Here is a 47454-nt window from a genome sequence, read left to right on the forward strand (position 1 = left end):
CACTACAGGACATGTTCCGATGTATTACTCACCCGTTCGCCACTCGCCACCAGGGTTGCCCCCGTGCTGCCGTTCGACTTGCATGTGTAAGGCATGCCGCCAGCGTTCAATCTGAGCCAGGATCAAACTCTTCAGTTCAATGCCTGTTACTGTTTTCGGTTTCGTTAGAAACCGGTCGCTCACTCAAAGCTGACAGGTCATATGAATTGCTTCATAAACCTGACTTACTTTTGTGTGAGACTCTTGATACTTTCGCTTACCTGCTCCACGGTCACCCGCGGCTCAGGTCTCGACGCCATCAAGCGCCCACACTTATCGGCTGTTCATTGTTAAAGAGCATGTCTGTCAAGAACCGCGAAACTTGCTTCGTTTCGCCCTTCTCGGCAGCGCTGCGTTTTCAGCAGCAGAGAAGCGAGATTATGATCAGTTTTCTGCAGCTCGTCAACAACTTTTTTAACATCCCGTCGCTGACTGCCTGATCACCTCCACTTCCCCTTTCGCGCCGCGTTCGCCGTAGCGCGAAAGAGGCGTGATTGTAGGCACGGCCTTCGGATCGCGCAAGAGGGTTTGTGAAAAAAGTTAAAGAGCGACGCGCGCGACGATTTCCATATAGTGATCGAGGTCCGGCGTACGCTTGCCCTCCACCTTCGCGGTATCGTCCCAGCGGCGCAAGCGCAGCGCATCTTCCGCATACGGGCGCCGCATGAACGCATCCGCCTCCTCGTCGCTGAAGACGCCGCCCTGCAACGCCAGACTGCGCACCGAGTCCGGCGACAGGCTGTCGTGGTAGCTTGCATCGATCCGGCACAGGCAGCGCTTCGCATCCACGTGCAGCCGGATCGGCTCCAGCACCGCATCGGGCAGGATCGGCCGCAGGAACGGCAGCGCATAGTATTGATGCAGATCGTCGATGCCGCGCGCGCTCGGCGTGTCGCCCTGGCGATTCAGCAAATGCCCGAGATCGTGCAGGAACGCCGCCGCGACCAGCGCGTCGTCCGCCCCCGCCTCCTCCGCCAGTTGCCCTGATTGCAACGCGTGCTCCAGCTGCGTCACCGGCTCCCCGCTGTACGCAACGTGACCATGCTCGCGGTAGAGCCCGCGAATCTCGTCGAGCGTCAATGCCATTCACTCACCCCCACGGCAACGAGAACGTCTTCAGATTCGTGAAGCTCTTCATCGCCTCCTGAACCCCTTCCTTGTAACCCAGCCCCGAATCCTTGATCCCGCCGAACGGCGTCAGCTCGATCCGGTAACCCGGCACTTCCCACACGTTCACCGTGCCGACGCTCAGTTCGTCGACGAAGCGCCGGATCGCCGGTGCGCTGTCCGTGCAGATCCCGGACGACAGCCCGAACGCGGTGCCGTTGCTGATCCGGATCGCGTCGTCGATCGTATCGAACGCGATGATCGGCGACACCGGCCCGAACGTCTCCTCGCGCACCAGTGTCATCGCCGGGTCGACGCAATCGAGCACCGTCGGCGAATACAGCGCGCCGCGCCGCACGTTGCCAGTCAGCAGCCGCGCGCCCTGCGCGACCGCCTCGCCGACGCGCGCCTCGAACAGCCGCGCCGCCGCCTCGTCGATCACCGTGCCCATCTCGTTGCCCGCGTCGAACGGATCGCCGTACGTCCATGCGCGGGTTTTCTCGACCAGAAGCTCGGTGAACGCCGGCGCGATCGTCCGCTGCACCAGAATGCGCTTCACCGCCGTGCAGCGCTGCCCGGAATTCTTGTACGAGCCCTGCGCGGCCAGGGTCGCCGCGCGATCGAGATCGGCGTCGTCGAGCACGATCAGCGGATCGTTGCCGCCGAGCTCAAGCACGACGCGCCGATAGCCGGCCTTCTCCGCGATGTACTTGCCGATCGCGACACCGCCCGTGAACGTGACGAGCGACGCGTGCGGATGCGTGAGCAGCGCGTCCGCGATCTCGCGCGGGTCGCCGGTCAACACCTGCAGCATCGGTTCCGGCAATCCGGCTTCGTAAAGAAGATCGGCCAGGTACAGCGCCGACAGCGGCACCTTCTCCGACGGCTTCACGATCACGCGATTGTTCGTCGCGATCGCCGGCGCGATCTTGTGCGCGACCTGGTTCATCGGATGGTTGAACGGCGTGATCGCAACGATCACGCCTTCGAGCGGCTCGCGCTGCGTGAACACACGGCGCGCCTTGCCGTGCGGCGTCAGATCGCACGAGAAGCTCTGCGCGTCGTCGCGCAGCGCCTCGATCGACGCGAACTTCAGCACGTCGGCCACGCGGCCGACCTCGTAGCGCGAATCGCGCTTCGACAGCCCCGATTCGAGCGTGATCAGATCCGACGCCTCCTCCACCCGCTCGCGCAGCAGCGCCGCCGCGCGCTCGAGAATCTGCGAGCGTTCGTAGCGTGTCAGGCGCGGCCGGTAGCGCATTGCGTAATCGAATGCCGCGCGCACGTCGTCGACGCTCGCGAGCGGCACCGTGCCGACGCGCGTGTCCGTATACGGATCCATCACGTCGAAATGGCGCTCGCGCGCGGCGCGTTCGCCGCCAAGGCGCAGCGTCTCCACGCGCAATGCCGCGTGGTCCTTCACGGAACTGGGGGTCATGATTCGGTCCGGTTCAGCACGTAGTCGAAGACGTCGAAATTCCGCGGGCGGTGCGGCGCGTCACCGCGCGTCACGCGACGATTGAACAGCAGCGGCACCTCCTGCTCCGACAGCCCGCCGTGCGAGCGCAGCGGCACGGTCAGCCCCGACAGGTCGTGCTCGCGCTCGCGCGTGCCGAGCGTCATGTCGCGACGCGCGATCACGACGACGTCGCCGATCCGGTCCGCCGGCAGCTCGAAGCGCGCGGCCGCGCCGGCGTTGTCGAGCACGATCTCGACGCCGTCGAGATCGGCGAGGCGGCGCATCGTCGCGTCGCGGTCGACGCCGGCCGTCAGATAGACGGTCGCGAACGAACCAAGCGCGCCGTGATGCACGACGTACGGGTCCGTGATCGGCAGGATCACGCGCGCCGCGCCGGCGCCGAGCCAGCCGTCGAGCACGTCCTGCAGGTAGACGACGTTCGGCCGCCCGGTCGCCGGATCGTGCTTCGCGTTCATCCCATGATCCGCGGTCAGCCCGATCGCCCAGCCGAGCGCGTCGAGCTGCGCGAGATAGCGGTCCATCATCGCGTAGAACGCGTTCGCGCCTTCGCTGCCGGGCGCGCACTTGTGCTGCACGTAGTCGGTCGTCGACAGATACATCAGGTCGATCTGCCGCGTCTGCGCAAGGCGCACGCCCGCCGCGAACACGAATTCGGACAACGCCGCGCTGTAGACGTCCGGCGACGGCAGCCCGACCCAGTCGAGCACGTTGTCGACGCCGTTCTCCGCGAGCGTCGCCTGTGCTGCCTTCTCGGCCGAGAAGCAGATGCCGCGCATCCCCGCGCCGAGCAGGCGGCGCAGCTTGTCCTTCGCGGTCACGACCGCGACCCGCGCACCGGCCTCGGACGCCGCCGCGAGCAGCGTGCCGGCCCGCAGATACGCCGGGTCGTTCATCATTACCTCGGCGCCGCGGCCGTCGTTCGCGTCCGGATCCCAGAAGTAGTTGCCGCAGATCCCGTGCACCGCCGGCGGCACGCCGCAAACGATCGACAGGTTGTTCGGGTTCGTGAAGGTCGGCACCACGCAATCCGCGCGCCACGCAGTGCCCTCAGTCATCATCCTGCCGATGAACGGCGCGGCGCCCGCGTCGACCGCGCATTCGAGATAGTCGTATTCGCAACCGTCGACGCAGACGACGACGGTCGGCTCCGCGGGCAGCCGGTAGCGCCGGCCGTTGACTTCGATCCGGGTATCGCTCATATCGGCTCGCATGGAAGAAGCTGATGGGTGACCGGCGCGTTCGGGCGCCATGATGGAAAACGCGGCGGAAAACGCGGCATTCATCGCGCCGCCCGCCGGCTGCCCGGCACGCGCGCGGCGATCAGCAGCAGCGCCGCGAGCGACGCGCCGAGCATCAGCAGCGATAGCGCGGACGCGGGCAGGTAGTAGCCGCGCTCGACCTCGCCGATCACGACGATCGGCACGGTCGCGAAGCCGGGCGGATAGACGGTCAGCGTCGCGCCGAGCTCGCCGAGCGACAGCGCGAAACCGAGCGCCAGGCTCGCGCGCAGCGCCGGCACGAGTTGCGGCAGCAGCACGCGGAACAGCACCATCGCGGGCGGCGCGCCGAGGCTCGCGGCCGCTTCGCGCAGCACGGTCAATTCCGGGCGCAGCGCCGCCGCCGCGCAGCGATAGCAGAACGGCAGAATCAGCGCGAGCTGCACGAACACGACGATCGCCGCAGAGCTCGACAGATCGACCGGCTTCTTGTGATACGCGATCAGCACCGCGAGCCCGAGCACGACGCTCGGCACGCCGTTCGGCACCATCACGAGCGCGTCGACGATCGCACCGACGCCGCGCCCGCTGCGGCCTTCCAGCGCGAGCGCGAGCCAGACGCCGAGGATCGTGCCGAGCACCGCGACGCCGAAGCCGATCTCGAGGCTCGTCAGGAGCGCGCCGTATTCGTCGGAGCCGAGCCGTCCGAACCAGCGCAGGCTGTAGCCCGACGGCAGGATCGTGCCCGACCATTGCGTCGCGACGCTCGACAGTGCGACGACGATCACCGGCAGCACGAACAGCCAGAAGCACGCGAACGCGGCAAGCGCGAGCGCGGCGCGCGACGCGTGCTTCAGCACCGTGTCGGCGAAGCCGATTTCATGACGCGGCACGCCGGTGCGGCCGATCCGGTATTCAGCGGGCATCGCTCGCCCCTCCCATCGCACGCCGGTTCATCCGGCGATAAATCGTATAAAGCGCGAGCGACAGCACGAGCATCCCGACCGCGCCGGCCGACGCGGTCGGCAAATCCAGATCGACGGTCGCGCTGCTGTAGATCGCGACCGGCAGCGTGACGAGCTTCGCGCTGCCGAGCACCAGCAGAATCCCGAATTCGTTCAGCGTCAGCAGGAAGCACAGCACGGTGCCCGCCGCGATCCCCGGCCACGCGATCGGCAGCACGACGCGCCGCGCGAGCATCCAGCCGGTCGCGCCGAGGCTGCGCGCCGCTTCGATCAGCCGCAGGTCGAGCATCGCGAACGACGCGAGCGTCGGCCGCACGACGAACGGCGTATAGAACACGGTCTGCGCGAGAATCACGCCGCCCAGGCCGAACAGGAAATCGAGCGGCGGCTGATCGAGATGGAAGATCCGCTGCAGCGCGATGCTGATCGCGCCTTGCGAGCCGTACAGAAAGATCAGCGTGAACGCGACCAGGAACGACGGGAACGCGACGTACAGCTCCAGAAAGCGCGTGACGAGCGTCGCGCCCGGGAACGGCCTGAAGAACAGCAGCGACGCGAGCAGCACGCCGAGCAGCGACGCGGTGCCGGCGCTCGCGACGAGCACGCCGAGCGTCGTGAACAGCACGTTGCGCGCGTCGGGCGTGCCGAAGAAGCTCCGGTACGCGTCGAAGCCGAAGCCGCCGTGCGCGCCGGTCAGGCTCAGCATCACGAGGCGCACGAGCGGATAGACGACGAGCGGGCCGAGCACGACGGTCGCGAGCACGATCAGATGCCAGTCGCCGAGCCGCTTGCGGCGCCGCGCCGCGGCTGCGTGCGCGGCAGCCGACGCCAGTGCTCGCTCACTCAGCGGTGCCATGTCAGCCTCCGCCGGGCCGCCCCAAGGAGGCTGACCGCCCCCTCGGGGGGCAGCGAACAAAGTGAGCGTGGGGGTCGTTTCATTTCAGGGCTCGATAAGGACGACATCGTCTGCCTCGCATTGCAGTGAAACGCGCGCGCCGCGCTCCGGCGTCGCGCCGCGGCCGCGCTGCATCGTCACGCGCACCGGCTCCGCCGGCGCCGCGTCGATCGCGACCGTGATCGACAGCTCCGCGCCCTGCCATTCGACCGACGCGATCGTGCCGTGCAGTCCGCCGGCGGCGGGCGGCACGATCGTGAAGCGCTCGGGGCGCACGCACGCGACCTTGTCGCGGATCTCGTGGCGCGGATCGCCGAGCGGGAAGATCGCGCGCGGCGGCAGCAGGTTCGCCGGGCCCAGATAGCGCGCGACGTAGCCGTCGACCGGCGTGTCGTACAACTGTTGCGGCGTGCCGAGCTGCGCGACGTGGCCGTCGCGCATCAGCAGCGCGCGGTCCGACAGCACGAGCGCGTCGTCGCGGTCGTGCGTCACGCAGACGACGGTCAGGTTCGGCAGCCGCTCGTGCAGCGCCTTCAGCTCGGTGCGCACCGATGCGCGCAGGTTCGCGTCGAGCGCGGAGAGCGGCTCGTCGAGCAGCAGCACGTCGGGCTCGATCACGAGCGCGCGCGCCAGCGCGACGCGCTGCTGCATCCCGCCGGACAGCTGCGCCGGCAGATGATGGCCGGCGTCGCCGAGCTGCACGAGCTTCAGCGCGTCGGCAACGCAACGCGTGATGTCGGCGGACGCCATCCGCCGCGCGCGGAGCCCGAACGCGACGTTCTCGAAAACCGACAGATGCGGAAACAGCGCGTAGTTCTGGAACAGCAGCCCCAGATTACGCTTGTGCGGCGGCGCGTACGTCAGGTCGCGACCGGCGACGGTCAGCGTGCCGGACAGGCCGTCGGCCTTCACGAACCCGGCGATGAAGCGCAGCAGCGTGGTCTTGCCGCAGCCGCTCTTGCCGAGCACGGTCAGGAATTCGCCGGCGCCGATCGACAGCGACAGATCGTCGAGCACCGTGCGCGCGCCGTAGCGCACGCTCAGATGCTCGATCTGCACGCCGCCCGGCGCGCCGGAGCGCAGCGTCGCGCGCGGCTCGGCGGCGCCGAACGCGCCGGGGTGGGACAAACTTGCAGCGTCCACCGGATTCTTCCTCCAATCAAAGGGAAATGCCGTTCAGTGCGTGACTGAACGGCATCGCGGCGCAAGTGCGCGTTACGGCTTCACGACTTCGAGCGGCTTGCCCGACCCGCCGATCACCTCGCTCTTCCAGCGGGCGGTCCAGTCGGCCTTCTTCGCCATCACCTGGGTCCAGTCGACCGGGACGAGCTTCACGCCGGCGATCGCCTGCTTCACCGCCTCGCCGTTCTTGCCAGCGAGCGGCACATCGGTGCGGCCCGGGATGCCGAAGATGTCCGGCACCTTCGCCTGCACTTCCGTCGACATCAGATAGTCGATCAGCTTCTTGCCTTCGCCCTGGTTCGGGCCGTTCTTGATCAGGCCGATCGCGTACGGCAACTGGAACGTCGTCGGCTGGCCGCCCGCCTGCGCGGCGAGGAACACCGGCTTCAGCGACAGGCCGCCGTTCGCCGCGTCGTCGAGGTCCATCTGCAGGTCGCCGTTCGCGAACGACAGCTCGTTGCGCGACAGCAGCACGTCGAGATAACCCGTGCCCTTCGTATGGAACTTCACGTTCTTCTCGACCGACTTCAGGTAGTCGAACGCCTTGTCCTCGCCCATCAGCGACGTCGTCAGGATGATCACCGCCATCCCGTCGCCGGCCGTCGCCGGATTCGAGTACGCGATCTTGCCCGAGTAGTCCGGGTGCAGCAGGTCCGCGAACGTCTTCGGCTGGGCCTTCACGACGGCCGGGTTGATCGCGAACGAGAAGTAGTTGTTCACGAACGTGGCCCACGAGCCGCTCGACGATTTCGCGATCGCCGGCACGTTCTTGTAGTTCACGCTCTGGTACGGCTGCAGCAGGCCCGACTGGTCGGCCTGCTGGATGAACGGCGGCAGCGTGACGATCACGTCGGCCTTCGGCGAATCCTTTTCGATGTTCGCGCGGTTCACGACCTCGCCGCTGCCGGCCGTCACGATCGCGACCTTCACGCCTTCCTGCTTCTCGAACGCGGGCAGCACATCCTTGTACAGGTTCTCGAGGCCATCGGCCGTATACAGCACGACCGTTCCCGCGGCGTGCGCGGGCAGCGCGGCGCCTTGCAGCATGCCGGCGGCGGCGGCGGCCAGCGCCAGTTTGCGGAACGCGCCGCCAGCGGCGCGCGGGGAATTCTGCTGAGTCATCTCACTTCTCCGTAGGGCGGAACACCAGAGGGCCGGCACGACCGGCTCCTGTTATGCGGACGGACCGTCGATCGGCCCATCTCGACGCCGCCGACCGGTGCGGTCTCGCGCGGCAACCGAAGGATCACAGCGTTAAATGACATGCCCATGACAGACGCCACAATATCCAAAAAAATGACACATTTTGCAACTAGCATATGCGTGATGACGATGCGCGCTCCTGCGCGTCGCCCGAATCGAATCCGATGGAGAAAAATCAGATGAATGTGCCCACCCCGATCCTGCTCACACCCGGCCCGCTCACGACGTCCGCCGCCACGCGCGACGCGATGCTGCGCGACTGGGGCTCGTGGGATGCCGAGTTCAACCGGCTGACGGCGAGCGTCTGCGCCGATCTCGTCGAGATCGCGCAAGGCGGCGACGCATACGTATGCGTGCCGATGCAGGGCAGTGGTACGTTCGCGGTCGAGGCCGCGCTCGGCACGCTGGTGCCGCGCGACGGCGTCGTGCTCGTGCCCGACAACGGCGCGTACTGCGCACGCATCCTGAAGATCCTCGACCGGCTCGGGATCGACGCGATCGCGCTGCCGTTCGGCGAGGACGCGGCCGTCGCCCCCGCCGCGATCGAGGCCGCGTTCGCGCGCGAGCCGCGGATCACGCATGTCGCGCTCGTGCATCTGGAAACGAGCGCCGGGATCCTCAATCCGCTCGACGACATCGCGGCGATCTGCCGGCGGCACGGCAAGCGGCTGATCGTCGACGCGATGAGCTCGTTCGGCGCGCTGCCGATCGCGCTCGACGGCAGCGGAATCGACGCGCTCGTGTCCGCGAGCGGAAAGTGCCTCGAAAGCGTGCCGGGGATGGGTTTCGTGCTCGTCCGGCGCGACGCGCTCGACGAGGCCGAAGGCCGCTCGCCGTCGCTCGCGCTCGACCTGTACGATCAATACGCGTATCTGCGCAAGACCGGCCAATGGCGCTTCACGCCGCCGACACACGTCGTCGCCGCGCTGCGCACCGCGCTCGACCAGTTCATCGCGGAAGGCGGCCGGCCGGCACGCGGCGCGCGCTATGTGGAGAACTGCCGCACGCTCGTCGAATCGATGCGCGCGCTCGGCTTCGTGCCGTTTCTCGACGCAAGCGTGCAGGCGCCGGTAATCGTCACGTTCCACGCGCCGGCCGATCCCGCGTACGACTTCAAGCGCTTCTACGACGAAGTGAAAGACGCGGGCTTCATCCTGTATCCGGGCAAGCTGACGCAGCTCGAGACGTTCCGCGTCGGCTGCATCGGCGCGATCGACGCCGATGACGTGCGGCGCGCGGTCGCGGCGATCGCGCGGGCGGTCGAGGCGCTCGGCATTAAGGTGCGGCGCGGGTAAATGACGAAATGCCGCGAGCGCTATTGCGAATCGAGCGCCCGCGGCTGATCTTGCAGATCGCTCGCCTGCGACTGCCCGCTATCGTCGTCTTCCTGGGACAAACCGCACTGCCCCCAGCGCCTGACCTCGTCCGACCTGTCCCGGAAGCCCTCTATCCGATGGAACGTGACGTAGTTCGCGTCGTGCTGGGAATGCGCGCCGCCCGTCGCGTCGTCGAACGACGTCCGTACCGCCGCGACGATGTCGGTGCCGTCGAACTGCCAGTCCGCATATTGAAACGCGTGGAATTGCCAGTCGTCGTGATGCAGCACGATCCGGCGCAGCGTCCAGTTCCGCAGATCCGGCGACGACACCAGCGCCAGCGTATTGCGCGCACGCTCGATATTGCCGCTGTGATGGCCGTCCACCACCGCATTGACGAGCGACCAATAGAGTCTGGTGCGCCGGTCGAACCGGATCGTGAATTTCTTGTCGCCGCCCGGGAGATCGACAAATCCGCTCGACGGATCGAATTCCATCCGCGCACCGTCACGGCTCGTCGTCAGCAGCGCCGCCTTTTCGGGCAAGCCGGCGTGGTAGACGCGCAGCATGTTCATCACGCCGCCGTCCGGCCCGACGACCGCATTTCCCTCGAGCCACCCCTTGAAACCATCGCCCAGCCAGGCCGGATTCGGCGCCATCGCGTTGCTGCGCGTCCAGGTGCTCGCCTTCAATAGATCGCCATACACCGGCGCCGACATCATGAATGGCCACAGGCCGTTGGGATCGACCTCCTCCATCGCGCGCCACAGCCTGCCGTGCGCGGCGACGACCGGCACCGGCGCCGTAAAGTACTTGCCGCTCGCGGACAGCACCCCGGTGCCGGCATCGCGCGGCTGCGTCCAGGTCCTGCCGCCGTCCAGCGAACGGCGAATCGTCGGCACGCCGCCATAGCCGCTCGTGCCCATGATATACAGCGCTCGCCGCCAAATGAATAACGACGACCAATACTGCCCTTTCAACGTGCCGAGCGTTTTCCAGGTGTTGCCGCAGTCGCGCGACTCGTATAAATACTCCGTATCCTGCGTCGAACCCGGCCCGAAAGTATCGTGTGAAAGCACATAATGCCCGCGACTGATTATCGCGATCGACGGCGACCCGAGATAAATCTGGCTGGCTGCGGGACTATGCGCGACAACGACGCCGGGCGGTGGCGGATAGGCTTGCGCGCACGACCAAACGGATGGAAACCAGATTGCCGCTGCCACAAGCGCGGTCAGCTTGTATTTGACGGCCTTTCTCGATAATCCAGACACACGCCCTCCTCGAGTCAATTCCCTGATAGAGAGCGGCCAATGCTATACCACGCATTCTTCACATTCAATCAATTCGCCATTTCTTTTTATCCACTCCACTCATTCAAACAATAGATAACAAATCTCAAATAAAATATCCGCTATTTATTCCAGATAAAATCGAATATCGAAACAATGCCATCCCAATAACGCCCGCCGGAAATAAGCGCGACAAACAAAAAAAAGCCCGGCGTTCGAAGAACGGCCGGGCGGGAAGCGGCGACGAAACGGCGCGTTACAGCACGATCCGCTTGATGTCGCCGACGATGAAGATGTAGGACGCCGCGCCGATCAGTGCGATCACGCCGATGAACACGAGCGCGCCGACGAACGAACCGGTCGTTGCGACGATGAAGCCGACGGCGATCGGCGTGATGATGCCGGCCAGGTTCGCGGCGAGGTTGAAGATCCCGCCGGTGATGCCGAGCAGGCCGTCCGGCGCGATGTCGGACACGAGCGTCCAGCCGAGCGCGGCCATCCCCTGCGCGAAGAACGCGACCGACATGATCGCGATCACCGCGACGTTGCTCTGCACGTAGTTCGCGAGAATGATCGTCGACGCGAGCAGCAGGCCCGCGATGATCGGCAGCTTGCGCGCAACGTTCGCCGACTTGCCGCGACGCAGCAGCCAGTCGGAGAAGATTCCGCCGAACATCACGCCGATCGACGCGGCGATGAACGGCATGATCGCGAAGAAGCCGATCTTCAGCCAGCCCATGTGGCGTTCCGTCGCCAGATAGGTCGGGAACCAGGTCAGGAAGAACACGAGCGTCGAGTTGCCAGCGAACTGGCCGAGGCAGATGCCGGCGAGCTGGCGCTTCTTCAGCAACTGGCCGGCCATGCTCCAGCTGAATTTCACCTGTTCGGGCTTGTCGTCCGGCTTCGCGCCATGCGCGAGGCCGCCGCCTTCCTCGATGTACGCGATCTCCTCGGCGTTCGCGCCCGGGTGGTTGTGCGGCTCGTGATAGAACTTCCACCAGATGAGGCCGAACACGATGCCGACGATGCCGACCACCCAGAACAGCGAGCGCCAGCCGAACGCGCCCATCAGCGCGAACAGCATCGGGCTGAAGAACGCGAGACCGATGTATTCGCCGACCGTGTAGGTGCCGGTCGCCATCGCGCGCTCGCTCTGCGGGAACCAGGTCGCGACGACGCGGCTGTTGGTCGGGAAGCACGGCGCCTCAGCGACGCCGAGGCCGAGACGGCAGGCGAGCAGCGGCACGATGCCGTACACGAAACCCTGCAGCAGCGTGCAGATCGACCAGAACGTCATCGACAGGTAATACGTGAGCTTGCTGCCGAAGCGGTCGAGGAACAGGCCGCCGGGCACCTGCGTGAGCACGTACGTCCACGAGAACGCGGAGAACATCACGCCCATCACCGTCGCGGTGATGCCGAGTTCCTTCGTCAGCTGCGGCGCCGCGATGCCGAGCACCGTGCGATCGAGGTAGTTGATCATCGTGCCGATCGCGAGCAGCGCGAGGATCTTGTAGCGCGCCGAGCTGCGCCGGACTGCGCCGGCCGCCGTCGGGCGGGCCCGCGCGGCGTTCGTCTGGGTGGATTGCTGCATGACTGTCTCCTGGTCTCTCTATCCGTATCCGAATCGTGGAAATCAGCGCCCGACGAGCGACTGGAAGTGCGCGAACATGCGCTCCGCGTCGGGCGTGCGGCCGGTGAAGATCTCGAACGCGTCGACGGCCTGGTACACCGCCATGCCGCCGCCCGGCAGCGTGCGGCAGCCAAGGTCGCGCGCAGTGCGGATCAGCTCGGTTTCGAGCGGGAAGTAGACGATGTCCGCGACCCACAGATCCCGATGCAGCAGCTCCGCCGGCAGCGGCAGGCCCGGATGCTTGTTCATTCCGATCGGCGTTGCGTTGATCAGGCCCGTCGCCGCGCGCATCGCGGCCGGCAGATCGCTGCCCGCCTTCACCGACGCGGCCGGAAAGCGGCGTTGCAGATCGTCGGCGAGCCCGCCCGCGCGTGCCGGGTCGACGTCGAAGATCGTGAGTTCGGCCGCGCCCATCGCGAGCGTCGCATGCGCGACCGCCGCGCCGGCGCCGCCCGCGCCGAGTTGCACGACGCGTGCCAGTGACGCATCGGGCAGGCCGCGCTTGAACGACTTCGCGAAGCCCGACCAATCGGTGTTGTGGCCGATCCGCTTGCCGTCCTTCAGCAGCACCGTGTTGACCGCGCCGAGCGCGCGCGCGTCGTCGGACAGCTCGTCGAGATGCTCGATCACGCGCTGCTTGCACGGATGCGTGATGTTCAGCCCGTTGAAGCCCATGTGCTCGGCGTCGGCGAGCAGTTGCGGCAGCGCGTCGGCATTCACGCCGAGCACGTCGAGGTCGATGCGGCGGTATACATAGCCGAACCCCTGCTGGAATCCTTCTTCCTCATGCATCGCGGGCGACAGCGAACCGGCGATGCCCTGGCCGATCAGGCCGATCAGAAACGACGGGCGGCTCATTACTTGCCTCCTTGCGAAAGAATAGTTGCCATGCGCTGCAGCGCAAACACGTAGCCGTCGGTGCCGCAGCCGCAGATCACCGCGTCGGCGATACCGGACACGTACGAATGGTGACGGAACGGCTCGCGGCGATGGACGTTCGAGATATGGACCTCGATCACCGGCTTCGCGATCGCCGACAGCGCATCGGCCAGCGCGACCGACGTATGCGTGTACGCAGCCGGGTTGATCACGACGCCTTCGACGTCGTGACGCCCCGCGTGCAGCCAGTCGATCAGCTCGTGCTCCGCGTTCGACTGGCGGAACTCGACCTCGAGCCCGAGGCCGTCGGCTGCCGCATGGCAGCGGCGCTCCACGTCGGCGAGCGTTTCCGCGCCGTAGATCTGGGGCTCGCGCGTCCCCAGCAGATTCAGGTTCGGGCCGTTCAGCACCAGCACCTTTCGCTTGCTCATGTCAGTCTCCAATAACAGGGGGCTGATCGACCATGCGAATCCGCCCGTGGCACCAAGAATTCGACGCAAGTGTGCGCCTGTGCGACGCGCTTGTCTTTCAGGGTTTATGCTAATTTGTACGGTCTAGTTAGTTTTTTTAATTTGCGACATTTTTCTTTTGAAACAATGATGTATCAACTAAAAATAATAAATGACTGGTCCGTACACCGCAAAATCAGGGCGACGGCGAAGCGGCCGCGAACGCCGCCGGATGGCTCGGCAAGATGTGCTTTCGGCGCGCAGGCGCAGGGCAGGAAATACGCGGGTGGCGGGTGGGCGGCACACACAGGCGGCATGTTTTACCGGATACGGGCCTGCGCCCGTCGGCACCGTTACACCTCGTAACCACGCGCCGGCGGGCGGTCGCCGCGCTTTTAAGAATCGCTTAAGTCTCGATCGGCACCATCGGTATTCGTGCCCCCAAGGAGGTAAGCGATGAGCGCCGTAGTGACACTCGCCGGCCGCCCGGCCGCGCCCCCTGCCAAACCGAAGACGATGCTGCGCCGCCTGCTCAGCCATCACGAGATCGCAACACTGCTCGTGCTGCTGCATGCGCCGATCGGCGCGAACGCGAAGCCCGAGCTGCCCGCGCTGCAGGAAGCCGGCCTCGTCGAAATGGTCAACGCGGACGCCGATGCCGCACCCAGCTTCCGTCTGACCGAAGACGGCAACGCGATGTTGAAAGGGCTCGGCTACCGCTGATCCCGCGGCCGGTCGATACGCCGGCCCGCGTCCGTCGTGCGCCGGCCCGGCCGGTGTGCGCTAGCTGCCGGCCCGCTCCTGCAGCATCAGCCGGTATTCCGTCGGCGTCACGCCGACCGTCGCCTTGAATTGACGCGTAAACGCGCTGTGGTCGGTATAGCCGCACAGCGCCGCCACGTCGGTCACCTTGTCGTGCGTGACGAGGAACGCCGTCGCGGCGTCGAGACGCGTCTTCAGCAGCACCTGCCGCGGCGTCAGGTGAAACACCTTGTGGAAGTAGCGCTCGAGCTGCGCAACCGACATCCCCGCCATCTGCGCAAGCTGCCTCAGGTTCAGCGGCTGCACGTAGTGGTCCTGGATGTACTGCACCACGTCCGCGAGCTTGCTGTACGCGGGATGCGACGCCTCCTGCGCCTTCAGGTCGCGCGAGACGCCCGCGAGCCCGACCACGCGCCCGTCGGCGGTGCGCAGCGGCTCCTTGCACGTCAGGCACCAGCCCGGCTGCCGGCCCGGATACAGATGCAGCTCGAGCTGATCCGTCAGTTGCTGGCCCGCGCTGATGGTCGCCATGTCCTGCTCGAAATAGCTGCTGCCGAAGCGGCGCGGAAAGACTTCCTCGGCCGTCTTGCCCAGCAGGTCGCGCTTTTCCTTGTAGCCGCAGCGCATCGCGAGCGTGCGGTTCACGAGCGCGTAGCGGCCGTTCGCATCCTTCACGAAGAACGCGACGTCCGGCAGCGCGTCGAACACCGGCTCCAGCAGGCGAAAGTGCGCGAGCATCGCGTCGAGGTCGGCGTTCTCGGGCTGGGCGCTCAGCATGTCGGACAGGGTCATGGGCGATACCGCGAAAAGTGTCGTCATCCGGGCGCCGCGAATTGAGCTGCAAATCGCGCGGCAAATCGCGAAGCGGATGGCGTCGATTATAGGAGCGCGCCGGCGCCCCGCATCCGGTGCTCCCGCGCGCGCGTGCACCTGTCATCGTAGAAAACCGCGCCGCCGCGCGTCTTGTCCCCGCTACGCATTCGACGTGACGATTTCAGCATATATCAGGGTTATCTACGATATGCCGAAATCGTCGCGCGCGGCGCTCCGAACGCGCAAGACGCGCGGATTTTCGCTATCTAGACTTCATTTCCAGGTCACGTGACGATGCGCAGCCCCGCTCGCGAACACCGCGTAGCGGACAGCCGAATCACCCCCGAGCACGCCGATTTCAGCACAGCCCGCGCAACCCGCGGGCACCCGCCGGAGCCGGCGCGCATCGTCGACGTGCGCCACAGTTGCCGTACCTCGTCCGGGCCATCGAACGGCCGGCTGCCCGGCGCCGGCCCATCCACGCAACAAGGGGAAGTGAAAGTGAAGCTGAAGGTATCGCACGTCGCGCTGGCCGTCGCCTGCGCATGGTCCGGCGCGTACGCGAACGCAGCCGACGTAGTCAAGATCGGTTTCGCCGCGCCGCTCACCGGCCAGCAGTCGAACTACGGCACCGACATGCAGAAGGGCGTCCAGCTCGCGATCGCCGATTTCAACGCGACGCATCCGACGATCGGCGGCAAGCCGGTCACGTTCGAGCTCGACTCGCAGGACGACCAGGCCGACCCGCGCACCGGCACGACCGTCGCGCAGCGCCTGATCGACGACGGCGTGCACGGCATCATCGGCCACTTCAACTCGGGCACGAGCATTCCTGCGTCGGATCTCTACAACCGCGCCGGCCTGCCGCAGATCTCGATGGCGACGTCGCCGGAGTACACCGCGCGCGGCTACAAGACCACGTTCCGGCTGCTGACGAGCGACGCGCAGGCGGGCCGCATCGTCGGCACGTACGTCGTGAAGACGCTGCACTACAAGCGCGTCGCGATCATCGACGATCGCACCGCGTATGGCCAGGGCATCGCCGACGAATTCGCGAAATCGGTCGAGGCGGCGGGCGGCACGGTGATCAAGCGCGACTACACGAACGACAAGGCGCTCGATTTCTCCGCGATCCTGACGAACCTGAAGGGGATGAATCCGGACGCGATCTTCTACGGCGGCGGCGACGCGCAATCGTCGCCGATGATCCGCAAGATGCGTCAGCTCGGCATCAAGGCTGCGTTCGTGACCGGCGAGATGTCGCGCTCGCCGACGTTCCTGAAGATCGGCGGCGACGCGGCCGAAGGCGCGATCGTCTACATGGGCGGGCTGCCGAAGGAGAAGATGCCGGGCTTCACCGGCTACGCCGCGCGCTACAAGGCGCGCTTCGGCGAGGACGTCGTCACCTACTCGCCGTATTCGTATGACGGCACGATCGCGCTGCTGACCGCGATGAAGAACGCGAACTCGACCGATCCGAAGGTCTACGGGCCGTATCTCGACAAGCTGTCGATCAAGGGCGTGTCGGCGGACAGCATCTCGTACGACGCGAAGGGCGATCTGAAAGATGCGCCGGTGACGATCTACAAGGTCGAGCACGGCGCGTTCAAGCCGGTCGACACGATCGCCGGCAACTGACGCGCCGCCGGCCGCGCTCGGTGCTCCTGTAGAATCCCGCCGCGTGCCCGCCACGCGGCGGCACACCGCTATTCGAACAATAAATCGATCGTCTACATGCAAGCTACCGAACTGACCGGCGTGCCACGCGCCGCGCAACGCGCGCTCACGCGCACCGACTACAAGACCCTCGGCCTCGCCGCGCTCGGCGGCGCGCTCGAGTTCTACGACTTCATCATCTTCGTGTTTTTCGCGCCGGCGATCGGGCAGCTGTTCTTCCCGCACGACATCCCCGACTGGTTGCGCCAGCTGCAGACGTTCGGCATCTTCGCGGCCGGCTATCTCGCGCGGCCGCTCGGCGGCGTGATCATGGCGCACTTCGGCGACCTCGTCGGCCGCAAGCGGATGTTCACGTTGAGCGTGCTGCTGATGTCCGTGCCGACGCTGCTGATGGGCTGCTTGCCGACCTACGACACGATCGGCATGCTCGCGCCGGTGCTGCTGTTGCTGTTCCGGATCCTGCAAGGCGCGGCGGTCGGCGGCGAAGTGCCGGGCGCGTGGGTGTTCGTGTCCGAGCACGTGCCGGCACGGCACGTCGGCTACGCGTGCGGCATGCTGACGGCGGGGCTGACGGCCGGGATCCTGCTCGGCTCGCTCGTCGCGGCCGGTGTGAACAGCCGCTACTCGAGCGCCGAAGTGACCGCGTTCGCGTGGCGCATTCCGTTCCTGCTTGGCGGCGTGTTCGGCCTGTTCTCCGTGTACCTGCGCCGCTGGCTGCACGAAACGCCGGTGTTCGCCGAAATGAAGGCGAGAAAGGCACTCGCGGCGGAGATTCCGCTGAAGGCGGTGCTGCGCGACCACGGCCGCGCGGTCATCGTGTCGATGATGCTGACGTGGATGCTGTCCGCCGCGATCGTCGTCGTGATCCTGATGACGCCGACGCTGCTGCAGAAGCAGTTCCACATCGCGCCGGCGACGACACTGTTCGCGAACAGCGTCGCGACGCTGTGCCTGACGGCCGGCTGCGTCGTCGCGGGCTCGCTCGCCGGCCGGCTCGGCGCGAAGCGCGTGATCGCGATCGGCGGGCTGCTGCTCGCCGCGTGCTACGCGCTGCTGCATGCACGCGTCGCGGCCGACGCGTCGTCGCTGCCGCTGTTCTACGGGATCGCGGGCTTCACGGTCGGCACGGTCGGCGCGATTCCGTACGTGATGGTCCGCAGCTTCCCGGCCGTCGTGCGGTTCTCCGGGATCTCGTTCTCGTACAACGTCGCGTATGCGGTCTTCGGCGGCCTGACGCCGGTGATCGTGTCGCTGATGATGAAATCGAATCCGCTCGCGCCGGTCATCTACGTCGCGGCGATCTGCGTGCTCGGCGCGATCGCGGTGCTGTTCTCGAAGGACGCGCGCTGAGCGACGGGGCGGCGCGCGCCAGACGCGCCTAAGCGCCTAACGCACCTGACGCGCCTAGATGCACCCGACGCGTCAGCGCAGGCTCGACCCGTACGACGATGACGGACGGCGCAGGCCATCGATGCTCGCGCCGCCCGCGCCGGTCACATAGAGCAGCAGGAAGCCGCCGGCGATCGCGACGTTCTTCCAGAAGTGGATCATCATGTCGTGCTGGACCGCCGGATTCGTCGCGTCCCAGAAGTTGTGCCCGATCATCGCGGTCGCGATCGTATACACGGCCATCACGAGCGCAAGCGGCTTCACCTTGTAGCCGACGATCAGCAGCAGCGCGCCGAGCGCTTCGATCGCCACGACGATCGGCGCGACGACCTGCGTGAACGGCACGCCGAGGCCGCGCAGATAGCCGACGAAATCGCCGTAGCCCAGCAGCTTCATCACGCCGCCCCACAGAAACAGCAGCGCAAGCGCCAGACGCGCACAGAAAATCACGCCGGAATCGACGGGTCGCGTCATTCCATTCCTCCTCGTAGGCTAACGGCCGGCCGCGCCCGAGGCGCGGCTTATCTCGCAAATGCGCCAGAATAGGAGGTCTTGCCGTCCCTTCCAAGCAAAAGGTTGTAGCAAATCTTTACACGCGCGGCCCGTCAGCCGGCGTCGGCCGGAGACCCGTGCGCCGCGCCACTTCCGACGACCGATGCGGGCGCAGCCTTGTCGCCCCACCCGCCGCCCAGTGCGCGAATCAGATTCACGGTCGACACCGCCTGCGTGCCGGTCAGCGCGTTCGACTGCAACTGCGACGTCAGCACCGAGCGCTCGCTGTCGATCACGTCGAGATAGCTGACCTCGCCTTCCTGATACTGCGCGCGCGACAGCGTCGCCGCGCGCTGCGACGCGCTCACGGCCGCGTCCTGCGCACGGATCTGATCGTCGAGCAGACGCAGATCGGCGAGATTGTCCTCGACCTCGCGGAACGCGACGAGCACCTGCTGCCGGTAGTTCGCGACCTGCTCGTCGTACTGCGCGCGCGCCTGCGCAACGCCCGCGCTGCGGCGCCCGCCGTCGAAGATCGGCAGCGTCAGCGCGGTGCCCGCGAACGGGCCGAGCAGGAACGTGCGGCTCGACCACATGAACAGACTGCCGAGCGTCGATGCCTCGAAGCCGAACGCGCCAGTGATGTCGAGCTGCGGGAAGTACGCCGCCTTCGCGAGGCCGACGCGCGCGTTCGCGGCCGCCATCGCGCGCTCGGCCGCCGCGATGTCCGGGCGCCGCTCGAGCAGCGCGGACGGCAGACCCGGCGGGATCGTCACCGCGACCGGCACGATCGGCGTTTCCTTGAACGAGAAATCGGCGGGCGCCTTGCCGAGCAGGATCGCGAGCGCATGCTCGGACGCCGCGCGGCGGCGCGCGACGCCGACCGCGTCGGCCTGCGCGGACGCGAGCTCGTTCTTCGCACGCGACACGTCGAGCTCGCTGATATCGCCTTCGTCGAAGCGGTGCTGCACGAGCTTCAGCGCCTGCGCGCGCAGATCGACCGTGCGGCGGTACAGATCCTCGTCCGAATCGAGCTGGCGCAGCTCGAAGTAGTTCTGCGCGACGTCCGCCTGCAGCGCGAGCTGCACCGAACGGAACAGCGCGTCGCTCTGCTCGGCGTCCGCGCGCGACGCCTCGACGTTGCGGCTCACGCGGCCGAACAGGTCGGCCTCGTACGACACCGTGCCCTGCGCGCGCCACAGCGTCGCCTCCGTCGGGCCGGTGCCCTGCGGCTGGAACTGCGACGCGGACGACAACCCCTCGCGCGTCGGCCCGAAGCCCGCACCGATCTGCGGGAACCACTGCGAGCGCGCGGCCCGGGTCGCCGCACGCGCCTCCGCGACGCGCGCGGCCGCGGCCTTCAGGTTCTGGTTCGCGTCGAGCGCCTGCCGCTCGAGCGCATCGAGCACCGGATCGCCGAACACCGTCCACCATGCGCCGCGCTGCGCGGCATCGGAGGGCTCCGCGGTCTTCCACGTGCCGGACGGCTCGCCCGGCGCAAGCGCGGCCGCCGGTGCGGAGGCGGGCGCTTCCTTGAACGCGGCCGGCGTCGCGACGTCGGGCCGCTTGTAGTCGGGCCCCACCGCGCACGCGGCGAGCAGCGCGATCAGCAATCCGCTCGCGGCCAGCCGGCCGGCCCGCATCAGACGATCGTGAATCGTGGTCGTGTTCATCTTTTCAAGTCCTCAAGCATCCGGGGCAGGCAGGCCGTAACCGGCCGAATCCTTCTGCGCGACGTGGATCTTCCCGCCCGCGAGCGTGCGCAGCACGACGTAGAACACCGGCGTCAGCATCAGCCCGAACAGCGTGACGCCGAGCATCCCGAAGAACACCGCGACGCCCATCGCGTGCCGCATCTCCGAGCCGGCGCCCGTCGACAGCACGAGCGGCACGACGCCCATGATGAAAGCGATCGACGTCATCAGGATCGGGCGCAGCCGCAACCGGCTCGCCTCGATCGCGGCCTCGAGCGGTGTCTTGCCGTCGTGCTCGAGCTCGCGCGCGAACTCGACGATCAGGATCGCGTTCTTCGCGGACAACCCGACCAGCACCATCAGCCCAATCTGCGTGAAGATGTTGTTGTCGCCGTGCGTGAGCCACACGCCGGTCAGCGCGGACAGGATGCTCATCGGCACGATCAAAATCACCGCGAGCGGCAGCGTCAGGCTTTCATACAGCGCCGCGAGCACGAGGAACACGAGCAGCACGCTGATCGGGAACACCCAGATCCCCGCGTTGCCCGCGAGAATCTGCTGATACGTGAGATCGGTCCATTCGAACTTCACGCCGCGCGGCAGCGTCTGCGAAGCGATCCGCTCGATCGCCGCCTGCGCCTGCCCCGACGAGTAGCCGGGCGCCGGGCCGCCGTTCACGTCGGCCGCCGTGTAGCCGTTGTAGCGCACGACCATCTCCGGCCCGAACGTCGGCGTCACGTTGACGAGCGACGACAGCGGCACCATGTCGCCCGCCGCGTTGCGCGTCTTCAGTTGCCCGATGTCGTCCGCGCGCTGGCGGAACGGCGCGTCGGCCTGCACGCGCACCTGGTACACGCGCCCGAAGCGGTTGAAGTCGTTCACGTACAGCGAGCCGAGATACACCTGCATCGTGTCGAACACGTCGTTCACGTTCACGCCGAGCTGCTTCGCCTTCACGCGGTCGAGATCGACGTTCAGTTGCGGCACGTTGATCTGGTAGCTCGTGAACAGCGGCCCGAGCTCGGGCGCCTGCTGCGCGCGCTTGATGAAGTCGTTCGTCGCATCGGCGAGCCGCGCGTAGCCGACCGCGCCGCGATCCTCGATCTGCAGCTTGAAGCCGCCGAGCGTGCCCAGGCCGAGCACCGGCGGCGGCGGGAACACCGCGACGAACGAATCCTTGATGCCCGCGTACTTCTGGTTCAGCGCACCCGCGATCGCGCCGGCCGACAGCGCCTTGCCGTGCCGCTCGTCGAACGGCTTCAGCGTGACGAACACGATCCCCGCGCTCGAGCTGTTCGTGAAGCCGTTCACCGACAGCCCCGGGAACGCGACCGCGCTCTCCACGCCGGGCTGCGCGAGCGCGATCGAGCCCATGTCGCGGATCACCTTCTCGGTGCGGTCGAGCGACGCGCCGTTCGGCAGCTGCGCGAACGCGATCAGGTATTCCTTGTCCTGCGCGGGCACGAAGCCGCCCGGCACGATCCGCGACACCAGCACCGTCGCGCCGACGAGCACCGCATACACGCCGAGCATCAGCGTCTTGCGCGACAGCACACCACGCACGCCGTGCCCGTAGTCCTGCGCGCCGCGCCTGAACACCTTGTTGAAGCGCGCGAAGAAGCCGCCGAGCACGCGGTTCATCGCGCGCGTGAGCCAGTCCTCCTTGTCGCCGTGGCCTTTCAGCAGAATCGCGGACAGCGCCGGGGACAGCGTCAGCGAGTTGAACGCGGAGATCACGGTCGAGATCGCGATCGTCATCGCGAACTGCTTGTAGAACTGGCCGGTCAGGCCCGACATGAACGCGAGCGGCACGAACACCGCGACCAGCGTCAGCGCGATCGCGATGATCGGCCCGCTCACCTCCCGCATCGCCTTGTACGTCGCGTCGCGCGCGCTCATCCCGCTCTCGATGTTGCGCTCGACGTTCTCGACGACGACGATCGCATCGTCGACGACGATCCCGATCGCGAGCACCATCCCGAACAGCGACAGCGCGTTGATCGAATAGCCGAACGCGAGCAGCAGCGAGAACGTGCCGACGATCGACACCGGCACCGCGATCAGCGGAATCACCGATGCGCGCCACGTCTGCAGGAACACGATCACGACGATCACGACGAGCGCAATCGCTTCGAGCAGCGTATGCACGACCGCGTGGATCGACGAGCGCACGAACTGCGTCGGGTCGTAGACGATCTTGTAGTCGACGCCGGCCGGGAAATCCCCTTTCAGCTCCGCCATCGTCTGGCGCACCGCGTCGGAGATCGCGAGCGAGTTCGCGCCCGGCGACTGGTTGATCGCGATCGCGACGGCCGGCTTGTTGTCGAGCAGCGAGCGCAGCCCGTACTCGGACGCCGCGAGCTCGATCCGCGCGACGTCGCGCAGCCGCGTGAGCCCGCCGTCCGGTGCGGACTTCAGGATGATGTCGCCGAACTCGTCCTCGGTCTGCAGCCGCCCGCGCGCGTTCACCGACAACTGCAGCGGCGTGCCCGGCAGCGACGGCGACGCGCCGATCACGCCGGCCGCGACCTGCACGTTCTGTTCGCGGATCGCCTGCACGACGTCGTTCGCGGTCAGCCCGTGCTCGGCGACCTTCTGCGGATCGAGCCACACGCGCATCGCGTAGTCGCCCGCGCCCCACAGTTGCACCTGGCCGACGCCCTGGATCCGCGCGAGCCGATCCTTCACGTTGATCAGCGCGTAGTTGCGCAGATACGTCATGTCGTAGCGGTTGTCCGGCGAGATCAGGTGGACGACCATCGTCAGCGTCGGCGAGCTCTTCACGGTCGTCACGCCGAGCCGCTGCACGTCCTCCGGCAGGCGCGGCAGCGCCTGGTTCACGCGGTTCTGCACGAGCTGCGTCGCCTTGTCCGGATCGGTGCCGAGCTTGAACGTGACCGTGATCGTCACGTTGCCGTCGCTGTTCGCCTGCGACTGCATGTACAGCATGTCCTCGACGCCGTCGATCTGCTCCTCGAGCGGCGACGCGACGGTCTCCGCGATCACCTTCGGGTTCGCGCCCGGATACTGCGCGTGCACGATCACCGACGGCGGCACGACCTCCGGGTATTCGGAGATCGGCAGCATCAGCATCGAGATCACACCGGCGAGCAGGATGATGACCGACAGCACCCCGGCGAAGATCGGCCGGTCGATGAAGAATTTCGATATGTTCATGATTGGCTGTCTCCCGTCATCGCCACGAGATGCGGCTTCACCTGATCGCCGGGCCGCACGCGCTGCGTGCCGTTCACGATCACGCGGTCGCCGCCGGCCAGGCCGCTGACGATCTGCCGCTGATTGCCGTGCTGCAGCCCCAGTTGCACCTCGCGATACGACACGCGGCCCTCCGCGTCGACGACGAACACGAACTTCTTGTCCTGATCGGTATTGATCGCCGCGTCGTCGACGAGCAGCGCCGGATGCGGCGCGCCGCCGCCGACCTTGATCCGCGCGTAGAGGCCGGGCACGAGCGTGCCGTCCGCGTTGTCGAAGCGCGCGCGCACGCGGATCGTGCCCGACGACGCGTCGAGCCGGTTGTCGACCGAATCGATCGCGCCGCTCCTCGAATAGCCGGCCTCGTTCGCGAGCCCAAGCTCGACCGGCACCTTGCGGCCGTCGCGCGCGCCGTTGATGTACTGCAGATAGGTCTGCTCGTCCGCGTCGAACGACGCGTAGATCGGCGACACCGACACGAGCGTCGTCAGCGGCGCCGCGCTCGCGCCGGCGGACACGACGTTGCCGACCGTGATCTCCGCGCGCGACACGCGGCCCGACACCGGTGCGACGATCCGCGTATAGCCGAGATTGATCTGCGCGGCCTCGAGCGCGGCCGCGGCGGCCTTCAGGTTCGCGCTCGCCTCGCGCGCGGCGTTCTGCTTCTGGTCGTAGTCGCGCTTCGCGATCGCGTTGTCGCCGATCAGCCGCTGCGCGCGCTGCCAGTCGCTCTGCGCATAGCCGTCGGCGGCCTGCGCGGCCGCGAGCTGCGCGGCCGCGCGATCGACGTCGGCCTGATACGGACGCGGATCGATCACGAACAGCACGTCGCCCTTCTTCACGAGCGCGCCGTCCTTGAAGCCGACCGACACGATCGTGCCGGACACGAGCGGCCGCACGTCGACCTTGTCGACCGCCTCGAGGCGGCCCGAATAGCTCTGCCAGTCGGTGACGGTGCGCGGCACGACGGTCGCGACGTCGACTTCGGCCAGCGGCGGCGCCGACTTCTCGGGCGCGCTCGCGCCGACGCGGATCGCACCGAACGTGCCGATGCCGGCGATCGCGAGCACGGCGACGGCGGCGATCACGAAACGGGAACGGGAGGATTGCGGGATGGCCATGGAATTGCTCCGTGTTACGTTGCGTTCAGCGGGACGCGCGCGCCGCGCGCGTCGCGAGCAAGCGGCATTCGAAAAAGCGCAGCGCTTCCTCGAATGCGGGCGTGTGCGTCGCGAGCGCCGCGTGCGTGATGTCGGGATAGCGGATCACCTGCGTGAGCACGCCGGATCCGATCAGGCATCCTGCGTATTTCTCGGCCTCGACGTGCAGCACGTCGTTCTGCGCGGTGACGATCAGCGTCGGCGGCAGGCCGGCCAGACGCGCGGATTCGAGCGGCGCCGCGTACGGGTGCATCCGCTGCGCGGCCAGCGGCAGATACGCGCGGTAGCACGCCGCACATTCGCGCGCGGTGATGTCGGACGAAAGACGCTCCTCGTCGCCGATGCGCGTCATGCTCGGGTCGAGCATCGGCCCGAACAGCGCCTGCGCCGCGATCGACACGTCGCCGCGATCGCGCGCGATGAATGCGACGCTGTTCGCGAGCTGGCCGCCCGCGTCGTGGCCCGCCACCGCGATCCGGTGCGGATTGCCGCCGAACGCGCGGGCCCGCGCGGCGACCCAGCGCGCCGCGCGATACGCGTCCTCGGGCGCGGCCGGGAACGGATGAGCGGGCGCGAGCGAATAGTCGACGGACACGACGAGCGCCGGTAAGCGTTCTGCGAAGAACCGCGCGGCGACGTCCGCGTCGGCGAGCGAGCCGCCGATGAAACCGCCGCCATGGAAATAAAGCACCACCGGCAATCCGGTCTTGTCGGGCCGGCGATAAACACGCAGCACGATGTCGCGCGCGTGGCCGGGAATGACGACGTCCGATACCGCGAGCGCGGCATCGTGTTCGGCTTTCGCGGGAAACGCGGTATTCAGTACGTTGCGGAAATCAGAAGCGTCCATGATGAAGCGGCGCATATGCGCATCCATTGCGAGATGGAGCGAATTCTGGTTCCGGCAGACATCGGGATAAATGCCTATAATCCGGCAACACAATTCACCGACCCAGAACAATGCCGGCTGCGTGCGCTTACGAGGCGCCGTGGGCGCGTCGTTCCGTCGTCCCGTATACGGAGGGTGTGATGGACCGGCTTCAGGCCATGCAGGTGTTTACGCGTGTCGTCGATACGAACAGCTTCACGAAGGCGTCGGAGACCCTCGGTCTGCCGCGCGCGTCCGTCACGACGATCATCCAGAATCTCGAAGCGTTCCTCGGCGTGCGGCTGATGCACCGCACGACGCGCCGTCTGTCGCTGACGCCCGACGGCGCCGCGTACTACGAACGCTGCGTGCGGATCCTCGCCGACGTCGAGGAAACCGAAGCGAGTTTCCAGACCAACCATCGCAAGCCGCACGGCAAGCTGCGCATCGACATGCCCGGCTCGCTCGGCCGCTTGCTCGTACTGCCTTCGCTCTCCGAATTCCATTCGCGCTATCCGGACATCGACCTGCAGATCGGGCTGTCGGATCGCCCGGTCGATCTGCTGCAGGAAGGCGTCGATTGCGTGATCCGCGTCGGCGCGCTGCAGGACTCGTCGCTCGTCGCGCGGCGCATCGGGCTGTTCGAGGGCACGACGGTCGCGGCGCCGAGCTATCTCGAGAAGCACGGCGAGCCGCGGTCGATCGAGGATCTGAGCCAGCACACGGCGGTCAACTACTTCTCGAGCCGCACCGGGCGCACGCTCGACTGGACGTTCCTGATCGACGGCGACGAAGTCGACGTGAAGATGAGCGGCATCGTGTCGGTCAATGACGCGGACGCGTATCTGACCTGCGGGCTCGCGGGCTTCGGGCTGCTCCAGGTGCCGCTCTTCATGGCGCGGCAGCATCTGCTCGACGGCACGCTGAAGGAGATCCTGCCCGACTACAAGCCGCTGCCGATGCCGATCTCGGTCGTCTATCCGCACAGCCGCCATCTGTCGCCGAAGGTGCGCGTGTTCGTCGACTGGATCGCCGAAGTGTTCGAGCGCTGCCCGCTGCTGAGCGGCAAGAAGAACCTCGACGCGCCGTGCAGCAAGCGCACGCTCGAAGATGCCGAGCGCGCACCGGCGCTCGATACGCCGGTGCTGAACGAGTGGGTCGCGTAAGCGCGAGCCGCCGAACCTGACGGCGCGCCGGCGGCGCGTCAGCCGGCGGCGCGTCCGTCGGCGCGCGGCTGCGCGCGCCGTTCGCGTTCGCGATCGCGATCGCGGACGTCGATTGTTTCGCTGTTGCAACAGATATGTTCGTCGCGATGCGGTTTATCGCGAGCGGCGCAACGACTACATTGGACCTGTCGCGCATCGCATTGCGCATCCGATCGACAGGAGTCCACCATGAACCGCACCCGCTTCCTCGCCACCGCCGCCGCCGCTCTCGCGCTCGCCGTTTCCGTCCCGGCCTTCGCCGGCACCGGCGCCTCGTCCAGTCCGTATGTGAAGACCCGCGCCGAAGTGCGCGCGGAACTGTTGCAGGCGCAGCGCGACGGCACGCTCGCGCACATGAACGCGACGTCGTACACGCAAGGCATGGATCTGGTGCCGTTCTCGGCGCGCAACTACGAGCGGCCGGCACGCGCTGCCCGGTAAGCGCACGAGGCCGCGCCATCGCGCGCGGCGCGTGTTTCCTACGTCATCCGAGGTTCGTCATGCAGCACGATTCCCTTCCTTCGCCGCTCGACCACTGGAACGACGGCACGCCCGTCTGGGTACCGTTCCGCCCGGCCGCGCCGGCGCGCTGAGCCGTCAACGGCGCGGCACGCCGTCGCGCCACTCGCCCCGATGCGCGACGATGTCCTGTCATAGCTGAATTCCGCGCGCGGCGGCGGCCGCCTACCGTTACGCGACGTCGATGCGCGCCGGGCCGTCCGTCATCTCGCCGATCACGGCCGCGCGGTCGAAGCCGTCCGCGCGGAAACACGCCAGCACGTCATCGACCGCTTCCGGCGCGCACGCGACGAGCAGCCCGCCCGACGTCTGCGGATCGGTCAGCAGCGCCTGCGCGACCGCGGGCAGCCCGGGCGCGAGCCGCACGTCGGCGCCGTACGCGGCCCAGTTCCGCCCCGACGCGCCGGTGAAGATCCCCTCCTCCGCGAGCGCGTCGACGCCCGCGAGCCACGGCAGCGCCGCGTAGCGGATCCGGGCGGTCAGCCCGGCGCCGCGCGAGAGTTCGAGCGTGTGGCCGAGCAGCCCGAAGCCGGTCACGTCGGTCAGCGCGTGCACCGCGGACAGCGCCGCGAGCTCGGCGCCGGGCCGGTTCAGCTTTGTCGTCGTCGCGATCATCTGCGCGTAGCCTGCGTCGTCGAGCCGGTTCTTCTTCAGCGCCGCCGACAACACGCCGACGCCGAGCGGCTTGCCGAGAATCAGCACGTCGCCTGCGCGCGCGGCCGCGTTGCGCTTCACGCGCGCCGGATGCACGATGCCGAGCGCCGCAAGCCCGTAGATCGGCTCGACCGAATCGATCGAATGCCCGCCCGCGACCGGAATGCCCGCGTCCGCGCACACCGCCTCGCCACCGCGCAGCACCGCCGCGATCGTGTCGTGCGGCAGCACGTTGATCGGCATCCCGACCAGCGCGAGCGCGAGGATCGGCTTGCCGCCCATCGCGTAGACATCCGACAGCGCGTTGGTCGCCGCGATCCGGCCGAAGTCGTAGGGATCGTCGACGATCGGCATGAAGAAGTCGGTCGTCGCGACGATCGCCTGCTCGTCGTTCAGCCGGTAGACGGCCGCGTCGTCGGCGGTCTCGGTGCCGACCAGCAGGTCGGGAAAAAGCGCGGGCGGCGTCGAGCGCTTCAGCAGCTCGGACAGCACGCCGGGCGCGATCTTGCAACCGCAGCCGCCGCCGTGCGACAGGCTCGTCAGGCGTGGAACGGAGGGCTCGGGGCGGGAGGCTTCGGTCATCGTGATGTGCGGAATCGAAAATGGGACGCTCTATTATCGGCGTTTCGATGCATGCGCGAGCGAGATGACGTTTGCGGTGTTGACCGGGTACTGGACGAATGGCCAACGATGCGCGAATGTACTAACATTGTGTTTACTTCGGCCCTTCGACCGGATAACATCACATGAATGAAACACTCATGAAAACGACGATTCGCAGGATGGGAAATTCTCAAGGCATCTTGATCCCGAAGCCGATACTGGCTCAGCTCGGGTTGGAGGACGAAGTGGAAATGACAGTTGAAAACGACGCGCTGGTCATCCGGCGCCCGAAGGGCAATACGCGCGAACGCTGGGCCGATGCGAGCAAGGCGATCGCCGCCGCAGGCGACGACGCGCTCGTGATCGGCGATTTCGGGAACGCCGGCGACGTGGAGTGGACATGGTGACACGCGGCGACGTCTGGCTGATCTCGCTCGATCCGACGTTGGGCAGCGAGATCCGGAAAACGCGCCCGTGTGTCGTCGTATCGCCGCCGGAACTGCACGATCATCTGCGCACCGTGATCGTCGCACCGATGACGTCGAAAGGATATTCGGCGCCATACCGGATTCCGGTCACGTTCAAGCGAAAGAAGGGCCTGATCTTGCTCGACCAGATTCGTACCGTCGACAAGACGCGGCTCGTCAGAAAGGAAGGCGAAATCGCGGAAATAACGCTGCAGGACACACTGTCGACGCTTCAGGAAGTGTTCGCGCGCTGAGCGATCCATGCAGGCCGCGCGTCGCCCGTCACGCGATCGCCGGCACCTTGCCGAACACCCGCTCGTCGATCGCGTCGGCGAGCATCGCGAACGCGCTTTCGATCTCGTTTTCCGGCACGCACGCATAGCCGAGCAGCAGGCCTGACGACGCGCGCGCGCGGTCCGCGTAGTAACCCGACAGTGGACGCGCAACGATGTTGCGCTCGAGCGCCGCCTGCGCGACCGCGTGATCGCTTGCGCCATCCGGCAACCGCATCACCAGATGCAGCCCCGCATCGCTGCCGAGCGCCTGCAGCGCGTCGCCGTAGCGGCGCGCGAGCACGTCGAGCAGCAGTTCGCGGCGCTGGCCGTACAGCGTGCGCATCTTGCGGATATGCGACACGAAATGCCCTTCCGCGATGAACTCCGCGAGCACCGCCTGCTGCAGCAACTGCCCCTCGCGATACAGCTCGGCGCTCGCGGTCGCGAAGCTCTCCGCGAGCGGCACCGGCGCGACCAGGTAGCCGACGCGCAGCCCCGGAAACAGCGTCTTCCCGAAGCTGCCGACGTAGATCACCTGCCCCGCGGTGTCGAGCCCCTGCAACGACGCGAACGGCCGGCTGCCGTAGCGGAATTCGCTGTCGTAGTCGTCCTCGATGATCCAGCAGCGGTGCTGGCGCGCGTATTCAAGCAGCATCCGCCGCCGCGCGAGGCTCATCACCATCCCGAGCGGATACTGGTGCGACGGCGTGACGAGCATCAGCTTCGGCGGCTGCGCGAGGTCGTCGGGCGTCGGCGCGATCCCTTCGTCGTCGACCGGAATCGGCCGCGTCGTCAGCCCCGACACGTTCAGCACGCTGCGCACGCCCCAGTAGCACGGATCCTCGGTCCAGATCGCGTCGCCCGGATCGGTCAGCAGGCGCACCGCAAGGTCGATCGACTGATGGATGCCGGTCGTGATCACGATCTGTTCCGGCGCGCAGCGCACCGAGCGCGACGTACGCAGATAGTCGGCGAGCGCCTCGCGCAGCAGCGCGAGCCCGCCGCCCGGCGCGTAGGTCAGCAGATCGGGGCGCAACCGCCGCCAGTACTTGTTCTGCAGCCGCATCCAGACTCGCGCCGGGAACCGCGACACGTCCGGCACGCCCGGCATGAACGCACCGCCCTGCCGCTTCGACACGCCGGCCCCCTCGATCAGCCGCGCGCCCCGCGCGGACAGCGGCCGCGCGGCCGCCGGCACGAACGCGGCACGACCCGCGGCACGACCCGCGGCGTCGGCCGGCGCGCCGACGATCTCGTCCGGCGCGCTGTCGGCGACGTACGTGCCGCGCCCGGTCGCCGACGTCACGTAGCCTTCGAGCGCAAGCTGCTCGTAAACCTGCGTGACCGTGTTGCGCGCGATCCCGAGCTCGGCCGCGAGCAGCCGCGACGACGGCACCCGTGTGCCGGCCGGCAGCTCGCGCGACAGGATCGCCTGCTGCAGCAGCCGGTGCAGCTGCCGGTAGATCGGCTGCGCGCCGCCGCTGCGCACGAGACGCTGCGCCAGCCAGTCCGACAACACGCTCGCCCGCATGATTGGCTCCTAACTATTTATCGGAATGGCTCTAAAATTCAGAGCCAAATGTGATTATAGTCGCTGCTATGGGCAGCCTGCGTGCGCCCGCTTTTCAACCCGATACAGAAAGTCAAGGAGATGACCGTGAAGAATGCCGACCTGCAGGCACGCAAGAACGCCGCGACCCCGCGCGGCGTCGGCGTGATGTGCGATTTCTATGCCGCGCGCGCCGAGAACGCCGAGCTGTGGGACGTCGAAGGCCGCCGCTTCATCGATTTCGCCGCCGGCATCGCGGTGCTGAACACGGGCCACCGTCATCCGAAGATCGTGAAGGCGATCGCGGATCAGCTGAACAGCTTCACGCACACCGCATACCAGATCGTGCCGTACGCGTCGTACGTCGAGCTCGCCGAGAAGATCAACGCGCGCGCGCCGGGCGACTTCACGAAGAAGACGGCGTTCTTCACGACCGGCGCCGAAGCCGTCGAAAACGCGATCAAGATCGCGCGCGTCGCGACCGGCCGGCCGGGCGTGATCGCGTTCTCGGGCGGCTTCCACGGCCGCACGATGATGGGCATGGCGCTGACCGGCAAGGTCGCGCCGTACAAGCTCGGCTTCGGCCCGTTCCCGGGCGACGTGTTCCACGCGCCGTACCCGAGCGCGCTGCACGGCGTGACGACCGCCGACTCGCTGAAGGCGATCGAGACGCTGTTCAAGGCCGACATCGATCCGAAGCGCGTCGCCGCGATCATCTTCGAACCGGTCCAGGGCGAAGGCGGCTTCAACCCGGCGCCGGCCGATTTCGTGCGCGGCCTGCGCAAGATCTGTAACGAACACGGCATCCTGCTGATCGCCGACGAAGTGCAGACCGGCTTCGCGCGCACCGGCAAGCTGTTCGCGATGCAGCACTACGACGTGCTCGCCGACCTGATCACGATGGCCAAGAGCCTCGCGGGCGGCATGCCGCTGTCGGGCGTCGTCGGCCGTGCCGAGGTCATGGACGCGGCGGCGCCGGGCGGCCTCGGCGGTACGTACGCGGGCAACCCGCTCGCGGTCGCGTCGGCGCACGCGGTGCTCGAGATCATCGACGAGGAAAACCTCTGCGAACGCGCGACGCAGCTCGGCGACACGCTGAAGGCGAAGCTGAACGCGCTGAAGGCCGACGTGCCGCAGATCGCCGAAGTGCGCGGCCCGGGCTCGATGGTCGCGGTCGAGTTCATCGACCCGGCGACGGGTGAACCCGACACCGATTTCACGAAGCGCGTGCAGACGCGCGCGCTCGAGCGCGGCCTGCTGCTGCTCGTCTGTGGCGTGTACGGGAACGTGGTACGGTTCCTGTTCCCGCTGACGATTCCGGAAGCCGTGTTCAACGAAGCGCTCGGCATCCTGGACGAAGTAATGAAGGAAGCGGTCGGCGTGCCGGCCTGACGGTCGATCACCCGATCTGGCCGCCACCGTCCCCCGGGACCGCGGCGGCTGTCGCATCCGCATACCGGACACCATCATGAGCACTGTTCAAGAAACTCTCGCATTGAAGGATCCGTCGCTGTTCCGCCAGCAGGCGTACATCGACGGCGAATGGCAACCCGCGCAGAGCGGCGAGACGTTCGAGGTCCGCAACCCGGCGACGGGCGGCCTCGTCGGCACCGTCCCGGCGATGGGCGCGGCCGAGACGCGCCACGCGATCGAAGCGGCGAACGCCGCGTGGGGCGCCTGGCGCAAGAAGACGGCGAAGGAACGCGCGGCAGTGCTGCGCAAGTGGTACGAGCTGATGGTCGAGAACGCCGACGACCTCGCGCTGATTCTCACGACCGAGCAAGGCAAGTCGCTCACCGAAGCGAAGGGCGAAATCGGCTACGCGGCATCGTTCCTCGAGTGGTTCGCGGAGGAAGGCAAGCGCGTGTACGGCGACACGATCCCGACGCCGGCGTCCGACAAGCGGATCGTCGTGACGAAGGAGCCGATCGGCGTCTGCGCGGCGATCACGCCGTGGAACTTCCCGGCCGCGATGATCACGCGCAAGGTCGGCCCGGCACTCGCCGCCGGCTGCCCGATCGTCGTGAAGCCGGCCGAAGCGACGCCGTTCTCGGCGCTCGCGATGGCGGTGCTGGCCGAACGCGCGGGCGTGCCGGCGGGCGTGTTCAGCGTCGTGACGGGTGACCCGAAGGCGATCGGCGGCGAGCTGACCGGCAACCCGGTCGTGCGCAAGCTGTCGTTCACCGGCTCGACGGCGGTCGGCCGCCTGCTGATGGCGCAGTGCGCGCCGACGGTCAAGAAGGTGTCGCTCGAGCTCGGCGGCAACGCGCCGTTCATCGTGTTCGACGACGCGGATATCGATGCGGCCGTGCAGGGCGCGATCGTGTCGAAGTACCGCAACAGCGGCCAGACCTGCGTGTGCACGAACCGCTTCTACGTGCACGAGCGCGTGTACGACGAGTTCGCGCAGAAGCTCGCGGGGGCCGTCGGCCAGTTGAAGGTCGGGCGCGGCACGGAAGCCGGCGTCGCGCAGGGCCCGCTGATCAACGAGGCGGCGGTGCTGAAGGTCGAGGCGCACATCGAGGACGCGCTCGCGAAGGGCGCGCGCATCGCTGCGGGCGGCAAGCGTCACGCGCTCGGCCACGGCTTCTTCGAGCCGACCGTGCTGACGGGCGTCACGCCGGCAATGAAGGTCGCGAAGGAAGAGACGTTCGGCCCGGTCGCGCCGCTGTTCAAGTTCAGCTCGGACGACGAGGTGATCCAGTTCGCGAACGACACCGAGTTCGGTCTCGCCGCGTACTTCTACAGCCGCGACATCGCGCGCGTGTGGCGCGTGGCCGAGGCGCTCGAGTACGGGATGGTCGGCGTGAACACCGGCCTGATCTCGAACGAGGTCGCGCCGTTCGGCGGGGTGAAGCAGTCGGGGCTCGGCCGCGAAGGCTCGCACTACGGGATCGACGATTACGTCGTGATCAAGTATCTGTGCCTGGCTGTCTGACTCGAAGCGCCGATGCCTGAATGACGAAGAAGGCGGCCCTCGGGCCGCCTTCTTCGTTTCCGGCCCGGGCCCGTCAGCGAAACACGCCCACCGCCTCGACGAGCCGCGTCGCCTGCTGCTTCAGGCTCTCGGACGCCGCCGCGCTCTGCTCGACCAGCGCCGCGTTCTGCTGCGTGATCGTGTCCAGATGCACGACCGCCTGATCGACCTGCGCGACGCCCGTGCTCTGCTCCGCCGTCGACGAGCTGATCTCCGCGATCAGGTCCGACACGCGCTTCACCTGCGTGACGATGTCCTCCATCGTCTTGCCCGCGTCGTCGACGAGCCGCGCGCCCGATTCGACCCGCTCCACGCTCGCGCCGATCAGCGTCTTGATCTCCTTCGCCGCGTTCGCGCTGCGCTGCGCCAGCGCGCGCACCTCGCCCGCGACGACCGCGAAGCCGCGCCCCTGGTCGCCCGCGCGCGCCGCCTCGACCGCCGCGTTCAGCGCGAGGATGTTCGTCTGGAACGCGATGCCGTCGATCACGCTGATGATGTCGCCGATCCTGCGCGAGCTGTCGGTAATCTCGTTCATCGTATTCACGACCTCGGCGACTGCCTGTCCGCCGCGCGCCGCCGCGTCGCTCGCGGAAATCGACAGCTGGTTCGCCTGCAGCGCGGTCTCGGCATTGCTCGAGACGGTCGCCGTCATCTGCGCCATCGACGACGCGGTCTGCTGCACGCTCGACGCCGCCTGCTCGGTGCGCGAACTGAGGTCGTTGTTGCCCTGCGCGATCTCGTCGCTCGCGCGCTGCACGTTGAACACCTGCTCGCTGACGTCGTCGACGAGCCAGCGGAACATCAGCCCGAGCTGGCTGATCGTGCGCAGCGTCATCCCGATTTCATCGACGCGCTCCATCCGCGCGACGCTGCGGCTCTCGCCGGTCGCGACGCGCAGCGCCTGATCGCGCAGTTGCTTCAGCGGGCGCGCGATCTGCGCGTCGAGCCACAGCCCCGCGAGCGCCGCGGCGACGGCCGTCACGCCGCCGAACGCCGCGAGCCTCACGCCCGTCAGCCCGCACGCCCAGCCCGCGACGACGACGGCCGGCGCAAGCGCGAGCCACGCCGAATGCAGCCGCGCGCGCACCGACATCGTCTGGAACAGCGATGTGAAACCAAGCAGCCCCTTGCGGACGATCAACCCCTTGTGGAAACGCTTGCTGCCCGCGCGCCCTTCGCGAAACTCGCGATAAAGCGCGTCGGCCGCGGCGATCTCGTCGCGCGACGCCTTCGTGCGCACCGACATGTAGCCCTGCGGCCGGCCGTCGCGCATCACCGGCACCGCATTCGCGCGCACCCAGTAGTGATCGCCGTTCTTGCGGCGGTTCTTGACGAGCGCCGTCCACGGCTCGCCGCCCTTCAGCGTCGACCACATGTCGGCAAACGCTTCCTTCGGCATGTCCGGATGTCGCACGAGGTTGTGCGGCTGGCCTTCGATCTCCTCGCTGGCAAATCCGCTGACCTGAATGAACGCCGCGTTCGCGTAGGTGATGTAGCTCTGCGCGTCGGTGGTCGACATCAGCGTCGCATCGTCGGGAAAATCGAACTCTTGCTGCGTGACGGGCTGGTTGTTGCGCATGTGACAGGCCTCGAAAAGGGCGAAACGCGCGGCCCGCCTGACGTCGATCGATCGCGCGGCGGACACGTTCCGGCATCGTGTTCGCCGGCATGTCGGCAACTATGTCAAAAACCTGACCCCACTATCGGGAAAACCCCCGGAAATTTTGTCGATTCGCAATCTTCATCGAATCGAACGTTCACGGATGAATTCAGTCGGTCGTTTGAAACGGACAACCGCTCGACGCAAAAAAATCGTCCGGCCCGAGGTCTCCCCCGGAACCGGACGATTTCGATTCGCGATCGCGAAACGCGCCGCTCACGTCGCGGCCGTTTCACTCACGGCGAAGCGTCAGATGCGTCAGATGCGTCAGATGCGCTCGATCGCGAGCGCGATGCCCTGCCCGACACCGATACACATCGTGCACAGCGCGAAGCGGCCGTTCGTCCGCTGAAGCTGGTACATCGCGGTGCCGACGAGACGCGCACCCGACGCGCCGAGCGGGTGGCCGAGCGCAATCGCGCCGCCGTTCGGGTTCACGCGAGGATCGTCGTCCGCGACGCCGAGCATCCGCATCACCGCCAGACCCTGCGATGCGAACGCCTCGTTCAGCTCGATCACGTCGAACTGGTCGATCGTCATCCCGAGGCGCGCGAGCAGCTTCTGCGACGCCGGCGCCGGGCCGATGCCCATCACGCGCGGCGCGACGCCCGCGGTCGCGATCCCGAGCACCCGCGCGCGCGGCGTCAGCCCGAAGCGCTTCGCGGTTTCCTCGTTCGCGAGCAGCAGCGCGGCCGCGCCATCGTTGACGCCCGACGCGTTGCCGGCCGTCACCGTGCCGTCCGGGCGCACGACGCCCTTCAGCTTCGCGAGTGCCTCGAGCGACGTCTCGCGCGGATGCTCGTCGCGCGACACGACGACCGGATCACCCTTCTTCTGCGCGATCGTGACCGCCACGATCTCCTCGGCGAGCGTGCCGTCCTGCTGCGCGCGCGCGGCCTTCTGCTGGCTGCGCATCGCGAACAGATCCTGGTCGGCGCGGCTGATGTTGTAATCGGTCGCGACGTTTTCGGCGGTCTCCGGCATCGAATCAACGCCGTGCAATTGCTTCATCAGCGGATTGACGAAGCGCCAGCCGATCGTCGTGTCGTAGATGTCGGCCTGGCGCGCGAACGCGCTCGCGGCCTTGCCCATCACGAACGGCGCGCGCGTCATGCTCTCGACGCCGCCCGCGATCATCAGCCCGGCCTCGCCGGACTTGATCGCCCGCGCTGCCGCGCCGATCGCGTCCATGCCCGAGCCGCACAGGCGGTTGATCGTCGCGCCCGGCACGACCTGCGGCAATCCCGCGAGCAGCAGCGACATCCGTGCGACGTTGCGATTGTCCTCGCCCGCCTGGTTCGCGCAGCCATAGATCACATCGTCGACGGCGGTCCAGTCGACGTCGCGGTTGCGCTCGACGAGCGCCTTCAGCGGCACGGCGCCCAGATCGTCGGCACGCACGCCGGCCAGTGCGCCGCCGTAGCGCCCGATCGGCGTGCGGATCGCGTCACACAGGAATGCTTCGGTCATCAGTGTCTCCTATCGATCAGGACGAGCGCCCGAGCGCCCGCCTTGATTCCATACAAAGTTGCCATCGAAATGGACGCACCCATTGCAGAGATCGCCCGGATGCGCTTAAATGTTCTATACGCGAACTTAAGATCGAATATCGAACGTTCGACGCATCATAGGGAGCACGGGGACTCTGTGTCAAGCGGGCCTAAAGGGGCCGGTTGGCGCGTCTGTCCCCATGCGCTATCTTCTCCGCTGCATGATATTCCGACAGCCACGATGACTGAAGATTCTCAGGCCAAACCCGGCGATTCCTACGTCCAGTCGTTCGCGCGCGGGCTCGCGGTGATCCGCGCGTTCGACGCCGCGCGGCCGGAGCAGACGCTGACCGAAGTGGCATCGGCCACCGGCCTGACCCGCGCGGGCGCGCGGCGGATCCTGCTCACGCTGCAGACGCTCGGCTACGTCGAGGCCGACGGCCGCCTGTTTCGCCTCACGCCGAAGATTCTCGATCTCGGCTTCGCGTATCTGACGTCGATGCCGTTCTGGAGCCTCGCCGATCCGGTGATGGAGCAGCTGTCCGCGCAGATCCACGAAAGCAGCTCGGCCGCGGTGCTCGACCGCACCGAGATCGTCTACGTGCTGCGCGTGCCGACACTCAAGATCATGACGATCAACCTGTCGATCGGCAGCCGCCTGCCCGCGTACTGCACGTCGATGGGCCGCGTGCTGCTGTCCGCGCTCGACGACGCGGCGCTCGACGCCACGCTCGCGCAGAGCGACATCCGCGCGCACACGCCGCACACGATCACCGATATCGGCGAGCTCAAGGCCGCGGTCGCGCAGGCGCGGCAGCAGGGCTGGGCGATCGTCGATCAGGAGCTCGAGGTCGGGCTGCTGTCGATCTCGGCGCCGATCCGCAACCGGCGCGGCCGGATCATCGCCGCGATGAACGTGAGCGGCAATGCGCAGCGGCATTCCGCGCAGCAGATGGTGGAGGAGTTTCTCGGGCCGCTGCAGCAGGCCGCGCAGACCGTGTCGGAGCTCATCGCGCGGCGCGGCTGACGCGCTCAACGCGCCAGATACCGTTCGACGAGACGTGCCCAGAACGCCGCGCCGATCGGCAGGTTGCGGTCGTTGAAATCGTACTTCGGGTTGTGGACCATGCAGCCGTCCTCGCCGACGCCGTTGCCGAGCCGCACGAACGCGCCCGGGCGCTGCTGCAGCATGAACGCGAAATCCTCGCTGCCCATCAGCAGGTCGGCCTGCTCGACGACGTTCTCGGCGCCGACGAGCTCGCGCGCGACCTCGGCCGCGAAGTCGGTCTCCGCGTCGGAGTTGACGACGACCGGATAGCCCTCGATGTACTCGACCTGCGCGGTCGCGCCGTAGCTCGACGCCTGCGCTTCGGCGAGCGCGACGATGCGGCGCTTCAGCAGTTCGCGGACGTCGGCGCTGAACGAGCGCACGCTGAGCTGGAGCTGCGCGCTGTTCGCGATCACGTTGTTCGCGGTGCCGACGTGCATCGAGCCGACGGTGACGACGGCCGGCTGCGTCGGATCGACGTTGCGCGCGACGACCGTCTGCAGCGCCATCACGATGCTCGCCGCGACGACGACCGGATCGACGGTCAGATGCGGCCGCGCCGCGTGCCCGCCGACGCCCTCGATCGTGATGATCGCCGTGTCGCCCGCCGACATGAACGGCCCGCGCCGCATCAGGAACGTGCCGGGCGCGGCGCCCGGATGGTTGTGCATCCCGAACACCGCGTCGCACGGAAAGCGCTCGAACAGCCCGTCCTTGATCATCATCTGCGCGCCGCTGTCGAGCCCGCGCTCCTCGGCCGGCTGGAAGTACAGATGCACGGTGCCCGAGAAATTGCGCGTGCGCGCGAGATGCTGCGCGGCGCCGAGCAGCATCGTCGTATGGCCGTCGTGGCCGCACGCGTGCATCTTGCCGCGCGTCGCGCTCGCGTACGGCAGGCCGGTCGCCTCGACGATCGGCAGCGCGTCCATGTCCGCGCGGATCCCGACGCTGCGCGCGCCGTCGCCGATGCGCAGCGTGCCGACGACGCCCGTCTTGCCGACGCCGCGCGTGACCTGCCAGCCCCATTGTTCGAGCCGCTCGGCGACGAGCGCGGCGGTCTCGACTTCCTCGTACGCGAGTTCCGGATGGCGATGGATGTGATGGCGGATGTCGCGCAGCGCGTCGGCGGCGGGCATCAGGTCGGCGATTTCGGTGAGAGGGGGGGCGCTCATGGGGGCTCCTGCTGGGTGATTTGTGTCCACGCGCGCAAGACGGCGCGGAAGGCGGATCAGTATATCGGGCCGAGGCGCCAGAATAAGCGACGCGCGCCCGCCTCACCCGCTATACGGGCTTCCACTAAGCACGCTCCGGCTATTTTGTCTTGATAATCTCGCACGATCGCCGGTCGGCATCCGTCCGGCGAATCGGTCAGCCCGACGCACCGACGTGCCGGGGCGGGCAACAGCGCGGCACAACCGCGATCCATCGAACTACACGAGGAGTCACAGTGAAAAAAATTCTTGCCGCCTTGACGGTTGCCCTGCTCGCCGCATCGACCGGCAGCGCCTATGCGAAGGACTGGTCGACGATCCGCTTCGGCGTCGACGCCAGCTATGCGCCGTTCGAATCGAAGGCGCCGGACGGCAAGCTCGTCGGCTTCGATATCGACCTCGGCACCGAAATCTGCAAGCGCCTGAACGCGAAGTGCGTGTGGGTCGAGAATGACTTTGACGGGATGATCCCCGCGCTGAAGGCGAAGAAGTTCGACGGCGTGCTGTCGTCGATGTCGATGACGCCGCAGCGCGAAGAGCAGATCGCGTTCTCCAGCAAGCTGTTCAACACGCCGACGCGCCTCGTCACGAAGAAGGGCGCGAGCCTGCTGCCGACGGCCGACTCGCTGAAGGGCAAGACGGTCGGCGTCGAGCAGGGGACGATCCAGGAAACCTACGCGAAGACGTACTGGGCGCCGAAGGGCGTGCAGGTCGTGCCGTATCAGAATCAGGACCAGGTGTACTCGGATCTGATCTCGGGCCGTCTCGACGCGGCGCTGCAGGACGCGGTGCAGGCCGACATCGGCTTCCTGAAGACGCCGCGCGGCACGGGCTTCCAGTTCGCGGGCGGCGATATCGACGATCCGAAGACGCTCGGCTCCGGCGCCGGCATCGGCCTGCGCAAGGAAGACACCGACCTGAAGCAGAAGCTCGACGGCGCGATCGCCGGAATGCTGAAGGACGGCACGTACCAGAAGATCGAGAAGAAATACTTCACGTTCGACGTGTACGGCAAGTAAGCCGCGGTTTCGACTGCGCAGCGACGGGCTCCGCGAGGAGCCCGTTTGTTTTTGTGCGGCGCACTCGCCGGCATCCACGGCGCGCGAAGCGTGGCGCGCGGCCGCCGGTTTGATCGCCGCGCGCCGGGCGGCGTACAATCGTTCGACCTCCGAGACACGATCGACGGCGGCCATCGGGCCGCGTCCACGCCATCATGCAAACGCTGACCCACCCGCTGATTTCCCCCGCCCTCGGCACCGAACGCCGGATCACGAGCTTCCACTACGGCCCGCGCGGCGGCGCGAAGGCCTACATCCAGTCGTCGCTGCACGCGGACGAGCTGCCCGGCATGCTGGTCACCGCGCTGCTGCGCCGCAAGCTCGCCGCGCTCGAGGCGGCGGGCAAGCTGCGCGGCGAGATCGTCGTCGTGCCGGTGCCGAATCCGATCGGCCTGTCGCAGCACGTGTTCGGCGATCATCTCGGCCGCTTCGAGCTCGGCTCGATGCAGAACTTCAACCGCAATTTCTACGATCTCGCGGCGCTCGTGCTGCCGCGCATCGAAGGGCGCCTGACGAGCGATGCGCAGCGCAACCTCGCCGCGGTGCGCGCCGCGATGCGCGACGCGCTCGGCGAGCAGGCGCCGCATACCGAGCTCGAATCGCAGCGGCTCGCGCTACAGAAGCTGTCGTACGACGCGGACATCGTGCTCGACCTGCATTGCGACAGCGACGCGGCGATGCACCTCTACACGAACCCGGAGCTGTGGGACGACGTCGAGCCGCTCGCGCGCTATCTGGACGCGCAGGCGTCGCTGCTCGCGCTGAACTCGATCGGCAATCCGTTCGACGAGATCCACAGCTTCTGCTGGTCGGAATTGCGCAGCCGCTACGGCGACCGCTTCCCGATTCCGAACGGCTCGATCTCGGTGACGGTCGAGCTGCGCAGCGAGCGCGACGTGTCGTACGAGCTCGCGGAGCAGGACGCGCAGGCGATCGTCGAATACCTGACCACGCGCGACATCATCGACGGCACGCCCGCGCCGCTGCCGCCGCTCGCGTATCCGGCGACGCCGCTCGCGGGCGTCGATCCGCTCGTCGCACCGACGCCGGGCGTGCTCGTGTTCCGCACGCCGGTCGGCGCGTGGATCGAGGCCGGGCAGGCGGTCGCCGACATCGTCGATCCGCTGACCGATCACGTCGTCACGCTGAAGAGCAGCGTGTCCGGCGTGCTCTACGCACGGCAGATCGTGCGCTTCGCGACGGCCGGCATGGAAGTCGCGCGCATCGCCGGCGCGACGCCGTTCCGCACCGGGTCGCTGCTTTCGGCCTGATTTGTCGGCCTGATTTGTCGGCCTGGTTGGTCGGCCTGATTGGTCGGCCCTCCGCTTCAGTCACGAACGCCCGCATCGCGCGGGCGTTCCGCATTTCAGCGTTCGTTTCCGCCTTCGCCGCGCCCCGCCGCGCCCCGCCGCGCCCCGCCGCTCCCCGCCGCTCCCCACCGCTCCCCACCGCACCGCACCGCACCGCACCGCCCGTCATACGCCTATTCCTAACCTGCATCGAACGTAAGCCGAAATCGGTATAACCGGGCGCGGTGCAACCGGGCATCATCCAGTGTCGCGCGCACGCCACAATCGATCCGTATGACAAGCGTTGTCACATTGATTACGTCACGCGCCGTTACATTCGCTCCCGGCCGGAATCCGAAGCGCCGCCAGAGCGCCCGGACCACCCGTAACTCGATTTCGATACTTGACTCGCTCGGAGAATCCTTTTGAACAAGAAACTGTTGACCACCGCCCTGCTCGCCGCGACGGCCGGCACCGCTCACGCGCAAAGCAGCGTCACGCTGTACGGCATCATCGATGCCGGCATCAGCTACGTGAACCACGCGAAGTCCGGCACCGGCAGCGGCAAGCTGTTCAAGTACGACGACGGCGTCGCACAAGGCAGCCGCTGGGGCCTGCGCGGCACCGAAGACCTCGGCGGCGGCCTGAAGGCGATCTTCGTGCTCGAAAACGGCTTCAACTCGGGCAACGGCACGCTGGGTCAGGGCGGCGCGATCTTCGGCCGTCAGGCGTACGTCGGCCTGTCGCAGGACGGCGCCGGCACGCTGACGCTCGGCCGCCAGTACTCGTTCTCGTCCGACATCCTCGGCACGAACTACTCGACGGGCGGCAATACCGTCGCGGGCAACTACGCGTACCACGTGAACGACGTCGACCAACTGACGTCGAGCCGCATCAACAACGCGGTCAAGTTCCAGAGCGCGAACTACTCGGGCCTCACGTTCGGCGCGTTGTACGGCTTCTCGAACACGACGGCCTTCGCGGGCGCACCCTCCACGTCGCCGAACGCGTCGTCGCGCGCGTACAGCTTCGGTGTGAACTACGCGAACGGCCCGCTCGGCATCGGCGCCGCATACACGGACATCCGCTATCCGGGCCAGGCCTCGCCGTCGTTCTCGACGACGCTCGCGAACGTCTCGACGGGCTCGATCCGCGACCTGCGCACGTACGGCATCGGCGGCCGCTATGTCTTCGGCCCGGCGACCGCATGGCTGCTGTGGACGCGCACGCAGTTCGCACCGATCACCGGCACGCAGACGTTCTACAACGCGTATGAAGCGGGCGTGAAGTACGCGCTCACGCCGGCACTGTCGGCCGCGGCGGGCTACACGTACACGAACGCGACGCAAGGCGGCAACGGCGGCCACTGGAACCAGGGCGACCTCGCGCTCGACTACGCGCTCAGCAACCGGACGGACGTGTACGGCCTCGTGGTCTACCAGAAGGCGTCGGGCAACGGCGTGCAGGCGCAGATCGGTTCGAGCACGAGCTTCTTCGGCCCGTCGGGCAACGGCACGAACAACCAGATCGCCGCGCGCATCGGCATCCGTCACAAGTTCTAAGCGTTCGCTTCAACGGCGGACCCGAACGGGACGAAGCGCCCCGCAGCGATGCGGGGCGCTTTTTTATGCACTTTTAAGTTTCACTTAAGTCCGGGCTGCGACGATGCACTCACCCCCCCTGTTGGCCGCCTGAGCATCGGCGGCTTTTTTTTGCCCTGGGCCGGCGGCACGAGCCGCCGGCCCGGACAGGATCGGAGGCAACGATGATCGAAGATACCGTTTTCAGCCATCTGTACACGATTCTCACGCACGAGCATGCGCTGCCCGTCCAGAGCTGCCGCGTGTCGATCGCGATGCAGCGCCCGTGGGGGCGACCGTACCGGCTCGTCGAGTGGACGATACAGCTCGACGCGCCCGCGCGGCGGCAGATCGTGCCCGCCGAGTCGACCGAGGCCGAGATCGCCGAAGTGGTCGCCTCGCACGTGCCGGGCCGGCTCTACGGCGACGGCCAGCTCCAGTTCTGAACGCCGTTCGCCACCCGCCGGCCATGCGGCAACCGGCCTCTTTTGACGCCGCGCCGAAGTCTGCTACGCTGCGCGTTTTCCCCTTGTCACACACGATGGAAAACGCTTTCAACGAACGCGGCGTGACGGTGACGCGCAATGGCCTGTCGGTCGCGGGGCAAGTCTTCGCATTCCGAGACATCCGCGACGTCGAGGTCGTCACGGTCTACAAGAACAAGCTCGTGCCGATCGGCATCTCGCTCGCCGGCGTCGCCGCCGCGATCGCGGGCGGCTTGTACGGTTCCAGCGCCACGCTCGTTTGCGGCGTGATGCTCGTCGTCGTCGGCTATCTCTCGTGGACCACGCAGGACGTCACGCACCGCCTGATCGTCGATACCGCCGACGGCAAGCGCGAAGCGCTGTCGAGCGTCGATCTCGATTTCGTCGAACGCGTCGCCGGCGTCGTGCGCGATGCGCGCAATGCGACGAGCGCCGCCTGACGCGCGGCCATCGTGCCACCGTCGGCCACCGCCCGCCATCGTCGGCCACCGCTTCACCACCTCACCGCCGCGCACGTCAAATCCGTTCCGACCGCCTAGTATGAAAAGATCGGCGCCCGGCGCCGCATCGTTCGAGGGGATCGGCATGAACGCTCAATTGCTGTCCGGCATGCTTCGCGCGCAGGAGCTGCTGCTCATCTCGATGGTCCGCACGCTCCCGCCCGATTCGCGCCGCGCGCTCATCGACACGTTCGCGCAACAGATCGCGTTCGCGGAGGAAGCGAACCTCGAAGCGCCCGGCGAGCGCGACGTGCACGACGCGTTCGTCACACACGGGCGCAATCTGCTGATCCGGCTCGAATCGCTGTCGTGACGCGGCGCACACGCGCCGCGCACCGTGCGTCTCCATCATCCCCGTCGCCGCGCGCGCAGACCGGCTCCGGCAGGCGCGCACGCGGCTTCGGCGCTCAGCGCTGCGCGCCGAGCGTCAGGTTCATGTGACGGTTCACGTCCTTGTACAGCAGATAGCGGAAGCGGCTCGGCCCGCCCGCGTAGCACGCCTGCGGACAGAACGCACGCAGCCACATGAAGTCGCCCGCCTCGACCTCGACCCAGTCCTGATTGAGCCGGTAGACCGCCTTGCCTTCGAGCACGTAGAGCCCGTGCTCCATCACGTGCGTCTCCGCGAACGGGATCACGCCGCCCGGCTCGAACGTGACGATGTTCACGTGCATGTCGTGCCGCATGTCGGCCATGTCGACGAAGCGCGTCGTCACCCAGCGCCCTTCGGTGCCGGGCATCGGAATCGGTTCGATATCCTGCTCGTTCGTGACGAACGCGTCGGGCGGCGCAATTCCGTCCACCGCCTGATAGCGCTTGCGGATCCAGTGAAAGCGCGCGGGCGCGTCGCTCGCGTTGCGCAGCGCCCATTCGCTGCCCGGCGGAATGAACGCGTAACCGCCCGGTTTCAGCGTGTGCTGCGCGCGCTGCAGCGTCAGGTCGATCTCGCCTTCGACGACGAAGATCACGCCTTCGGCCTGCGCGTCCTGCTCGGGCCGGTCGCTGCCGCCGCCCGGCGCGACTTCGACGATGTACTGCGAGAACGTCTCCGCGAACCCGGACAGCGGCCGCGCGAGCACCCACAGGCGCGTGCCGGTCCAGAACGGCAGGTGGCTCGTCACGATGTCGCGCATCACGCCCTTCGGAATCACCGCATAGGCTTCGGTGAACATCGCGCGGTCGGTGAGCAGATCGGTCTGCGGCGGATGGCCGCCATGCGGGGCGTAATAGGTGGTATTCGAGGGGGTCTTCGACATGGACATTCCTGGCAATTCCGTGCAGGGGAAAATCGACGATAGCGGAGTCGCGCGCGCCACACCAATTAAATGTTGCGATGGCAAGCATTCGCGTTTGCGATGGCGCGGCGCTTCGGCGCGCCGGTCAGTAGACGCCCGGCAGCAACCGCCACGTCCGCGCGAAATACGCGTCGTACTCGGCGCCGAACTGCTCGCGCAGCAGCGCTTCTTCCGCGTGCATCCGCGCGACGAGCGGCGGAATCAGCGCGGCCGCGAGCAGCACGCCGACGACCGAGCGGAACGCGAGCGCCCAGCCGAACGCGTTGACGATCAGGCCGAGATAACTCGGATTCCGAATGAATCGATAGATGCCGTCGGTGACGAGCGTGTGCCCGGGCTGGATCGCGACGAGCCCGCTGAACCGGTCGCCGAGCACGAACACCGGCCACATCCGCACCGCGCCGCCGACGACGAACAGCACGACGCCGATCCAGCGGATGCCTTCCGCGCCGATCGTCCAGAAATCGTGGCGGTCGCTCCATGCGCTCAGATACGCGGCGAGCAGGCCGAGCACACCGAAGACCGGCAGCACCCAGCGGTTCGCGCGGTCCTCGCGCACGCCGGTGCTCAGGTTGCCGCGCGTGAACAGCCCGACGATGGCGAGCGCGATCGTCACGAGCACGACGGCCATGCGCGCCGGATTCGAGAAGTACGGCGTCCAGCCGCCGAAGCCGAGAATCGGGAGCGCAAGATAGCCGGCCGTCCCGAAAACCGACAGGAACGCAAGCTTCGGACTGGGCATCATGGCGGCCTCGTGTGGCGAGCGCGGGATGTACACGAGTATAGGATGCCGCACGAAAGAAAGCCGCGCGCGCGGGATCGCGCGGCGGCAGCGTGGTTGCGGCGGCACCCGGTATCATCCCCGGGCACCACCGCCCGCGCGCACCGCCGGACGTCAGCCGCCGAGCACGGTCCGCGCGGTCGCGTCGACCGCGTCGCGCATCTTGCCGATCAGCTCGTCGATCTGCGCGTGATCGATCACCAGCGGCGGCGCGACGATCAGCCGCCCGTTCGTCGAGCGCACGATCGCGCCGAGCTCGAACCCGACCGTGCGGCTGTGCCACGTCAGCTCCGCCTCGTTCGCGAACCGCTCGCGCGTCTTCTTGTCCTTCGCGAACTGGATCGCCCCCACCGCGCCGACGCCCTGGATCTCCCCGACCAGCGGATGATCCGCGAACGCATCCCGCAGCGCCTTCTGCAGATACGGGCCCGTGTCCGTCTTCGTCCGCGTGACCAGTTGCTCGCGCTCCAGCACGTCCAGGTTCGCCAGCGCCACCGCCGCCGCGACCGGATGCCCCGAATACGTGAGACCGTGCGCGTACACGCCACCCCGCTCGACCAGCGCTTCGCCGATCCGGCGGCTCATCACCAGCCCGCCCATCGGCACGTAGCCCGACGTCAACCCCTTCGCGATGCTGATCAGATCCGGCTCGAAACCGAAGTGACGGTGCGCGAACCATTCTCCGGTCCGCCCGAATCCGCCGATCACCTCGTCCGCGCACAGCAGCACGTCGTACTGCCGGCAGATCCGCTCGATCTCCTGCCAGTAGCCGTCCGGCGGGAAGATCATCCCGCCCGCGCCCTGGAACGGCTCCGCGACGAACGCCGCCACCCGGTCCGCGCCCAGCTCCAGAATCTTCTTCTCCAGCGACAGCGCGGCCTGCTTACCGAATGCCTCCGGGCTCAGATCGCCGCCGTTCGCGTACCAGTACGGCTCATCGACGTGCGTAATGTTCGCGATCGGCAGGTCGCCCATCTCGTGCATGAACGCCATCCCGCCGAGCGACGCGCTGCCGACCGTCGACCCGTGATACCCGTTCACGCGACCGATCAGCACCTTCTTCTCCGGCTTGCCCATCAC

At 67.4% G+C, this 47454-nt stretch carries 42 protein-coding genes and 1 rRNA gene; 17 read left to right on the forward strand and 26 right to left on the reverse strand.

Annotated elements, in window-relative coordinates:
* From HZI36_RS24875 to phnS, 8 genes are all read right to left on the reverse strand, one after another.
* Positions 1 to 138, reverse strand: a 16S ribosomal RNA gene (locus tag HZI36_RS24875); the annotation flags it as partial.
* A gap of 441 nt (positions 139 to 579) precedes the next feature.
* Positions 580 to 1125, reverse strand: coding sequence for a phosphonate degradation HD-domain oxygenase (locus tag HZI36_RS24880; RefSeq protein ID WP_179405333.1), 546 nt, complete (start codon positions 1123 to 1125; stop codon positions 580 to 582).
* A 4-nt stretch (positions 1126 to 1129) separates the two neighbouring features.
* Positions 1130 to 2584 carry a phosphonoacetaldehyde dehydrogenase gene (gene phnY / locus HZI36_RS24885; RefSeq protein ID WP_179405334.1) on the reverse strand — a complete coding sequence of 485 codons (1455 nt, stop codon included), beginning with the start codon at positions 2582 to 2584 and terminating at the stop codon, positions 1130 to 1132.
* Positions 2581 to 3837, reverse strand: coding sequence for a phosphonoacetate hydrolase (gene phnA, locus HZI36_RS24890; RefSeq protein WP_246327214.1), 1257 nt, complete (start codon positions 3835 to 3837; stop codon positions 2581 to 2583). Before phnA ends, phnY begins: the two co-directional genes overlap by 4 nt.
* Before the next feature lie 68 nt (positions 3838 to 3905).
* Positions 3906 to 4769 (reverse strand): 2-aminoethylphosphonate ABC transport system, membrane component PhnV, encoded by an 864-nt coding sequence (gene phnV, locus HZI36_RS24895; RefSeq protein ID WP_179405336.1) that lies wholly within the window; start codon positions 4767 to 4769, stop codon positions 3906 to 3908.
* Positions 4759 to 5664 carry a 2-aminoethylphosphonate ABC transporter permease subunit gene (phnU, locus tag HZI36_RS24900; protein WP_179405337.1) on the reverse strand — a complete coding sequence of 302 codons (906 nt, stop codon included), beginning with the start codon at positions 5662 to 5664 and terminating at the stop codon, positions 4759 to 4761. The genes phnV and phnU overlap by 11 nt, the downstream gene beginning before the upstream one ends.
* A gap of 84 nt (positions 5665 to 5748) precedes the next feature.
* The gene (phnT, locus tag HZI36_RS24905) at positions 5749 to 6846 is read right to left on the reverse strand and encodes a 2-aminoethylphosphonate ABC transport system ATP-binding subunit PhnT (RefSeq protein ID WP_179405338.1); all 1098 of its coding nucleotides are present in this window, start codon (positions 6844 to 6846) and stop codon (positions 5749 to 5751) included.
* Positions 6847 to 6918: 72 nt separating this feature from the next.
* Positions 6919 to 8007: a 2-aminoethylphosphonate ABC transporter substrate-binding protein gene (gene phnS / locus HZI36_RS24910; RefSeq protein ID WP_179405339.1), complete on the reverse strand. Its 1089-nt coding sequence runs from the start codon at positions 8005 to 8007 to the stop codon at positions 6919 to 6921.
* 266 nt (positions 8008 to 8273) lie between these two features.
* Here phnS and HZI36_RS24915 point away from each other — a divergent pair, with 266 nt between their 5' ends.
* Complete coding sequence (locus HZI36_RS24915; protein WP_179405374.1) at positions 8274 to 9383, forward strand: 2-aminoethylphosphonate--pyruvate transaminase; 1110 nt, start codon at positions 8274 to 8276, stop codon at positions 9381 to 9383.
* 20 nt (positions 9384 to 9403) lie between these two features.
* Here HZI36_RS24915 and HZI36_RS24920 read toward each other — a convergent pair whose 3' ends face one another.
* From HZI36_RS24920 to aroQ, 4 genes are all read right to left on the reverse strand, one after another.
* Entirely contained in the window at positions 9404 to 10630 is a 1227-nt protein-coding gene (locus HZI36_RS24920; protein WP_179405340.1) for an exo-alpha-sialidase, read from the reverse strand.
* Positions 10631 to 10952: 322 nt separating this feature from the next.
* On the reverse strand, positions 10953 to 12290 hold the full coding sequence (locus HZI36_RS24925) for an MFS transporter (RefSeq protein WP_179405341.1): 1338 nt from the start codon (positions 12288 to 12290) through the stop codon (positions 10953 to 10955).
* A 42-nt stretch (positions 12291 to 12332) separates the two neighbouring features.
* Positions 12333 to 13187, reverse strand: coding sequence for a shikimate dehydrogenase (locus HZI36_RS24930; RefSeq protein ID WP_179405342.1), 855 nt, complete (start codon positions 13185 to 13187; stop codon positions 12333 to 12335).
* A complete protein-coding gene (aroQ, locus tag HZI36_RS24935) occupies positions 13187 to 13639 on the reverse strand; it encodes a type II 3-dehydroquinate dehydratase (protein WP_179405343.1) in 453 nt (150 codons plus the stop codon). The genes HZI36_RS24930 and aroQ overlap by 1 nt, the downstream gene beginning before the upstream one ends.
* A 474-nt stretch (positions 13640 to 14113) precedes the next feature.
* Here aroQ and HZI36_RS24940 point away from each other — a divergent pair, with 474 nt between their 5' ends.
* Positions 14114 to 14380 (forward strand): hypothetical protein, encoded by a 267-nt coding sequence (locus HZI36_RS24940; RefSeq protein WP_179405344.1) that lies wholly within the window; start codon positions 14114 to 14116, stop codon positions 14378 to 14380.
* 60 nt (positions 14381 to 14440) lie between these two features.
* Here the strand turns inward: HZI36_RS24940 and HZI36_RS24945 are convergent, their stop codons facing one another.
* Complete coding sequence (locus HZI36_RS24945; protein WP_179405345.1) at positions 14441 to 15238, reverse strand: AraC family transcriptional regulator; 798 nt, start codon at positions 15236 to 15238, stop codon at positions 14441 to 14443.
* A 495-nt stretch (positions 15239 to 15733) separates the two neighbouring features.
* On the opposite strand from HZI36_RS24945, the gene HZI36_RS24950 reads away from it, so the two are divergent.
* Complete coding sequence (locus tag HZI36_RS24950) at positions 15734 to 16870, forward strand: ABC transporter substrate-binding protein (protein WP_179405346.1); 1137 nt, start codon at positions 15734 to 15736, stop codon at positions 16868 to 16870.
* 96 nt (positions 16871 to 16966) lie between these two features.
* Positions 16967 to 18259, forward strand: a complete 1293-nt coding sequence (locus HZI36_RS24955; RefSeq protein WP_179405347.1) for an MFS transporter — start codon at positions 16967 to 16969, stop codon at positions 18257 to 18259.
* Positions 18260 to 18331: 72 nt separating this feature from the next.
* Here HZI36_RS24955 and HZI36_RS24960 read toward each other — a convergent pair whose 3' ends face one another.
* The 5 genes from HZI36_RS24960 to HZI36_RS24980 all read right to left on the reverse strand — a co-directional run bounded on the left by HZI36_RS24960 (position 18332) and on the right by HZI36_RS24980 (position 25710).
* Positions 18332 to 18772 (reverse strand): DoxX family protein, encoded by a 441-nt coding sequence (locus HZI36_RS24960; RefSeq protein WP_179405348.1) that lies wholly within the window; start codon positions 18770 to 18772, stop codon positions 18332 to 18334.
* 131 nt (positions 18773 to 18903) lie between these two features.
* Positions 18904 to 20463 (reverse strand): efflux transporter outer membrane subunit, encoded by a 1560-nt coding sequence (locus HZI36_RS24965; RefSeq protein WP_179405349.1) that lies wholly within the window; start codon positions 20461 to 20463, stop codon positions 18904 to 18906.
* A 12-nt stretch (positions 20464 to 20475) separates the two neighbouring features.
* Positions 20476 to 23661 carry an efflux RND transporter permease subunit gene (locus HZI36_RS24970; RefSeq protein ID WP_179405350.1) on the reverse strand — a complete coding sequence of 1062 codons (3186 nt, stop codon included), beginning with the start codon at positions 23659 to 23661 and terminating at the stop codon, positions 20476 to 20478.
* The gene (locus HZI36_RS24975; RefSeq protein ID WP_179405351.1) at positions 23658 to 24821 is read right to left on the reverse strand and encodes an efflux RND transporter periplasmic adaptor subunit; all 1164 of its coding nucleotides are present in this window, start codon (positions 24819 to 24821) and stop codon (positions 23658 to 23660) included. The genes HZI36_RS24970 and HZI36_RS24975 overlap by 4 nt, the downstream gene beginning before the upstream one ends.
* Before the next feature lie 25 nt (positions 24822 to 24846).
* Complete coding sequence (locus HZI36_RS24980; RefSeq protein ID WP_179405352.1) at positions 24847 to 25710, reverse strand: alpha/beta hydrolase; 864 nt, start codon at positions 25708 to 25710, stop codon at positions 24847 to 24849.
* A gap of 179 nt (positions 25711 to 25889) precedes the next feature.
* On the opposite strand from HZI36_RS24980, the gene HZI36_RS24985 reads away from it, so the two are divergent.
* Complete coding sequence (locus tag HZI36_RS24985) at positions 25890 to 26894, forward strand: LysR family transcriptional regulator (RefSeq protein WP_179405353.1); 1005 nt, start codon at positions 25890 to 25892, stop codon at positions 26892 to 26894.
* Positions 26895 to 27122: 228 nt separating this feature from the next.
* Positions 27123 to 27374: a DUF4148 domain-containing protein gene (locus HZI36_RS24990; protein WP_179405354.1), complete on the forward strand. Its 252-nt coding sequence runs from the start codon at positions 27123 to 27125 to the stop codon at positions 27372 to 27374.
* 249 nt (positions 27375 to 27623) lie between these two features.
* On the opposite strand, the gene selD is transcribed toward HZI36_RS24990, so the two are convergent.
* Positions 27624 to 28688, reverse strand: a complete 1065-nt coding sequence (gene selD / locus HZI36_RS24995) for a selenide, water dikinase SelD (protein ID WP_179405355.1) — start codon at positions 28686 to 28688, stop codon at positions 27624 to 27626.
* Between the two features lie 179 nt (positions 28689 to 28867).
* Between selD and HZI36_RS25000 the strand changes: the two genes are divergently transcribed.
* Both HZI36_RS25000 and HZI36_RS25005 read left to right on the forward strand, forming a co-directional pair.
* Positions 28868 to 29116 (forward strand): AbrB/MazE/SpoVT family DNA-binding domain-containing protein, encoded by a 249-nt coding sequence (locus HZI36_RS25000; protein WP_179405356.1) that lies wholly within the window; start codon positions 28868 to 28870, stop codon positions 29114 to 29116.
* Positions 29110 to 29430 (forward strand): type II toxin-antitoxin system PemK/MazF family toxin, encoded by a 321-nt coding sequence (locus tag HZI36_RS25005; protein ID WP_179405357.1) that lies wholly within the window; start codon positions 29110 to 29112, stop codon positions 29428 to 29430. Before HZI36_RS25000 ends, HZI36_RS25005 begins: the two co-directional genes overlap by 7 nt.
* Before the next feature lie 28 nt (positions 29431 to 29458).
* On the opposite strand, the gene pdxR is transcribed toward HZI36_RS25005, so the two are convergent.
* The gene (pdxR, locus tag HZI36_RS25010) at positions 29459 to 30982 is read right to left on the reverse strand and encodes a MocR-like pyridoxine biosynthesis transcription factor PdxR (protein WP_179405358.1); all 1524 of its coding nucleotides are present in this window, start codon (positions 30980 to 30982) and stop codon (positions 29459 to 29461) included.
* Between the two features lie 126 nt (positions 30983 to 31108).
* Between pdxR and HZI36_RS25015 the strand changes: the two genes are divergently transcribed.
* A complete protein-coding gene (locus tag HZI36_RS25015) occupies positions 31109 to 32392 on the forward strand; it encodes a 4-aminobutyrate--2-oxoglutarate transaminase (protein WP_179405359.1) in 1284 nt (427 codons plus the stop codon).
* 76 nt (positions 32393 to 32468) lie between these two features.
* Entirely contained in the window at positions 32469 to 33938 is a 1470-nt protein-coding gene (locus HZI36_RS25020) for an NAD-dependent succinate-semialdehyde dehydrogenase (RefSeq protein WP_179405360.1), read from the forward strand.
* Between the two features lie 73 nt (positions 33939 to 34011).
* Here HZI36_RS25020 and HZI36_RS25025 read toward each other — a convergent pair whose 3' ends face one another.
* Entirely contained in the window at positions 34012 to 35556 is a 1545-nt protein-coding gene (locus HZI36_RS25025; RefSeq protein ID WP_179405361.1) for a methyl-accepting chemotaxis protein, read from the reverse strand.
* Positions 35557 to 35904: 348 nt separating this feature from the next.
* The gene (gene pcaF / locus HZI36_RS25030; RefSeq protein ID WP_179405362.1) at positions 35905 to 37107 is read right to left on the reverse strand and encodes a 3-oxoadipyl-CoA thiolase; all 1203 of its coding nucleotides are present in this window, start codon (positions 37105 to 37107) and stop codon (positions 35905 to 35907) included.
* 261 nt (positions 37108 to 37368) lie between these two features.
* On the opposite strand from pcaF, the gene HZI36_RS25035 reads away from it, so the two are divergent.
* Positions 37369 to 38154 carry an IclR family transcriptional regulator gene (locus HZI36_RS25035; protein ID WP_179405363.1) on the forward strand — a complete coding sequence of 262 codons (786 nt, stop codon included), beginning with the start codon at positions 37369 to 37371 and terminating at the stop codon, positions 38152 to 38154.
* A 5-nt stretch (positions 38155 to 38159) separates the two neighbouring features.
* Here HZI36_RS25035 and HZI36_RS25040 read toward each other — a convergent pair whose 3' ends face one another.
* Complete coding sequence (locus tag HZI36_RS25040) at positions 38160 to 39347, reverse strand: M20 aminoacylase family protein (protein WP_179405364.1); 1188 nt, start codon at positions 39345 to 39347, stop codon at positions 38160 to 38162.
* A 275-nt stretch (positions 39348 to 39622) separates the two neighbouring features.
* Between HZI36_RS25040 and HZI36_RS25045 the strand changes: the two genes are divergently transcribed.
* The 6 genes from HZI36_RS25045 (at position 39623) to HZI36_RS25070 (ending at position 44611) form a co-directional block, all read left to right on the forward strand.
* Positions 39623 to 40405 carry a lysine/arginine/ornithine ABC transporter substrate-binding protein gene (locus HZI36_RS25045; RefSeq protein WP_179405365.1) on the forward strand — a complete coding sequence of 261 codons (783 nt, stop codon included), beginning with the start codon at positions 39623 to 39625 and terminating at the stop codon, positions 40403 to 40405.
* 194 nt (positions 40406 to 40599) lie between these two features.
* Positions 40600 to 41715, forward strand: coding sequence for a succinylglutamate desuccinylase/aspartoacylase family protein (locus HZI36_RS25050; protein WP_179405366.1), 1116 nt, complete (start codon positions 40600 to 40602; stop codon positions 41713 to 41715).
* 443 nt (positions 41716 to 42158) lie between these two features.
* Complete coding sequence (locus HZI36_RS25055; protein WP_179405367.1) at positions 42159 to 43295, forward strand: porin; 1137 nt, start codon at positions 42159 to 42161, stop codon at positions 43293 to 43295.
* 203 nt (positions 43296 to 43498) lie between these two features.
* A complete protein-coding gene (locus tag HZI36_RS25060; RefSeq protein WP_179405368.1) occupies positions 43499 to 43759 on the forward strand; it encodes a DUF2866 domain-containing protein in 261 nt (86 codons plus the stop codon).
* 95 nt (positions 43760 to 43854) lie between these two features.
* Complete coding sequence (locus HZI36_RS25065; RefSeq protein ID WP_179405369.1) at positions 43855 to 44238, forward strand: DUF6232 family protein; 384 nt, start codon at positions 43855 to 43857, stop codon at positions 44236 to 44238.
* Positions 44239 to 44383: 145 nt separating this feature from the next.
* Positions 44384 to 44611 carry a hypothetical protein gene (locus HZI36_RS25070; RefSeq protein ID WP_179405370.1) on the forward strand — a complete coding sequence of 76 codons (228 nt, stop codon included), beginning with the start codon at positions 44384 to 44386 and terminating at the stop codon, positions 44609 to 44611.
* Positions 44612 to 44705: 94 nt separating this feature from the next.
* Here the strand turns inward: HZI36_RS25070 and HZI36_RS25075 are convergent, their stop codons facing one another.
* The 3 genes from HZI36_RS25075 to HZI36_RS25085 all read right to left on the reverse strand — a co-directional run.
* Positions 44706 to 45554, reverse strand: a complete 849-nt coding sequence (locus HZI36_RS25075; protein WP_179405371.1) for a bifunctional allantoicase/(S)-ureidoglycine aminohydrolase — start codon at positions 45552 to 45554, stop codon at positions 44706 to 44708.
* Positions 45555 to 45678: 124 nt separating this feature from the next.
* A complete protein-coding gene (locus HZI36_RS25080; protein ID WP_179405372.1) occupies positions 45679 to 46338 on the reverse strand; it encodes a methyltransferase family protein in 660 nt (219 codons plus the stop codon).
* A 150-nt stretch (positions 46339 to 46488) separates the two neighbouring features.
* Positions 46489 to 47454, reverse strand: a 966-nt coding sequence (locus tag HZI36_RS25085; RefSeq protein ID WP_179405373.1) for an aminotransferase class III-fold pyridoxal phosphate-dependent enzyme, incomplete at its 5' end; no start/stop codon positions are given.

It is taken from the genome of Burkholderia guangdongensis (genome assembly GCF_013403875.1).
GTDB lineage: Bacteria > Pseudomonadota > Gammaproteobacteria > Burkholderiales > Burkholderiaceae > Burkholderia > Burkholderia guangdongensis.

Excerpts from the sequence above, each read along its gene's own strand:
- HZI36_RS24880 (WP_179405333.1), bottom strand. The coding sequence starts at position 1,125 with ATGGCATTGACGCTCGACGAGATTCGCGGGCTCTACCGCGAGCATGGT.
- phnY (WP_179405334.1), bottom strand. The coding sequence starts at position 2,584 with ATGACCCCCAGTTCCGTGAAGGACCACGCGGCATTGCGCGTGGAGACG.
- phnA (WP_246327214.1), bottom strand. The coding sequence starts at position 3,837 with ATGCGAGCCGATATGAGCGATACCCGGATCGAAGTCAACGGCCGGCGC.
- phnV (WP_179405336.1), bottom strand. The coding sequence starts at position 4,769 with ATGCCCGCTGAATACCGGATCGGCCGCACCGGCGTGCCGCGTCATGAA.
- phnU (WP_179405337.1), bottom strand. The coding sequence starts at position 5,664 with ATGGCACCGCTGAGTGAGCGAGCACTGGCGTCGGCTGCCGCGCACGCA.
- phnS (WP_179405339.1), bottom strand. The coding sequence starts at position 8,007 with ATGACTCAGCAGAATTCCCCGCGCGCCGCTGGCGGCGCGTTCCGCAAA.
- HZI36_RS24925 (WP_179405341.1), bottom strand. The coding sequence starts at position 12,290 with ATGCAGCAATCCACCCAGACGAACGCCGCGCGGGCCCGCCCGACGGCG.
- HZI36_RS24930 (WP_179405342.1), bottom strand. The coding sequence starts at position 13,187 with ATGAGCCGCCCGTCGTTTCTGATCGGCCTGATCGGCCAGGGCATCGCC.
- aroQ (WP_179405343.1), bottom strand. The coding sequence starts at position 13,639 with ATGAGCAAGCGAAAGGTGCTGGTGCTGAACGGCCCGAACCTGAATCTG.
- HZI36_RS24940 (WP_179405344.1), top strand. The coding sequence starts at position 14,114 with ATGAGCGCCGTAGTGACACTCGCCGGCCGCCCGGCCGCGCCCCCTGCC.
- HZI36_RS24945 (WP_179405345.1), bottom strand. The coding sequence starts at position 15,238 with ATGACGACACTTTTCGCGGTATCGCCCATGACCCTGTCCGACATGCTG.
- HZI36_RS24955 (WP_179405347.1), top strand. The coding sequence starts at position 16,967 with ATGCAAGCTACCGAACTGACCGGCGTGCCACGCGCCGCGCAACGCGCG.
- HZI36_RS24960 (WP_179405348.1), bottom strand. The coding sequence starts at position 18,772 with ATGACGCGACCCGTCGATTCCGGCGTGATTTTCTGTGCGCGTCTGGCG.
- HZI36_RS24965 (WP_179405349.1), bottom strand. The coding sequence starts at position 20,463 with ATGAACACGACCACGATTCACGATCGTCTGATGCGGGCCGGCCGGCTG.
- HZI36_RS24970 (WP_179405350.1), bottom strand. The coding sequence starts at position 23,661 with ATGAACATATCGAAATTCTTCATCGACCGGCCGATCTTCGCCGGGGTG.
- HZI36_RS24975 (WP_179405351.1), bottom strand. The coding sequence starts at position 24,821 with ATGGCCATCCCGCAATCCTCCCGTTCCCGTTTCGTGATCGCCGCCGTC.
- HZI36_RS24980 (WP_179405352.1), bottom strand. The coding sequence starts at position 25,710 with ATGGACGCTTCTGATTTCCGCAACGTACTGAATACCGCGTTTCCCGCG.
- HZI36_RS24985 (WP_179405353.1), top strand. The coding sequence starts at position 25,890 with ATGGACCGGCTTCAGGCCATGCAGGTGTTTACGCGTGTCGTCGATACG.
- HZI36_RS24990 (WP_179405354.1), top strand. The coding sequence starts at position 27,123 with ATGAACCGCACCCGCTTCCTCGCCACCGCCGCCGCCGCTCTCGCGCTC.
- selD (WP_179405355.1), bottom strand. The coding sequence starts at position 28,688 with ATGACCGAAGCCTCCCGCCCCGAGCCCTCCGTTCCACGCCTGACGAGC.
- HZI36_RS25000 (WP_179405356.1), top strand. The coding sequence starts at position 28,868 with ATGAAAACGACGATTCGCAGGATGGGAAATTCTCAAGGCATCTTGATC.
- HZI36_RS25005 (WP_179405357.1), top strand. The coding sequence starts at position 29,110 with ATGGTGACACGCGGCGACGTCTGGCTGATCTCGCTCGATCCGACGTTG.
- pdxR (WP_179405358.1), bottom strand. The coding sequence starts at position 30,982 with ATGCGGGCGAGCGTGTTGTCGGACTGGCTGGCGCAGCGTCTCGTGCGC.
- HZI36_RS25020 (WP_179405360.1), top strand. The coding sequence starts at position 32,469 with ATGAGCACTGTTCAAGAAACTCTCGCATTGAAGGATCCGTCGCTGTTC.
- HZI36_RS25025 (WP_179405361.1), bottom strand. The coding sequence starts at position 35,556 with ATGCGCAACAACCAGCCCGTCACGCAGCAAGAGTTCGATTTTCCCGAC.
- pcaF (WP_179405362.1), bottom strand. The coding sequence starts at position 37,107 with ATGACCGAAGCATTCCTGTGTGACGCGATCCGCACGCCGATCGGGCGC.
- HZI36_RS25035 (WP_179405363.1), top strand. The coding sequence starts at position 37,369 with ATGACTGAAGATTCTCAGGCCAAACCCGGCGATTCCTACGTCCAGTCG.
- HZI36_RS25040 (WP_179405364.1), bottom strand. The coding sequence starts at position 39,347 with ATGAGCGCCCCCCCTCTCACCGAAATCGCCGACCTGATGCCCGCCGCC.
- HZI36_RS25050 (WP_179405366.1), top strand. The coding sequence starts at position 40,600 with ATGCAAACGCTGACCCACCCGCTGATTTCCCCCGCCCTCGGCACCGAA.
- HZI36_RS25060 (WP_179405368.1), top strand. The coding sequence starts at position 43,499 with ATGATCGAAGATACCGTTTTCAGCCATCTGTACACGATTCTCACGCAC.
- HZI36_RS25065 (WP_179405369.1), top strand. The coding sequence starts at position 43,855 with ATGGAAAACGCTTTCAACGAACGCGGCGTGACGGTGACGCGCAATGGC.
- HZI36_RS25070 (WP_179405370.1), top strand. The coding sequence starts at position 44,384 with ATGAACGCTCAATTGCTGTCCGGCATGCTTCGCGCGCAGGAGCTGCTG.
- HZI36_RS25075 (WP_179405371.1), bottom strand. The coding sequence starts at position 45,554 with ATGTCGAAGACCCCCTCGAATACCACCTATTACGCCCCGCATGGCGGC.
- HZI36_RS25080 (WP_179405372.1), bottom strand. The coding sequence starts at position 46,338 with ATGATGCCCAGTCCGAAGCTTGCGTTCCTGTCGGTTTTCGGGACGGCC.